Genomic DNA, 56,721 nt, shown 5'->3' with positions numbered 1-56,721 from the left:
AGAGTATGTCGTCGCCTTTCTTTTAAGAATCCTCATCATGTATTTGATGGGGATTTTTTGGTTTTAATGGTATGCTGGAATGGGATACATTAATACTGAATAACATCTAATTTAAAATATAAAATCACTATTTATAGTGATGCGAAAGAGAAAGTGGAGTAGTAGTTTTGCATTAAAGTTACAATGTGTCAAATTATAAATTTGGAGAATTATAATTGATCTGTTTGCAAGTATTCTTGCGTAGCTTTAATTTGATTTCAAACTAAAATAATATTTTTTAATTTGAAATCAAATATTATTACATTACTTGCTCGAGTAATTAGTATTAGCATTGGGGAGCTTTACGACATTATTCGGGCTTAGTAATAATTAATCAACTAAACCATTTTCAACTGCATATTTTACGAGACCTGCCGTATTTTTGGCATTTATTTTAGATAATAAGTTACGGCGGTGTGTGTTTACGGTATTTAAACTGATAAAAGTCTTTTCGGCAATTTCTGCTGTATTGTATTCATGTGCAATGAGTATTAAAATTTCTTTTTCTCTTGAGCTTAAATCAGCTAAATTGGAAACTTGTTTTTCAATTTTTAAACTGTTCATTAAATGTTTTTCTTCTAATTCTTCTGCAAAATAGTTTTTACCAGATGCAATAGAATTAATCGCCTCAAGAAGTTCTTCCTTCTCAGCATTCTTTAATAAATAGCCATTTACGCCAATGCGTATTAATCTCGAAACAATCATAACATTGCTATGCGTACTTACAATTAGAATTTTGATGTTTGGATATTCTTTCCTTAAAATTTTGCTCAATTCAATTCCATCCATTTCAGGCATACTAATGTCTAAAATTATAAAATCGGTAGTGCCTTTTTTAATGATTTCTAATGCTTCAATTCCATTTATTGCTTTGTCAACTATAGTTATATTCGGTTCCTGTTCCAATAAAGAAATAATTCCTTGTAAGAACATAGTATGATCATCGGCAATAAGCAGGTTTATTTTATTCATAAACAAATATATTAGTTGCTTTTTAATTCGTTAAGTTGATTTTTTAAGTCAACGCCTTTTATTTTTTTAATTTTGATTGAGAGATTGGAATTTCAATATTTACAATTGTACCACGTTTTAATTTTGAGTCAATTACTAATGTGCCGTTTAGTTTTTTAATGCGATTTTCTAAATTAATGAATCCAATTCCTTTTGATTGATTTTCAGGCTCAAAACCAACGCCATTGTCTTCAAATAAGAGGTTTAATATATTTTCAATATAGTTTAATTGAATTTCAACTTCAGTGGCTTTTGCATGTTTAATCGTATTCGTTAATAGTTCCTGAATGATTTTAAAGGTCTCAATCTGTATATTTTCAATCAATTCGTTGATGGAATTTTTTGGAAAAGGAATGAAAGAAATTTTAATATTGCTTGCACTTCCAATATTTATTAAGTAGGATTCTAAAACTTCTAAAAATTTATTCTGCCTGAATTTTTTAGGAAGTAAAGTATGGGATAAATTTCGAACCTGCTGATATGTTTCATCCAGCTGTAGACTAATTTTTTGGATATTAGAGAAGTCACCTGAATTTAAATGATTTACCTGTAGTTTTATAGCCGCTAAATTACCACCAATACTATCATGAAGTTCTTGCGATATGCGCTGTCTTTCTTTATCTTGACCACTTATTGAGGCTTTAACCAATTCTAATTCTTGTTCTTTTAAAATCCCATTTATTTTCTGATTACTTATTTCCATCTGTTTACTATTCAATAAACGCTGAAAAGTAAAACGTTTGTAATACTGAAAAAGAAGACCAATTATTGGAAGTAGCAATATTAGAAAAGCAACAATAATAAAGAGTTTAATTTTCTTTTGCTGATAGATTTCGAGTGCTTTTAATTGCTGATCATTCTTTAAAAGTGAAATTTCATTTCTTTTTTTGTGTACAGAATTTTGGAAAGCTAAAATTGTATTTTCATTATTTTTCGTCAAGATTTCCTCTTGCAACATCATATTTTTAATCGCTTCTTCTTGATTAGCCATTGTTAATTTTTTGGCTTCATTTTCAAATTTTAAAACTTCGATTTCTTTTTGTTTTTGTGCGATTTTGTATTTGATTTCTAATTCATTAATCTCTTTAATTCTTTCGAGTTTATTGATAGAATCTTTAAAAGCGACAGATTTTTCAAAGAATGAATAAGCACTTTTGAAATCGTCTTGTTCAAGAGCAATTTTCTTTAATTCGTCATAAATAAAAGCCTGATTTTGGAGTAATCCAAATTGCATTGATTTTTGAAGAGCTTCTGAAAGTATCGATTTGGCATCACTATATTTTTTCTGAGAAACATAGCAATTACCAATATTGTTTCTCGTAATAATTGACAATTGATTCAGTTCATTTTTATCAGCAATAACTAGCGCTTCCTGAAACATATTTAAGGCTTCCTGATTTTTGTTTTGTAAGCGATAATTTTCTCCTAAACCAATTAAAATGACTGCTTTTCCTTGTTCATTATTGTTTTTTTCGCAGAGATTTTTTCCTTTTTTATAGAAAATATTGGCGTTGTCATAATCCTTTATTCTCGAATAAATATCACCAAGATTGATATAACTTCCTACGATTATTTCGCTGTCCTCTTTGTATTCCAAACACTGCTTAAACAATTTAATAGCATTAGGATAATCTCCTAATTCCACGTAATTCTGGGCTAAACCATGCGTGTGTACGTAGAAAAGATTTTTCTCATTATATTTTTGGGAAACTTCTATGCCTTTAAGATGCCATTTTTTACTTTCATTATACAATCCTTTTTTATTATAATTGATAGCAAGTAGGTTGTATCCTAAAGAAAAAAGACGGTTTTTTAAAGAATCATTGACAACCGTATTGTACTTCAAAGCTTGGTTTGTATAATAAATTGAAGAATCGATAATGGCTCTTTTACTAAAATAGTATGCAAGAAGTAAATTTGTACGAGCTATAGCTCTATTGTCTGGTTTAGATTTTAGAATCTGATGTGCTTTTTTATAGGCCTTTTTTTCTTCTCCATTATTATATAAATTGTAAAGAGTAAGTGTGGTTTTATCTTCTTTAATAAGAACAGCCTTTTGGGACACTAAAGATTTCTTTTTATTTTCAATCTGAGCTTGTAGACCAAAGCATAAAAAGATTAAGAGGAATACATGAAGTCTTCGTGACCAGATTCTCATACGTTTTTGGTTTATAATCTTAATTGAATAAGAATATTTTTTAAGTTTTGGAAATTTGAGGATTAAGTTAAAACAAGTTTAAAATTAACAATTAAAAATACTACAAAACAATGAAATGGCCGATTTGTAAAATAAAAATTTTAGACGGAGTTGTGATATTTTTTAATAAATATCGGATGTAAATGTTTTGTAAATCAATATTTTAAAACACTAAAAGTTTCTTAAATAAATTTGAAGGCATTTTTTCTTGCAGTAAATTAGTAGAACCATACTTTAAAACTACAAATTATGAAAGTGAGAATATTTTTAGCACTGACATTGTTATTGTTAGCAATATCGGTCAGTGCGCAGAAAAAGATAGAAGTTGCAGAATTGCCAAAACCTGCACAAGATTTTTTGAAAAAACATTTTAGTTATACCACTGTTGAAACGGCAAAGAAAGATGCTGAACATGGAGAAAAAGGTTATGAAGTTAAATTGAAAGATGGAACAGAAGTAGAATTCTGGAAAGACGGATCGTATCGTGAAGTTGATGGTGGAGATAATCCAATTCCAACTGATTTTATTCCAGATAATATTAAGGCTTATGTAGCGAAAAATCATCCTAATGAAAAAATAACGCACATTGATTATGGACATAAGGATCTCGATGTAGATTTGACAAACAATATCGATTTGGAATTTACCAAAGAGGGTAAGATTCTAAAAGACAAAAAAGATGATTAATAATCTTAATTTTTGACTGATTTTTTGAAAATATAAACGTGAAAGAAAATAGTTTATATTTACATCTTCTATTATTTGTTTTATGGAAGAAAATAAACATGTAACGATTTATGATATTGCCGAAAGACTTAATTTGGCAACATCGACCATTTCACGAGCTTTAAAGGATCATCACACGATTAGTGATAAAACGATAAAGAAAGTAAAAAAGACCGCTGAAGAAATGGGATTTGTTCCTAATACTTTAGCCGCAGGTTTGCGTGGTAATAAAACTAAAACCATTGGAGTTTTGATTCCCACCGTTACACAACCCTTTTTGTCATCATTAATCAGCGGAATCGAAATTACGGCTCAAAAATCGGATTATACCGTAATCATTATGCAGTCGCACGACTCGTATGAAGAAGAAGTCAATATGGCGAAATCTTTGTACAGTAACCGTGTAAGTGGTGTAATCTGCTCGTTGGCAATGGAAACGCGCGATACGTCACATTTTCATCAATTCTCAAACAATAATATTCCGTTAGTTTTTGTCGACAGGGTTCCGAAAGATTATAATACTTTCAGAGTCGTAATCGATAATTATTCAGCTGGATATAAGGCGACTAAACACCTTATTGAACAAGGCTGTATTCGTATTGCCCACATTACAGCAGGATCAGAATTAGGAAATTTATATAATGAACGAAAAAGAGGCTACATCGAAGCCTTAAAAGATCATAATGTTGATATAGACGAAAATCTTATTGTCAATTTAAATTCAGTTACTTACGAAGATGGTGTAAAAGCCAGTAACGCTTTATTTGATTTAAAACCAATGCCAGACGGATTGTTTGCTCCTGGAGATATTATTGCTGTAAGTGCCGTGCAAACAGCTAAAAAACGTGGCATAAAAGTTCCTGAAGAATTTAAAGTAATTGGTTTTAATAATGATCCAATTTCGCAAATAATAGACCCTAATTTGTCTACTATAACGCATCCCGCAGAAAAAATGGGAAAAGCGGCTGCAGAAATTATTATCAAAAACTTGAAATCATCTAAAAATGATGATGCTAAAGAAATTACCTTTTTAAATACGGAAGTACTCGCAAGAGAATCCACTCAAAAATAAAATCAAGAACATTCTCTAAATAATAAAGGCTTATCGATTCGTTTGATAAGCCATGATTTTTTATGAAAACAATTACACTTCCAGACGAGATGAATTTAGAAAAATCACAACAAGTTCATGTTGTTGGTTATAGCAGTTCTAAAGACGTTTCGAAACAGCAGATTATTTTAAATCAAAATATCATCAGTTTTTTGATTGAAGGAACAAAAGAAGTCATTTTCGATAATGAAGCATTGTCTATAACGCCTTCGAAATTTATTGTAATGAGATCTGGAAATTGTTTAATGACAGAAAAAAGAATTTCAGAAACGTCACTTTATAAAAGTGTTCTTTTGTTTTTTTCTAATGAAATGCTTCACAATTTTATTAGAAAAATGGAATCTGAAAGATCAGAATCAATTGAACCAAAATCAGTTTATGCGTTTGATTATGATAATTTCCTAAAACGTTTTGTAGATAGTTTAGGCGATATTTCTAACCTTTCAAAAGCAGTTCAGTCAAAATTATTAGAAGTAAAGTTTGAAGAAATTATGCTTTACTTGACAGATAAATACGGAACAGATTTTCTTTATTCTTTGACTACAAACAGCGATGATGCCGCACAAAAATTCATTCGAACTATCGAAAACAGTCATTTAAGTAAACTGACTTTAAAAGAATTAGCATTTTTATGTAATATGAGTGTTTCGACTTTTAAAAGAGAATTCGAAAAATACTATTCAGAATCGCCTATAAAATGGTTTCAAAATAAAAGATTGGAACATGCACATTATTTGCTGAGTCAAGAAAAAAGCCCTTCTGAAGTTTATTTTGAAGCCGGTTACGAAAACCTTTCAAGCTTCAGTCAGGCTTATAAAATCAAATATGGCGTAACGCCCAAACATCATAAAACGATTTGAGCTTTTAGCAACAGTTTTTGAACCTTTGCCTAAAATTATTCAGCCGTTCCAAATTTAACTTTGCTTAAAATTTTAAAACAGATAAAATGAAAAAGCTAAGTTTAATTTTGGTGATGTCAGCCATTTTCTCGACATCTATTTTTGCACAAAAAACATTTACATTAAGCAGTAAAGATTTAGGAGGAGAAACTACTAAAATTCAGGAATTCAACGGATTTGGATGCTCAGGCGAAAACCAGTCTCCACAGTTATCTTGGAAAAATGCTCCAGAAGGAACCAAAAGTTTTGCAGTAACGATGTACGATCCTGATGCGCCTACAGGAAGCGGATTTTGGCATTGGGTTGTAGTGGATATTCCAGCAAATGTAAATGAATTGGTAACCAATGCTGGAACTAAAAATCTTGTTCCAAAAGGAGCAATTCAAAGTGTTACTGATTATGGAATTAAGGGTTTTGGAGGACCTTGTCCGCCGGTTGGTCACGGATATCATCAATATATCATCACCGTTTATGCATTAAAAACTGATAAATTGGGAACAGATGAAAACACAAATCCAGCTGTAGTTGGATTTAATCTTTGGAACCAGACTTTAGCAAAAGCCAGTATTGTAGCGTATTATAAGCGATAATAATTAGAGGATTTAACTTTAAATAACCCCGTTAAAGCAGGATAGTTTTTATAATTATCCTGCTTTTATTTGTTATAGAAATTATTTTTTTGAAAAAAGTAGAGTTAAAATTTTTTTCTTAAATAACAATCTTATATTTTTACGCAACCGATTGCAATTGTTGTTTTATTTAGGATAATGTATTTTTTGAATTAAAATTTTGAAAAATGTGCTCAATCAGAAATGAAATATTGATTCTTTCAAAATAGAGATTGTAAAGAATAAATAAAAACCTAATGACTTCATTAAAATTTGTTTTCCTGTTTCTCTTGATTTCCTTTTCGGCTTCGGCACAAAAGGATTATAAATTGTGGCTTCAGTATAATGTTGTGAGTAATTCTTCAATCGCTTCAGAATATAAAAACAACCTTAAAGAAATTGTTGTTTTAGGGAATTCAGAAACCATTAAAATTGCTCAAAAAGAACTTCAAACAGCTTTTCAAGATATGCTGGGAGCTATTCCAGAAATCAAATCAGATATAAAAGGAGAAAATAATCTAATCGTTGGTTCGCAATCAAGTTTAAATGCTGAAATCAAAAAGGAGTTGAAATCTGATTTTGATAAAATAAATACTGAAGGTTTTATCATCAAAACGGTTTTCACTAAAAACAAAAAGCAAATCGTCATTACAGGAAAAAATGATGTTGCCGTCTTATATGGAGTTTTTAGTTTTTTGAGAATATTACAAACTAACAAAGCAATTAAAAATTTAGACATTCTAGATTCTCCAAAAACAAGAATCAGAATACTAAATCATTGGGATAATTTAGACCGAACAGTTGAAAGAGGTTATGCCGGATTTTCACTTTGGAATTGGCAGAAATTGCCAGATTTTATTGATCAGCGTTATATTGATTACGCTAGAGCGAATGCTTCAATTGGAATAAACGGAACAGTTTTGACCAACGTAAATGCAAATGCTTTAATTCTGACTCCTCAATATTTAGAAAAAGTCGAAGCTTTAGCCAACGTTTTTAGACCTTACGGAATAAAAGTCTATTTAACTGCAAGATTTTCGGCTCCTATTGAAATTGGAAACTTAAAAACTGCCGATCCAAAAGATCCAGAAGTTATCAATTGGTGGAAAAATAAAGCGGTTGAAATCTACAAACGAATCCCTGATTTTGGAGGATTTTTGGTAAAAGCCAATTCAGAAGGTCAGCCTGGACCGCAAAACTACGGAAGAGATCACGTTGACGGAGCCAATATGCTGGCTGATGCCGTTACGCCTTTTGGCGGAGTAATTATGTGGAGAGCATTTGTATATTCAGAACACGATGCAAATGATCGAGCAAAACAAGCTTACTCTGAATTTCAGCCTTATGATGGAAAATTCAAAGACAATGTAATTGTTCAGGTCAAAAATGGAGCAATCGATTTTCAGCCAAGAGAACCTTTTCATCCGTTATTTGGGGCGATGCCGAAAACGCCTTTAATGATGGAATTTCAAATCACGCAGGAATATTTAGGTTTCAGTACGCATTTGATTTTTCTGCCTAAATTATTTCAAGAAGTTTTAGAGTCAGATACCTATGAAAAAGGAAAAGGTTCGACTGTTGCCAAAGTTGTAGACGGAACTTTACATCAAAACAAATTAACTGGAATTGCTGGCGTTGCTAATATCGGGAACGATTTAAACTGGACAGGACATCCTTTTGCGCAGGCGAATTGGTACGGTTTCGGAAGATTGGTTTGGAATCCGTATTTAGATTCTGAAATTATTGCTGATGAATGGCTGAGGAGCACTTTTTCGAACGATGAAAATTTTGTTAAACCTGTAAAAAAGATGATGATCGAATCGCGCGAAGCTGTTGTAAATTATATGACACCGCTAGGTCTGCATCATATTATGGACACAGGTCATCATTACGGACCAGGACCGTGGGTTTCTAATTTGTCAAGACCAGAATGGAATCCGACGTATTATCATAAAGCTGACAAAAACGGAATTGGTTTTGACCGATCAAAAACGGGAACTAATGCTACTGCACAATATATGCCTGAGGTTGAGAAACTTTTTGATAATCTAGAAACCTGTCCAGAAAAAGATCTTTTATGGTTTCATCACGTTTCATGGGATTATAAACTGAAAAATGGACAAACGCTTTGGAATGGTTTGGCGCTTAAATATCAGGAAGGTGTAGATCAAGTGAAAGAAATGCAGAATGTTTGGAAGAAAACCGAAAAATATATCGACAGTGAACGTTTTCACGAAGTTGGAATGTTACTTGAAATTCAGTACAAAGAAGCAAAATGGTGGCGTGATGCGTGTTTATTATATTTTCAGCAGTTTTCTGGAAAAGGACTTCCGAAGGGAGTAGAAAAACCAACACAGACTTTAGATTATTTTAAATCATTAAAATTCCCATTTGCACCTGGAAATGGATAAATATATTTTAAAAAATTATGAGCAAAAAAACGGCAATTGTAACGGGAGGAAATTCGGGTTTAGGATTTGCAACCGCAAAGAAATTATGTGATAATGGAATCAAAACTTACATCATTGGTAGATCAAAAGAAAAAACAGAAGATGCGTGCAAGGAAATTGGAGAAAACGCCATTCCAGTAATCTTCGATTTAAATAATTTGAGTGAAATTCCTGCGATGATTGAAAGCATTACAAAAGAAAATCCAATTGATATTTTGGTCAACAATGCTGGAATCAACATGAAAAAAGAAATTCCAGAGGTAACCGATGAAGACTTTCTTTCAATTATTCATACCAATCTTATGAGTGTTTTTGCGGTAAGTAGAGAAGTGATAAAAAATATGAAAGCCAACGGAAGAGGGAGCATCATTAACATTAGCTCTATGGCATCTCAATATGGAATTCCAAAAGTAATAGCATATTCGGCTAGTAAAGGTGCAATTGAGTCAATGACACGTGCGATGGCAACAGAATTAGCGCCAGCAGGAATACGTGTAAACTGTATAGCACCTGGATTTATTAAAACTAAAATGTCTGCAGCTGCTTTGGATAATGATCAGGAAAGAAAAAATAAAGTATTGGGAAGAACTCCAATGGGATATTTAGGTGAACCATCAGATATTGCAGATGCAGTTTATTATTTTGCTTTAAGCGAATCAAAATATACTACTGGTACAGTATTGCCGGTTGATGGTGGAAATAGTATTGGGTTTTAATTGTGAAAATGCCACAAAGTCGCTAAGTCGCAAAATTTTTCTGTTCAAAGTATTTTTAAAATAAAACTTTGCGACTTAGCGCCTTCGTGGCATAAAAAAAAGAAGTATGATAAAAATGCAACAAACCATGCGATGGTTCGGACCAACCGACAATGTCAAATTAATAGACATTAAACAAGCCGGAGCAACGGGAATTGTAACCGCTTTACATCAAATTCCAGTTGGAGAAATTTGGTCTGTTCAGGAGATTCAGGAAAGACAGCAGATGGTTAGAAATGCAGATCTGGAATGGACGGTTGTAGAAAGTCTTCCAGTTCATGAAGAAATCAAACGTGCTTCGGGAAATTATCTTCAATACATTGAAAATTATAAAATCAGTTTGCAAAATCTTGCAGATTGTGGAATTAAAATTATAACCTACAATTTCATGCCGATTCTTGATTGGGTGAGAACCAATCATAACTTTATAAACGAAGACGGAAGCAGGGCTTTGCTGTACAATCAGGATGCATTTACCTTTTTTGATGTGTTTCTTTTAAAAAGACCGAATTCGGAAAATGATTATTCGGATGCGGAGAAAGAAAAAGCGTTGCAGTTTGGAAATCAATTGTCTGAAGACGAAAAAGCATTATTGTTTAAAAATGTCTTATTAGGATTGCCTGGAAGTAAAATCAACTTTACAGCAGAACAGATTTTATCACTTTTAGATAATTATGCCGATATCGATAATGAGAAACTAAGAGAAAACCTGATTTATTTTCTATCAGAAGTAACTCCGATTGCGGAGAAAAACGGACAAAAATTAGCGATTCATCCAGACGATCCGCCGTTTTCGGTTTTAGGACTCCCAAGAATAGTTTCTACAGAGGCTGATTTGAAAGCTATATTTAATGCTGTTCCGTCGAAAGCAAACGGATTGTGTTATTGCACAGGATCATTAAGTGCCGATCCCAAAAACGATCTAGAAAAGATAATAGATGATTATGGAGACCGAATTCACTTTTTACATCTGAGAAATACTATCCGTGAAAGCGAAACTATTTTCAGGGAATCAGAACATTTAAACGGCGATGTTAAAATGGAAATAATTGTGGAGAAATTACTGTTGTTGATGAACAAAACCAAAATAAGTCTTCCAATGCGTCCCGATCACGGTTTTCTTCATCGAGTTGATGAAGAAACAGAAACTTATCCAGGTTATTCGTTAACAGGAAGATTGAAAGGTTTGGCTGAGTTAAGAGGTTTGGAAATGGGAATTGGTTATAAGTTGAATTTGTAATCAAAGTTTAGTTAAGTGTCCTAACAGGTTTCCAAAACCTGTTAGGTATAAGAATATAAAAGTACTGCTTGTCATTTCGAGGAACGAGAAATCTCCACAAGAAACTCTACAAAGTTGATCCAGCACGTGGAGCTACTAACGAAAATTTCTCTCTTCGGTCGAAATGACAAAACTGGCGATAATTGTAATGAATTTAAACCCGACAGGTTTTTAAAACTTGTTGGGTTTACGATGGGACAGGAAAAACTTAAAATAATACCTAACAGGTTTCCAAAACCTGTTAGGATATGTGCTTAAACAGTAAATGCCTTTTTACAGACAAAGAAAATCTATGATTCTATGTGTTCAAAAATTAAAACTTCATATCTAATTTTACTACTTTTCCTAATCGGATTAAGCACAAATTCGTATGCCATAAATCCAGAAAAATATGTAGTCAATCAGGCTTCTAATGAAAACTTCCCTTTGGTTTCAAAAGGAAAAATAGCTTCGATTTTTTTAGACGATAAAGATTATGGAGGAGTTTTAAAAGTAACAGGACATTTAGAAAACGATCTTTTTAAAGTTTCAGATTTACGTCCGAAAAGAATAAAAAAGATTGCTGAGGCAGAAGATTTTGTTGTCATTATTGGGACACTCGGAAAAAGTAAAATCATAAATGAATTAGCCAGACAAGGAAAAATTGATGCCAAAGCACTTCAGGGAAAATGGGAAAAATTTACCACACAAATTGCCGAAAATCCGTTTAAAGGAATCAAAAAAGCCTTGGTAATTGCAGGTTCTGATAAAAGAGGAACGATTTACGGAATCTACGATTTATCCAATCAAATTGGCGTTTCGCCTTGGTATTTCTGGGCAGATGTTCCAGTGAAAAAACAATCAGAATTGCATGTTTTACCTGGAATTCATTCTCAGGGAGAACCAAAAGTAAAATATAGAGGAATTTTTATAAATGATGAAGCTCCGGCTTTATCTGGATGGGCATTTGAAAAATTTGGCGGATTCAATTCTAAATTCTACGATAAAGTTTTTGAATTGATTTTGCGGATGAAAGGCAATTATTTATGGCCTGCAATGTGGGGTAGAATATTTTATGTTGAAGATCCACAGAATGCTGTTTTAGCTGATGAATATGGAATTGTGATGGGAACTTCGCATCACGAACCGTTAACGAGAGCGCATGCAGAATGGGGAAAAGCAAACGGGAAATGGGATTTTAATTCCAATTCGGAAGCTTTGATTCAATTTTGGAAAGACGGAATTAAACGAATGGGAGATAAAGAAACCATCGTTACAATTGGAATGCGTGGCGATGGAGACGAACCTATGACCGAAGGGACTGCAATTGATTTATTAGAAAATATTGTAAAAACACAAAGAAACATTATTGCAGAAGTTACTAAAAAACCTGCAGAAGAAACTCCGCAAATGTGGGCACTTTACAAAGAAGTTCAGGATTATTATGATAAAGGAATGATTGTTCCAGACGATGTAACACTTTTATTGTGTGATGATAATTGGGGAAATATTCGCAAACTTCCAGAGCTTGATGCAAAACAAAGAAAAGGTGGTTACGGTATTTATTATCATTATGATTATGTTGGCGGGCCAAGAAATTATAAATGGATCAATACTAATCAAATTGAAAGAGTTTGGGAACAAATGGATTTGGCATATCAATACGGAGTTAACAAAATCTGGATTGTGAATGTGGGTGATATTAAACCAATGGAATTTCCGATTGAGTTTTTCTTGGATATGGCGTGGAATCCTGAAAAGTTTAATGCAGAAAATCTACAAGATTATTATGTGAATTGGGCTAAAGAGAATTTCGGAAATCAGTTTACAGAAGAAATTGCAGAGATTTTAAAATTATATACCAAATACAATGCGCGAAGAAAACCAGAATTATTAGATACTAAAACGTACAGCATTATAAATTATAATGAAGCTGATCAAGTTGTGGTAGATTATCAGAAATTGGCAGAAAAAGCCAATTTGATAAACGAAAAATTACAGCCAGAATATAAAGATGCTTTTTATCAACTGGTTTTGTTTCCTGTTTTGGCAAGCTCGAATTTAAATGAATTGTATATAGCGACGGCTAAAAATCATTTGTATGCAGAACAGGGAAATGCGATTGCAAATCAGTATGCTGAAAAAGTAAAAGTATTATTTGAGAAAGATAGTTTACTTACGGATTATTATCATACGAAACTGTCAAATGGAAAATGGAATCATATTATGTCACAGACACATATTGGTTATGATAACTGGCAACAGCCTGACAAAAATGTAATTCCGAAAACAAAAACAATCGAAATTTCGAAGAATGCTGAATCTAGAATTTCAGCTAAGGATTCTTCGAAAGTTGAAACATCGATTAATAAAAATCTAGATAATGTTCAAGGTTTTGTAGAAAGCGACGGTTACATTTCGATAGAAAGTAAAAATTATTCTAAAGCAATAAACTCGGATGCAGTAAAATGGACTGTTATCCCAAATCTTGGCAAAACAGATTCAGGAATAACAATAAAGCCTTCGAATATTCAGTCGATTGAAATTTCGGAACAATCGCCGAGATTAGAATATAATGTTCATTTTTTCAGCAAAGGAAATGTAAAAGTAAAAGCTTATTTTTCGCCAACAATCAATTTTAAAAAGGGTGAAGGATTAAAATATGGAATTGGTTTTGACGATGAAAAACCCCAAATCATGAACCTCAACGCAGATTCTTCAGAAAAAGCTTGGGCAGAATCGGTTGCTAATAATATTAAAATCATTACCTCAACGCATGAAATTGAAAAAGTAGGAAATCATGTTTTGAAAATTTATGCGATTGATTCGGCTTTGGTGCTTCAGAAAATTGTAATTGAAACCGAAGAAGGAAAAGTTTTAGAGTCATATTTGGGACCTCCACAAAGTTTTAGGAAGGAATGATTTCATAACGTAACACGTTCTGTTTGTCATTTCGACGTAAGGAGAAATCACACTAGAAACTCCACACAGAATATCGCCAATCTTTGTCGATTTCCGAGTGTGATTCCTCGTTCCTCGGAATGACAAAACTAAACGAATAAAAAAACAATTAACTATTTAAACCAAAAGATATGAAATGTATTAAACCTTATTTAATTGCCGTCACGACTTTGCTGGCTGTCAGCTGTACTTCGCAAAAAGAAACGGCTTCATTAAAAGATGCTTACAAAGATGATTTCTACATTGGAACCGCTTTAAGCGCAGATCAAATCGAACAAAAAGACAAAAAAGTCGATTCTTTGATTAAAAAAGAATTCAATGCTATTACGGCAGAGAATATCATGAAATCGATGTACACGCATCCGCAAAAAGACAAATATGATTTTACTTTGTCCGATAAATTTGTAGCGTATGGCGAGAAAAATAAAATGTTTATTCACGGACATACTTTGATATGGCATAGTCAATTAGCGCCTTGGATGGAAAAAATTGCCGATAGTACAGAAATGAAAGCGTTTATGCAAGATCATATTACAACAATCGTTTCCAAATACAAAGGCAGAATCAATTCGTGGGACGTTGTAAACGAAGCCTTAAACGATGACGGAACTTTGAGACAATCAGTTTTTTTGAAAACTCTTGGAGATAAATATCTAGTTGATGCTTTTAAATTGGCTGCAAAAGCTGACCCAAAAGCAGAATTGTATTATAACGATTATAATATCGAAGAACCAGCAAAAAGAGCTGGAGCAATCGCTTTAATTAAAAAAATAAAAGCCGAAGGCGGAAAGGTTGATGGAGTGGGAATTCAAGGACACTGGAGATTAAATAGTCCATCATTAGAAGAAATTGAAAAAAGCATTTTGGAATATTCAGCTTTAGGAATTAAAGTCGCTTTTACAGAATTGGATATTACGGTTTTACCAAATCCATGGGATTTAAAAGGAGCTGATGTAAATCAGAAATTTGGAGGAAGTGAGAAAATGAATCCGTATCCAAAAGCATTGCCAGATTCTATCCAAAACAAGCTTGCAGAACGTTATGCTTCAATTTTTAAATTATTTTTGAAACACAAAGATAAAATTAGTAGAGTTACTTTTTGGGGTGTTCACGATGGTAAATCTTGGCTAAATGACTGGCCAATAAAAGGAAGAACCAATTATCCGCTTCCGTTTGACAAAGAATTAAAACATAAACCAGCTTACAACAGCATCTTAAAGTTGAAAGAAACTAAAGAATAAGCAGTCAAAATAATTTGATTTTGATGAATTTATAAACAATCGGTTGTGAAATGAAAAATAACTTAAATAAAGTAAACTAAATTTGCATTATATGTTTTTTTGTCTAATTTTACACAACCGATTGTTTTAATTGCAATTCGCTTTCCTGCAAGGTTTCCAAAACCTTGTAGGTATGATTTAACGAGTTGTATAAAATAATTGAAACCTACAAGGTTTTGAAAACCTTGCAGGAGAAAAACTGACTAACTTTATTTTTAGAAACCACTTTTGCTTACATAACTAATCAACAAATGACCACAAACCCACGAATGACTAACCTTTCACAAAAACTATCCATCAAGGAAAAAATTGGATACAGCTTAGGAGACTTAGCTGCCAATTTAGTTTTTCAGACTTTGATGACCTATCTGGCGTATTTCTACACCGATATTTATGGTTTATCGCCAACCGATTCTTCAATCATTATGTTGATCGTTGGTTTAATTGCGGCCTTTATTTTTAATCCAATTATTGGGGTTTTGGCAGACAGAACGAGTACCAAATGGGGAAAGTTTAGGCCTTGGATTTTAATAACCGCGATTCCGCTTGGTGTAGTAGCTTTATTAGCATTTTCAACCCCTGATTTCTCTTATAAAGGAAAAGTAATTTATGCTGTTATAACGTATAGTTTATTGTTGCTTTTTTACGCTGGAAATAATTTACCATATTCTGCTTTAAGCGGAGTAATTACAGGAGATATGAAAGAACGAAACAGTATGTCATCATACCGTTTTGTGGCAGTAATGTTTGCCCAGTTTTTCGTTCAAGTTTTTATGCTTGGCATTATCAAAAGCGCTGGAAATGGCGATAAAGCTGTCGGAATCGAAAAAGTAATGACTGCTCTGGCAATTATTGGAACGATTATGCTTTTGATTACTTTTTTGACAACAAAAGAAAGAATCATTCCAAAACCAGAACAAAAGTCAAGCGTTAAAGAAGATTTGAGTGATTTAATCAAAAACAGACCTTGGATCATCATGCTTACGCTAACGACTTTGGTTTTTGTAACCTTAGCAATGAAAGGTGGTTCGTATGTATATTATTTTGAAAATTACGTTAACAAAGATCAGTTAGCTGTTTTTATTCAGCCAATATTAGATTTTCTAACTACGATTGGATTGAATCATTTTGGTAACGATCCAGTTTCTGCGGGCTTCGGTTTATTCAATGCAGGCGGAATTATCTTTATGATTGTTGGTATTACATTGTCTAAAAACTTGGCAGACAAATACGGAAAACGAAATGTTTTCGGAGTGTTTTTATTCATTTCGACTTTATTTATTATCGCTTTCTATTTCTTCCCGCCAGCCTCAATCGGATTGATGTTTTTCTCTCAAATTTTACACGGATTTTTCTACGGAATCACAATCCCAATTCTTTGGGCAATGATTGCCGATGTTGCCGATTATTCAGAATGGTTGAATAACCGTCGTGCAACTGCAATTATTTTTTCTGCTATGATGGTCGGGCTGAAAACGGGATTAAGCGTTGGAGGCGCTTTGACAACCTTATTTTTAGGTTATTTCCACTACCTTCCAAATGCTCCTCAACAATCAGAAATAGCTATAAATGGAATCAAATTATTAGTAAGTATTTTCCCTGCAATCCCTTTTTTAATTGGAGCTGGATTGCTGTTTTTCTATAAAATCAATAAAGAAATGGAAGTGAAGATTGAAACAGAACTAAAAGAAAGAAGAACTTAATTATTTAAACAAAATATAACTATGCCTGAAGATAGCATTGAACACATTAATTTTGAACACATTAATGAACTGGCAATTTCAAAGCCTTTAGTATCACATATTTATACAGCCGATCCTTCGGCACATGTATTCAATGGTAAAATTTATATTTATCCATCGCACGACATTGATGCAGGAATTCCGTTTAACGATAATGGAGATCATTTTGGGATGGAAGATTATCACGTTTTTTCGATGGATGACATTTCATCAGAAGCAGTTGATAATGGAGTTGCATTGCATGTAGACGATGTTGCCTGGGCTGAAAAGCAAATGTGGGCGCCTGATGCAGCTCATAAAAACGGAAAGTATTATTTGTACTTCCCAGCCAAACGCGCCAATGGAATTTTCCAGATTGGAGTTGCTATTGCAGATTCACCTGTTGGGCCATTTATTCCAGAAAAAGAAGCAATAAAAGGAAGCTACAGCATTGATCCTGCGGTTTTTGAAGATGAAGACGGTAAACATTATATTTATTTTGGAGGAATCTGGGGCGGACAGCTTCAGAAATACCGCAATAATATATATGATGAAAACAACGAAGAACCTTTGGCGAAAGAAAAAGCTCTTGGACCAATCGTAGCTTTGTTAAGAGAAGATATGTTGGAATTTGCAGAAGATCCAAAAGAGATTAAAATTTTGGATGAAAATGGAAATGAGATTCTTGCAGGCGATAATAATCGTCGTTTTTTTGAAGCTTCTTGGGTTCATAAATACAACGAAAAATATTATTTCTCTTATTCAACTGGAGATACGCATTTTATTTGCTATGCAATTGGCGACAATCCGTATGGGCCGTTTACGTATCAAGGAAGAATTTTGAATCCGGTTGTGGGTTGGACATCGCATCATTCAATTTGTGAAGTAGAAGGCGAATGGTATTTGTTTTATCACGATTCAAGTTTATCAAAAGGAGTAACGCATTTGCGAAGCATGAAAGTAACCAAAATCGATTATTTGGAAGACGGTTCGATTATTACGATTGATCCTTACGGTATAAGAAGATTAATCGATTAAGATTTTTTATGTAAAAAAATTTAGCAAAAAATTACAATCGGTTGTGTGTAACGATTATTCTGTTATAAATAGTAAGATAAGATACTCGGAAGTTTCGGATTTAGCAGAAGAAGTTTTTAAAGAAAAGTCCCAGAGGGACAAAATATTTATAGAATTTTTAGAATATCCGATAGTAAAAGCCTCAGCGAGGTGATATATTATTTGTAGCAAATGTGTCACTCCGCTGGAGCTTTTAATCTGTGTGGATTTGAATTTTCTATAAATATTACGCTCTTCCAGAGCTGAATTAAAATGACAAAGATTACGCTGAAGTTCTTTTGAAACCGTTTTGCGTGAGGGATAGAAGTGGAAAGCCCACAGCCTGACGAAGGAAGAGCGAGGACTTGAAACGGATAGCCCGACCCGGAGGGACACGCCCTAATTATTAATATTTATCACATTTAAAAAAATAACAATTTTAATCTAAAAAATAATTTTTTGTAAAAGATTTTTATCTACTTTAGCATAACAGAACGGAACAGAACGGTATGTCAAAAGAAGAAGAAAAATTTGAGTTTATAATTAATCACGAAAGTGATATTCCGAAGTACCAGCAATTGGTTGACGGAATTACAAATGCTATTGCGGAGAATATTTTGCAAAAGGGAGATTTGCTTCCGTCTGTGAATGTGATCTGCAAAACGTATCAGCTTTCGAGGGACACGGTTTTTAAGGCGTATTCGATTTTAAAGGATCAAAAAGTAATTGATTCTGTGCCGAACAAAGGCTATTATGTTGCGGGTGAAACGAGAAAAGTACTTTTGGTTTTAGACACGTTTAAGGCTTATAAAGAGGTTTTGTATCATTCGGTTGTGAATAATTTGCCTGATAATGTGATTATTGATGTGCAGTTTCATCATTATAATATTGATGTTTTTAAAACGATCATTAATAATGGAATCGGGAAGTATTATAAATATGTGGTGATGAATTTTGACCACGCGGCTATTCCGCCAGCATTATCGGCAATTTCAAAAGATAAACTGCTTTTGATTGACTGGAATATTAGGGCTGATAAAGCGAATAATTTTGTTTTTCAGGATTTTGGAAAAGCGTTTTATGATGCTTTAAAAGAAGCAGTTGACTTGTTTAAAAAGTATAAAAAAATAGATTTTGTATATCCTGATTTCACGAATCATCCGTGGGAAACGGTTGAATTTTTCAAGAAATTCTGTGCTGATTTTGGTTTTCAATATGACATTATTACAGATCCGAAAAAGTTCAATATCGAAAAAGGAATTGCTTATATCAGTGTGAGCGACAGGATTTTGGGATACTTTTTAGAGCAGTGCAAAGAGAAGGATTTTGAACCAGGAAAAGACGTTGGTTTTCTTTCGTACAACGAAACGCCAATGAAGAAATTTATATACAAAGGAATTTCAGTTGTTTCGACTGATTTTAACGAATTAGGAACCAAAGCGGCGGCATTTATTACGCATGACGAAGAAACCAAGTGTTATGTGCCGACTAAATTAATAATAAGAGAATCATTGTAAGTTATGTATTATATCGGTTATGATATTGGAAGTTCTTCTGTCAAGGCAGCCTTGGTAGAAGCAGAAACAGGCAAAAAAATCATTGTTCTGAATGAGCCTCAAAATGAAATGGAAATTCTTTCTATTCATCCAGATTGGGCAGAGCAGGATCCAGAAATTTGGTGGCAGCACATTTGTACGGCGACCAAAAGAGCAATTAAAGAAGCTAATATCGATGCATCCAAAATTCAGGGAATTGGTATTTCGTACCAAATGCACGGATTGGTAATTGTGGATAAAGACGGAAATGCACTTCGAAACTCTATTATTTGGTGTGACAGCCGTGCAGTCGAAATCGGGAATAAGGCTTTCGCCGAAATTGGAGAAGAAAAATGTATGTTGCATTTATTGAATTCGCCAGGGAATTTTACTGCTTCTAAACTAAAATGGGTTAAAGAAAACGAACCTCAGCTTTACAGTAAAATTGATAAATATATGCTTCCGGGAGATTACATCGCTTTGAAATTGACAGGCGAAGTAACGACAACTAAAAATGGTTTGTCTGAAGGAATGCTTTGGGATTATAAAGAAAATAAAGTAGCCGATTGGCTTTTAGAATATTACGGAATTGATACAGCATTAACTCCAAAAATAGTAGAGAATTTTACGAATCAAGGTGTTGTTACTGAAAAAGCTTCACAAGAATCTGGTCTTCCTGCCGGAATTCCGATTGTGTATAGAGCAGGAGATCAGCCAAATAATGCTTTGTCATTAAATGTGCTCCGTCCGGGAGAAGTTGCGGCAACAGGTGGTACGTCAGGCGTTTTTTATGCCGTGACAGAAACAAATTCAGGAAAAAGTACTCGTGTAAACAACTTTGTTCATGTGAATTATGCTGAATCAAATCCGAGAGTTGGAAAATTGCTGAATATAAACGGAGCGGGAATTCAATACCGATGGATGCGAAATAATATCGGAAATGAGTCATATGAAGAAATGAATGAAAAAGCATCTCAGATAAATGTAGGTTCACAAGGATTGGTTGTCATTCCGTTTGGAAATGGCGCTGAAAGAATGTTCAATAATAAAAACATTGGATCTCATATTTTAAATCTGAATTTTAATATTCATACCAACGCGCATTTATTCAGAGCGTCTTTGGAAGCAATTGCGTTTTCTTTTGTGTATGGAATGGAATGCCTGAAAGATGATAATGCAACGATTAATGTAATTAGAGCTGGAAATGATAATTTATTCCGTTCCGAAATTTTCTCTAATACAGTTGCTACATTAATTGGACATGAAATAGAAATTTACAATACAACCGGAGCAGTAGGAGCGGCAAGAGCAGTAGGCTTGACAGATGGTGACTTTGAAAAATTTGGATCAGGAATTACAACAAATGATCACGTAATGACCTTTTTGCCTCTAAAAAATAAAGAGGAATATGAAACGGCTTATAAAAAATGGAAACAAGAATTAGAATTAATATTAACAACTAAATAAAAAGATAAAATGATAGTTTTAGGAGATAAAGAATACTACAAAGGTATTGGCCAAATTAAATTTGAAGGAAAAGAATCTGACAATCCGTTGGCATTTAAATATTACAATCCAGACCAAGTTGTAGCTGGAAAAACAATGCGTGAGCACTTTAAATTTGCTATTGCTTACTGGCATACTTTCTGCGGACAAGGTAGCGATCCATTCGGACCTGGAACTCAACAGTTTGCTTGGGATGCTTCATCAGATCCGTATCAAGCTGCAAAAGATAAAGCTGATGCTGCTTTTGAATTTATCAGCAAAATGGGATTCGATTATTTCTGTTTCCACGATTACGATTTGATTGCTGAAGGAGCAACTTTCGCAGAATCAGAAAAACGTTTAGCTTTTATTACAGATTACTTAAAACAGAAAAAAGCAGAATCTGGAATTAAATTACTTTGGGGAACTTCAAACTGTTTCTCAAACCCAAGATTCATGAACGGAGCTGCTACAAATCCTGATTTTAATGTAGTAGCAAGAGCTGGTGGACAAGTAAAATTGGCTTTGGATGCTACAATCGCTTTAGGCGGAGAAAACTATGTATTCTGGGGTGGTAGAGAAGGTTATATGTCTTTGCTAAACACAGATATGGGAAGAGAATTAGACCACATGGCGCAATTCTTAGCAATGTCTAGAGATTATGCAAGAGCACAAGGTTTTAAAGGAACTTTCTTCATCGAACCAAAACCAATGGAACCATCAAAACACCAATACGATTTTGACTCGGCTACAGCAATTGGATTCTTAAAAAATTATGGTTTAGATAAAGATTTCAAAATCAATATCGAGGTAAACCACGCAACATTGGCACAACACACTTTCCAACACGAATTGGAAGTTGCTGCAAAAGCTGGAATGTTAGGAAGTATCGATGCGAACAGAGGAGATTACCAAAACGGATGGGATACAGATCAATTCCCAAATAACATTCAAGAAACTACTGAAGCTATGTTGGTTTTCTTAAAAGCTGGCGGATTGCAAGGTGGAGGAGTTAACTTTGATGCTAAAATCAGAAGAAACTCTACAGACTTAGAAGATGTTTTCTTAGCGCATATTGGCGGAGCTGATACTTTTGCAAGAGCATTATTGACGGCTGACAAAATCATCACTTCTTCTCCTTACGAAAAATTAAGAACAGAAAGATACAGCTCTTTCGATTCTGGAAAAGGAAAAGAATTTGCTGATGGAAAATTAAACCTTAAAGATCTTTACACTATCGCTCACGAAAATGGAGAATTAAATCTTCAAAGCGGTAAACAAGAATTGTTTGAAAACATCATCAACCAATATATTTAATTGGTTTAGATTTAAAAATCAAACCTAACAGGTTTTCAAAACCTGTTAGGTTTCTACAAAAAATATTTAGTGAGGCAAAAGATCTAAAAAGATTTGAATTTTTAAATATGATAGCTGTAAAACGTTAATTGTGTTTAAAATTGCTTTTTAGATGAAAATTGAAAAATGTGTATTAAGATAATGGCCTATTTTTTGACTTCTGAATAGGAGAGAATAGATTGAAGGTTTAGTTACTATTTTCTTTCTATTAGGAAAGATTAGAAATTTAAGTCAGTTTGATAAATTAGTAGTGAGTTCTATTTTATTAAAGGTTTTTTGAAGAGCGGAATCGATCGAAATGCACATTTTTTTCTCGCTAGGATTTACCAGGAACTTTGTCAAAGTTTTAAACTTTGACAAAGTTTTTTTTACGCAAAATATTATTTAACCAAAAACCACAAAAACATGAAATTTTTTATTGATACTGCCAATCTTCAAGATATTGAAGAAGCGCAGGCTTTAGGCGTTTTAGACGGCGTAACCACCAATCCGTCATTAATGGCAAAAGAAGGCATTACAGGAAAACAAAATATTCTAAACCATTATCTAGCAATTTGTAATATCGTTGATGGCGATGTTTCTGCTGAGGTAATCTCAACTGAATTTGAAAGAATGGTAAAAGAAGGAGAAGAATTGGCCGCTCTGCATCCGCAGATTGTGGTAAAATTACCTATGATTGGCGACGGTATAAAGGCTTGTAAATATTTTTCTTCTAAAGGAATTCGTACCAATGTAACTTTAGTATTTTCTGCTGGTCAGGCTTTGCTTGCCGCTAAAGCAGGAGCAACTTATGTTTCTCCGTTTTTAGGACGTTTAGATGATGTTTCTACTGATGGAATGCATTTGATTTCAGAAATTAGAGAAATCTACGATAATTACAATTATCAGACACAAATACTTTCCGCTTCTGTGCGACATACCATGCATATTATCAATTGTGCCAAAATAGGATCAGATGTAATGACTGGACCACTTTCTGCAATAAAAGGTCTTCTAAAGCATCCATTAACAGATATCGGATTAAAGCAATTTGTAGAAGATGCCAAAAAGATGAATTTATAGTCTTTTTATTTCCGTTTTTATAGTTCTAAAACTCCTTTCCAGTTATTTGGAAGGGAGTTTTTTTATGAAATAAAAGCAACCGATTGTCCTTTTTTTACCTTTTGTAAGAAATATATGGTTTAGAGTTTAAAGTATTGGTTTGCAGTTTGTAATTGCCTAAATCTCTCGTGTAATAAGGCATTAGCGAAGATTTGATATAAAATATTTTTTGGACGCTTACTACAACGTTTGAGTGGTTTTGGAAAAAATATTAATTTTTAACATTTTATATTTTTTTTAAGATTTCGAGTCAAACGATTTATTATCTCTAACGTTTTCGTGGAATGAAATGCTGTTATTGATAATTAATCAAAAAATTACGATTATAAATATGGATAATTCTTTTTTAAAGTGATATTTTTTATAAAAAATTAACGCAACCGATTGTGTGTTGTTGTTTTTTACATATATTTGTTTTGACTATAAGAGATTGTTCGTGTAAAATTTATGATTGAAGCGAATTATAACTCATTAAAAAAGAAAACTAACTAAACCATACTATTAACTCATTAAACCAATTATTTATGACTAACTTTTTAATTACTAAAAGCAGATCTAAATACTTTAAGAATTTGGGGTTCTTGATCCTGATGCTCGTATTTTCTGCTGCAGTAAATGCGCAAATTACTGTTTCGGGTACTGTATCTGACAGCAGCGGACCTATACCAGGTGTAAATATTATCGTAAAGGGAACCAAAACAAGTACTGTTTCTAATTTTGATGGAACATATACGCTTAATGCTATTCCTGCAAATAGTATTTTGGTTTTCAGTTTTATCGGATACAAATCTTATGAGGTTTCGGTAAATAATAAAACGAAAATCGATGCTTTATTAGAAGAAAATCTTAATGACTTGAAAGAAGTTGTTGTTGTAGGATATGGAACAGTAAAAAGAGCTGATTTAACAGGAGCTGTTTCTACAGTAACTAGTGCAGCAGTCACGCAATCTGTTGCAACAACTATTGATCAGGTTTTACAAGGTCGTGCAGCGGGGGTTCAGATCCAGCAAAATAGTGGTACGCCTGGAGGTAGTTCTTCAGTACGTATTCGTGGTATCAGTTCGATTACGGGTTCAAACGAACCAATTTATGTAATCGATGGTGTTATTATTGATGGAAATTCAGGTTCTTTAAATACTAATCCGCTTGCGGGAATTAACCCGAATGATATTGCTTCGATAGATATTTTGAAAGATGCATCAGCAACAGCAATTTATGGTTCGAGAGCTGCAAATGGAGTAATTATGGTTACTACCAAAACAGGTAGAAAAGGAGATTTGACTTTAAATTTTGATAGTTATGTAGGATGGCAGCAAATGCCAAAAGAATTGCAAGTGCTTAATTTAAGAGAATACGGGACGTTAAAAAATACTCGTGCAGATTTAGGAATTGTTCAGCGAGATAATACTTTCATCAGACCTGAACTTTTAGGAGAAGGAACAAACTGGCAAGACGAATTGTTTCAAACAGCTTTAATTCAAAACTATAATTTATCAGCTTCTGGTGGTTCTGATAATACTACTTATGCTTTAGGAATGTCATATTTTGATCAGGAAGGAACTGTGATTGGTTCTTCTTTTGATCGTTTGACTCTTCGCGGAGTTATCGATTCTCAGGTAAAGAAATGGATCAAAGTGGGAGTGAATATGAATGTTTTTAAAACAAATCAGGTTACAACAGTTAATGATGATTCTGTAATTTTAACGGCATTAAAACAAACTCCAAACGTAGCGGCACGTAATGCTGATGGAACTTTTGACGGTCCAGATACAACAGAATTCGTTCAGACAAATCCATTGGGAATTGCTTTACTAAAAGACAATCATTCAACAAACTATGGAATTAGAGGAAATGCTTATGCTGAAATTAGTTTTACAAAAGATTTAAAACTTAAAACGCAATATTCTATAGATTACGGTTTTGGAAACAATTATACTTTTAATCCATCTTATACTTTTGGCGCACTGACAAATGAAGTTAGAGAAGGATCAAGAACAAAATCTACGAGCGAAAATTGGATTTGGAATAATGTATTGAGTTATAATAAAACGTTCAACAAACACAGCGTTACTGCAATGTTAGCTCAAGAAGTTCAAGAGCAAAACTGGGAAAGCCTTTATGGATACCGTTCAGGTTATTTAACAAATGGAGCAACGGACTTAAATGCTGGAGATCCTACGACAGCAAGAAATTCAAATTCAAGTTCTACAAGATCTCTAAGCTCTTATTTCGCAAGAGGAACTTATTCTTTCGATGATAAATACTTTGTAACAGGAACAATCAGAAGAGATGGATCGTCGCAATTTGCTGAAGAAAACAAATGGGATTGGTTCCCATCTGCAGCTGTAGCATGGAAAATTTCAAACGAAAGCTTTTTAAAAGATAACAATACCATTAGTAATTTAAAATTACGTACAGGATGGGGAGTTGTGGGTAACTCAACAGTACCAAATAACGCGTACACTTCTGTATACGGAACCTCTGCAACAAACTGGGGAAGCGGGCAAATTGCTACAAATACGGCAAATCCAGATTTGAAATGGGAAAAAACAAATTCAACGAATATTGGTTTAGACCTTGGACTTTTTGATAATAGAGTAGAACTTACGGCTGATGTTTATTATAAAAAAACAGATGATTTATTATTAAGATTATCACTTCCAGCATACGTAGGAACAACTGGTCAAGGATCAACAACACCTCCATATGCTAATATTGGATCTCTTGAAAATAAAGGTTTTGAAGTTGTATTGAACACTCTTAACATGCAGAGAAAAGATTTTACTTGGAGATCTAATTTAAATTTTACTGTAAACAGAGTTAAAGTATTAAAATTGAATACAGAATCTGGAGTTTATGACCAGACTTTACAGCAAGGTTCTGATGTAACTGTGGTAACACGTTCAGCAGTTGGTCAGCCAATTGGGCAATTTTACGGTTACAAAGTAATTGGACGTTTTGAAAAAGCTACTGATTTTTATTATAAAGATGCAAGTGGAACGGTAAAAGCGACAGCATTGCCAGAAGGAATGCAGATTGGAGAAAATGGCGTTTGGATTGGAGATTATATGTTTGAAGATGTAAACAAAGATGGTGTAATTAACGAAAAAGATGCAGGTTACATCGGAAATCCAAATCCAGATTTTACATTCGGATTCAATAATAGCTTTTCGTTCTTAGGATTTGATGTGAGTATTTTATTTACAGGTTCTTACGGAAATGATGTTTTAAATTATCAAAGACGCTGGTTAGAAAATCCTCGTGAGAATACTAACTTATTAAAAACAGCATTAGGATATGCAGAATTGGAATTAATCGATCCAAACGGGCCAAACGATTATCGTAACGTGCAGATTGTTGGCGGAGATCCTTATATGCCAAGAATTGCAGCTTCTTCGGCGGCTTCAGCATCAAACTACCGTTTGAGCAACAGATTTGTTGAAGACGGATCTTATGTAAGACTTAAAAACATTTCTATTGGATACAATCTTCCTAAAGATTTATATTCTAAATACGGAATTTCAAATATCAAAGTCTATTCAAATATGCAGAATGTCTTAACCTTTACAAAATACAAAGGATATGATCCAGAAGTAGGTGCGATTAATCAAAACCTGCTTTTAAACGGTATTGATAATGGACGTTATCCTTCACCGATTACAACTACACTTGGAATAAATGTTAATTTCTAAAAACTGCACAATGAAAACAAAGAAAATATTTTACACGGCTCTAATTATTGCATTGCCATTTGTTTGGACGAGCTGCAGCGACATTTTAGACGTTGAACCAAATGATGTAATTACAAAAGAGAATTTTTATCAGTCTGAATCTGATTTTCAGGCGGCAACAGGACCTTTATACAACAAAGTTTGGTTCGATTTTAATGATAAATTTTATTACGGATTAGGAGACGGACGCGCTGCAAATATGTATGCACCTTTCTCAGACTACGTTTATCCTTTTACAGATTTAACAGAAACGGGATTAACAGGGCCTTTGGTTTCGGCTTGGGGATCATTGTATAATGTGGTACAGCAATCAAATAACGTTATTATCGGAATATCTGGAAGTTCATTGAGTGATGCTGTTAAGAACAGGTATATTGCCGAAGCTCGTTTTATGAGAGGAACTGCTTATTGGTATTTAGCTTCTTTATGGGGAGATGTAATTATTTCGACAGATCCGAGAGAATTAGTTAAAAACCCAATTGTAAATAAAAATCCGCTAAAAGATGTTTTTGAATTCTCTATGCGTGATTTAGAATTTGCTGCAAAATATCTTCCAGAAACTGCTGGCCAAGCGGGACGTTTAACAAGATATAGCGCATTCGGAATGTTATCTCGTGTTTACTTATCATTTTCAGGTATAAGCGATAATCCAAACAGCGGAACACGTAGCCAAGAATATCTTGATTTAGCTAAAAAAGCGGCAGAAAAAGTAATGAGTTCTGGGCCATATAGCTTAATGGCAAATTATGAAGATTTATTCATGATTGACAATAACAACAATACAGAATCTCTGTTTGCTCTTCAATGGGTTCCAAACGGCGATTATGGAGTAATCAATACGCAGCAAGCTTATTTTGCATTAGGTTCTGATATTACAGGAGACGATGCAGCTTGGGGTTACTGGACAAGAGCTTCTTACAATGTTTTACAAGAATATGAATCAAAAGATCTTCGCCGTAGAGCAACTTGGATGGGAGATAATGACTTTTATCCAGAAATTAATAAAGCAAACGGTGGTTATACAGTAGATCACAGTGCTGATTTCCTTACAGTTAAAAAAGGAGTTGTAGGTTCTACAAAAGACAATTCTAAAATTTCTCGTATGAACTCTGCTTTGAATACTTATATGTTACGTCTAGCCGAAGTGTACTTAAATTATGCAGAAGCGGCTTTAGGAAACAACGCTTCAACTTCAGATGCAACAGCACTTATGGTTGTAAACAGACTTCGTACACGCGCAGGTTTAGACCCAAAAACAACTTTGACTTATGCTGATCTTATTCACGAAAGAAGAGTAGAATTATGCATGGAAGGACAATACTGGTATGATTTAGTTCGAAGAGCTTATTACAAACAGCAAGAAGTAATTAACTATGTAACAGGACAAAATAGAGGAATAATTACTCCAATCTTGTACGATTCTGCAACCAATACAGTTACGGTTGACGATACAAAAAGTACAAGCCCAAGAGCAATTGGTGTAATCGACGAAACAATTTTCACACTTCCTTATCCAGAATCTGAATTAGTTCAGAATCCTTTATTGAGAGAAAGTCCCGTTCCGTATCAGTTTACAGAAGAGAAAATTAAAGACTTATTCTAGTTCCAGAAATAAAAAACTAAAAAATATAAATATGAAATATATTTTAAATAAAAAGTATTGGGCGCCAATTGCAATTCTAAGCATGATGGTTTTCGGTATGCTGTTTACATCTTGCGACAATGAAGATTCAGAAGGTGGAGCAATTACGATAACGAAAGTATTTTTAGAAGATATAAATTCTTCTGTACCAGATAGAGAAGTTAGTTTTGCTCGTTTAGGGCAAACGCTGCGTATTGAAGGTTCTGGATTTTCAGGATTGAAAAAAGTATACATTAACGGATATTCAACTTATTTTAATGTTGTTTTTGTATCCGATAATTCGATGCTAGTAACTGTCTCAGCAGATACGCCTATTTTAGAAGCCGATCCATCAGTTAGAAATACAATTCGTTTTGCAAATAATTCACACGATTTTACATTCTCTTTTGAAATTCGTGCAGGACAGCCAGCTATTTCGGCTATTTCTAATACAATGCCAAATCCAGGCGAAACCATTACCGTAACAGGAACTGGATTGACAGAAGTAAGCAAAGTAGTTTTCCCAGGAAATGTAGAAGTAACATCAGGAATTACCTCAGATGAAGATGGTGAATCATTTACAGTTGTGGTTCCAAGCGGAATTTCAGATTTGGGAGGTTCAATATTTGCAGAAACTTCAAACGGAGGTGTTTACTCGCCAGCTTATTTCAATTTCAAAAAAGGATTATTATTGAATTTTGACGGACAAGGACAGCATGGATATTGGGGAACTTCAACCAGTATGATTCAGCCAGCAGATTTAGAATCAGCTGCAATTGGAACAGGAAATACTTCTCAAGGAAAATACGCACCTAATCGTCCAGCGAGAGTTGCTTCTTTTGATGCGGCTAAAAATCGTTGTTCGGAAGTTTGGACAGCAGGAAACGGAGTAGACAATTGGAGAGCACAATTAACGCCTTATATTCCGGCTACTACACCATTAGATAAAGTAGCATTCCAATTTGATATTTATGTTCCAGACACATGGAAAGATTCAGGTTTCTTAAAAATATGTATGATCAATAATTTCAACGGAGGAGAATGGGCTGGAGCTTGCTACAATTATGTTCCGTGGATTATAGATGGAAAATCTGTAGGAGTTAGCACAACAGGATGGACTACAGTTACAATTCCGTTAAACAAATTCTATGCATGGTCTAAAGAAGCATTCACTTTCGAAACTGTTTTAGCTTATCGCGAAGCGGCAACCTATCAAAACTTTGGTATTTACTTCGAAAATTCAGATGTAAAACTATCAAATGTAACAGGATCTGCAAGCGAAGTAGAATTTGCTTCAAAAGCAACTACGGTAAAAGTGTATACAGATAATTGGAGAATCGTGCCATTAGACACGCCAGTTTATAATGATTTCCCTAACTAAAAAATGACCAAAATGAAATATATAAAGATATTACCTGTAATTGCTTCATCATTGTTGTTATTCGCGTCTTGCGATGACAACTTGATGGAGTGGGGAAAAGACCCAGAACATGGAGAAATAACAGGAGCAGAACTTCCTCTGGAATTGGTTGAAAAAATCAGCCGATACGAACCATTAAAAAACTATTCTGATTTTAAGTTAGGAAACGGAATCGGAATTAGTTTATACATGAGCGATGCAACATATAGAAATATTGTCAATGAAAATTTTGATGAGGTTACGCCAGGTTACGAAATGAAACATGGTGCAATGGTAAACTCCAAAGGAGAAATCAATTTTGCAGATGTAGATGCTTTTATTGCCGCAACTAAAAGTGCTGGTTTATCGGTTTTCGGACATACTTTAATTTGGCATTCCAACCAAAATGCTAGTTATCTAAATGGTATTATTGCCCCAACAGTAATTCCAGGCTCAAGCGGAACAAATATTTTAGACTTAACCTCTATTAAAAATGGAACCTTTATTGGATGGGCTAGAAATAATCCAGGAAAAGGAATCACAACAGTTGCCAATTCAGGATTAACAAGCACTTCTAGCGCAATTCAATTACAGTCTAGTGCAAGTTCTTCAGCTGCATACAATCTTCAATTGACATCGCCAAATGTGCCAATTGTTGACGGACATAATTATGAGATTTCATTTTACATCAAATCAGATGTTGCGGGTAAAGGGCGTATTTCTTTCAACGGATCACTTACAAATCAATATCCGTACAAAGATTGGTTTAGTACTGGAGGAAGCTGGACAGAAGCTTTTGCAACAACTTCTTCTTGGCAACAAGTTAAAATAAAATTAGCTCCAGGCGATTTCAAAGCCGGAAGTACAAGTTTTCAATTTAATTTAGATTTAGGATATCTTCCAAATGTAACTTATCTAATTGATGCTAATACACTTGCAGTTGTCGATCTTGATGCTGCGACAGCGGTAACCAATTTGATAAGCAATGGTAATTTTAACTCAGGAATTACAGGATGGTCAAAATACAACGGAGCTTCAGATGCTTTAAGTCTTGCATCGGCAACAGACGCTTACGAAGGAAATGGAGCAATGAAAGTGATAAATGCAACAGATAATTCTGGAGGAGAATGGAAAACGCAGATTCATGGCGATTTTACATCAACTTTAACAGCAGGAAAAAGCTATACGATTTCATTCATGATTCGTTCAGAAGGTACAGGATCTGTTCGTTGTTCAACAACTGGCGGATCAGCGCAATATCAAGGAAATCAGGCAACTTCTGCAACTTGGAAATTAATTGAATGGAAAATAACTTCGGCTGGAACAGAAACAGGTTTCAACTTTGATTTAGGATTATTGGCAGGAACTTATTATATCGACAATGTTTTAATAACTGACGGTTCAACATCTGGCGGAGGCGCTACAGCTCCAGTTACAATTGAGAAAACCGATGCCGAGAAAACGAAAATTATTGAAGATGCCATGACCGATTGGATTTCAAAAATGATGACGCATTACAAAACAAGTGTTTTTGCATGGGATGTTGTAAACGAACCTATGAAAGAAGATGGAACGTTAAGAAATGGAACAGAAGGTGATACAGCATCAGATTATTTCTCATGGGTAAAATACTTAGGAAAAGATTACGCTGTAACAGCATTTAAACTGGCTCGCCAATACGGAAATTCTACAGATAAACTTTTCATCAACGATTATAACTTAGAATCTAGATTAGATAAATGTGAAGGATTAATCGACTATGTAAAATATATCGAAAGCAAAGGCGGAACAGTTGACGGAATTGGAACGCAAATGCACATTAGTTTAACAACAGACAAAGATCAAATTGTTCAGATGTTTCAAAAACTGGCAGCTTCAGGAAAATTGATTAAAATCTCGGAGTTGGACGTAAGATTAGGAACAAACGCTCCAACCGTTGCACAACAAGCTTCACAAGCTGAAATGTATCAGTATGTAATCGATATGTACAAAAAATACATTCCTGCGGCTCAGCAATATGGCATAACAATTTGGGGAGTTTCAGACAATTCAAAAGAACACGAATATTGGTTACCGGACGAATCGCCAAACCTTTGGGATGCAAATTATGTTCGTAAACATGCTTATAAAGGTACAGCAGATGGTCTTGCAGGTAAAGATGTAAGTAAAGACTTTTCTGGAGAGTTGGTTAAGTAGTAAGTTTTATTGTAATTTAATCCATAATATGAGCCTGTAAAAGGGTTTGTATTATGGATTATTTATTTTTTAATTTTTAAAAACAATTAGAATGTATAAGCCTTTTAAAAATATTGTTTTTACTCTTTTTGTTATTGCGACACAATTCGGGTTTTCTCAAGCAAAAATACCTCATTTACAGCAAAAAGGAAATAAAACGCAACTCATTGTTAACGAAAAACCTTTTATTATACGAGGAGGAGAATTAGGCAATTCTTCGGCAACCAGTATGGAAAGCATGGAAACCATCTGGCCGAAATTGACCGACATGAACCTCAACACAGTTTTAACGCCTATTTATTGGGAATTAATAGAACCGCAAGAAGGCAAATTTGATTTTTCTTTAGTTGATGATTTGATTATCCGTGCACGAAAAGAAAATCTAAAACTCGTTTTTCTATGGTTTGGATCATGGAAAAATAGTATGTCCAGCCATGCTCCAGAATGGATAAAATTAAATCAAAAGAAATATCCAAGAGTAAAAGATGATCAAAATAAAAGTCATGAAATTTTAACGCCTTTCGGCGAAAATAACCTTCAAGCCGATTTGAATGCGTTTAAAAAACTAATGACACACATAAAAGATTTCGATCAGAAAGACCAAACCGTTATCATGATTCAGGTTGAAAATGAAATCGGAATGTTGCCAACGGCTCGTGATTATCATCCTTTAGCGAATGCGACATTTCAAAAACCAGTTCCAGATGAATTGATCAAATATTTAGAAAAAAACAAACAAAATCTAGTTCCAGAATTTTTAGAGGTTTGGAAGAAAAACGGATTCAAAACCAAAGGAAACTGGGAAGAAATTTTCGGAAAAGGACTTCACACTGATGAAATTTTTATGGCTTGGTATTTTTCTAAATTTACTAATACTGTTGCAAAAGCAGGAAAAGACGTTTATCCAATTCCGATGTTTGTAAACGCAGCTTTAAACGCGCCAGAAAAAAAGCCTGGACAATATCCAAGTGCAGGTCCGTTACCTCATATTATGGATGTTTGGAAAGCAGCAGGAAATGCAATTGACTTTTTAGCGCCAGATTTCTATAATCCGTCATTCAAACAATGGAACGATTTATTTACGCGTCAAGGCGATCCATTATTTATTCCAGAACATCGTTTTGATGAAACAGCGCCGTTCAAAGGTTTATATGCAATTGGACATTATGAAGCAATTGGTTTTTCGCCATTTTCCATAGAATCCGTTGCAGATGCTAAGAAAGAACCTTTAGGCAAAATCTATGATTTAGTAAAGCAATTAACGCCTGTTATTGAAGCCAATAAAGGGCAAGGAAAAATCGATGGCGTTTTATTAGACAAAGAAAATAATACGCAAATCATCAAAATGGGCAATTACGAATTCACTTTCAAACACGACTATACCTTAAATTGGTCAGATGGAGCAAAAGCTGAGGTTTGGCCAATGTCGAGCGCTATTATTATTGAAATTGGAAAAGACGAATTTTATATTTCAGGTTCAGGAATTGTAGTAACTTTTAAGTCTTTAAAAGAGAATTTAAATGCAGGAATTCTAAAAACAGATCAAGGAAAATTTGAAAATGAAATTTGGAGAACCATAAGGCACTTTAACGGAGATCAAACGCATCAAGGCAGACATTTAAGAATCTCAGTTGGCGATTACGAAATCCAAAAAATAAAATTATATACTTACGAATAAGATTTTCCATCCTAACAGGTTTCCAAAGCCTGTTAGGTTTCAATTGAAAACCTGTATTTTTAATTTTAGAATGAAAAGTAATACCTAACAGGTTTTAGAAATCTGTTAGGATAATATGATTTTCTTACTGTAAAAAAACATATAAGAATGAAAAAAATAATACTAGCATTTCTAATAACTTTTAGCATCAATGCTCAAATAAAACTTCCAAGACTAATTAGCGATGGAATGGTTTTACAGCGCGATACCAAAATCAATATTTGGGGTTGGGCATCTCCGAAGGAAAAAATTGAACTTGATTTTAAAGGAAAGAAATACAACACGACAACCGCAGAAGACGGAAAATGGTCGATTCAGCTTCTATCGCAAAAAACAGGCGGACCGTATGAAATGACTTTAAAAGCATCAAATACAATTGTTTTAAAAAATATACTTTTTGGAGATGTTTGGTTATGTTCAGGTCAGTCAAATATGGAACTTTCTATGGATCGACTGAAAGACAAATATCAAGACATTATTGCGAAATCGGAAAATTCGAACATCAGACAATTTTTAGTTCCAGATGAATATTATTTCGAAAAAGAACGAAACGACTTTTCTTCAGGGTCATGGATTTCAGCAAATCCAATTAATGTTTTACAATTTACAGGCGTTGGATATTTCTTTGCCACAGAAATTTACGAAAAGTATAAAATCCCAATCGGATTAATCAACAGCGCTTTGGGCGGTTCTCCAGCAGAATCTTGGATTAGCAAAGAAAGCATTAAAAAATTCCCTGAATATTATCAGGAATTTCTAAAATTCAAAGACGGAAAACTTGAAAAACAAATCGACGAAAACGACCGAAAAGTAAATTCAGAATGGTACAAATTATTAAACAATACGGATCTCGGACTAAAAAATAAATGGTTAAATCCAACTGATATTTCTGATTGGAGAGAAATGCAAATTCCGGGTTATTGGGCAGATGGAGAACTTGGGAAAATTAATGGTTCGGTTTGGTTTAAAAAAGATTTTGTTTTAGAAAAAGTAAAAGAAAATCAGGCAAAATTAATTTTAGGAAGAATCGTCGATGCCGATTCGGTTTTTGTAAATGGACATTTTGTTGGAACAACTTCATATCAATATCCGCCGAGAATTTATTCTTTCAATGCTAATGTTTTAAAAGAAGGAAGAAATGAAATCACCGTTCGCGTAATCAATAATTCTGGAAAAGGAGGTTTTGTAGTTGATAAACCGTATGAATTAATTGTTGGAGACAAAACCATCGATTTAAAAGGAAATTGGAGATATAAATTAGGATCAAATATGCAGCCGCTTCCAGGACAGACTTTCGTAAGATGGAAACCAGTTGGATTGTATAACGCTATGATTGCTCCTTTGAAAAATTATTCAATAAAAGGTGTTTTATGGTATCAAGGTGAAGCCAATACCAAAAAGCCAGCTGAATATACGGCTTTAATGGAAACCTTAATTGCAAATTGGAGAACACAATGGAAACAGGAAAAACTGCCATTTTTATTGGTGCAATTACCCAATTTTATGGAATCAAAACCAGAACCATCCGAAAGCAATTGGGCAGTTTTGAGACAACAGCAAGCCAATGTTTTAAAAGTTTCAAATACGGGAATGGCAGTTGCGATTGATTTGGGCGAATGGAATGATATTCATCCATTAAACAAATATGATGTTGGACTACGATTGGCGCTTCAGGCAAGAAAATTGGTTTATGGCGAGAAAAATTTAATTGCCTCAGGGCCAATATTCGAATCGATGGAGCAAAAAAACGAACAGCTTATTTTAAGTTTTTCTTCTGTCGGAACTGGTTTAATGAATAAAGGAGGTAATACTTTATATAGTTTCGCAATCGCGGGACCAGACGGAAAATTTGTTTGGGCAAAAGCAAATATTGAAGGCGATAAAGTTATTGTTTGGAACAATGAAATTAAAAATCCAGTAAAAATGCGTTATGCTTGGGCAGATAATCCAGATAATGCTAATTTATACAATAAAGAGAATTTACCAGCTTCACCTTTTGAAGCAGAGTTGAAATAACTTTTATGAAATGAGAACTTTGACAAATTTTAAAACTTTGACAAAGCTGTATTTTAAGTTATTCCATCCAGTTTTGTCATTTCGAGGAACGAGAAATCGCACTAGAAGGTCGACAAAGATTTGAGCTTTTCTTTGCGGAACTACGAGTGCGATTTCTCGTTCCTCGAAATGACAAATTTTACGATAAATAGTTTACTTCAAATTCTCCATCAAAATTTTCAAAAAAGCCTTTACCGCTTTTTTCTCATACACTTCTTTCAGAGAAATAAGCATTGCAGTTCGCGTCATATTTTCTCCTTTTATTGGAATAGCGTACAAATCTTTTTCGTCCTCAATTGTAGTTTTTGTTAAAATTGTATGCCATTTTCCTGTTTTAATAAGTTCCAGTAAAGTTGGAATATCGTTTATTTCGATCGTAACTTTTGGGTGTAAATTACTTTTCTCAAAAGCTCTACTGATAAACTGAGTTGTGCTAAAACCGCCTGCAGGCATGGCAAGTGGCAACATACTTATTTCTTCCAGAGAAATTGTTTTTTTATTTTTTAAAGAAGTTTCAGAAGAGGTAACCAAAGCCATTGGCGAAGTAAACAATTCCAAATATTTGAAATGAGCTTCAGAAGCAATTTCTTCGAAAGTCAGAATCACATCGAGTTGAAAATGATTCAGTTTTTGTATTAATTCCTGCGAAGTTCCAAAAATGATTTCGAACTGAATTTTTGGATATTCAGAGCTAAATAAAATCAAAGCTTTTGTAACAACATGGCGTAAAGCGTATGTAACACCAATGGCAATTTTTCCTGTTTCGAGTTTATTTAAATCTTTTAATAATTGCAGTCCGTCAGAAGCTTTGTTGACCGATTGCTGTGCATAAACCGAAAATAATTCTCCAGCTTCTGTCAATGTAATTCGCTTTCCAATTCGGTTAAAAAGGGGAACCTGAAGTTCATCTTCCAATTGTTTAATTTGTTGTGATAAAGTGCTTTGACTGATATAAAGCGCAGCAGCAGCTTCAGTAAAATTCAGTAATTCTTTTGCTTTTAGAAAATATTTAAGCTGACGAAGTTCCATTTATAAATCGGTTTTATCGATTGATTATATCGAAAAATAAGGTTTTACAAATATAGAAATTCTTAAGAACTTTGTTTCGTTCTAAAAATTACAGAAGAATAAAATGAAAATAATTGCTTTACAAGAAGGAAATTACATTGCTAATTCTAAAAAAGAATTTCAGCTTTTGACAGAAGAAACAACTGAATCGGGTTTAAAAATGGCAATTCAGCCTTTTCTTGTTATTACAGAAAATGATATTATTTTATTAGATTTCGGGTTAGGATTTGTAAACAATGGAGTTCCATTTATTTATGAAATGCTAAGAAAAAATAATATCGAACCTCAACAGATTACGAAAGTTTTGGTTTCGCATTTACATAAAGATCATATTGAAGGAATTGGTTATTTCGAAAATGATCAATTCATTCAAAATTTCCCGAATGCAAAGATTTACATTCAAAAAAGAGAAATAGATTTTGCTTTACAGCAATTGCAAAATCCATCTTACGTTCCAGAAATATTAAATCAGCTTGAAAAATTACCTAATGTTGAATTGCTAAATGAAGACAACGGACAAATTACAGATGAAATTTTCTTTGAAGTTTCGGCCGGGCATACAAAGTTTCATCAAGTATTTTGGATTAAGGCTGATAACGAAATTGTATTTTATGGAGCTGATGATCTTCCGCAAAAAATATATTTGAAAATGCACGTTGCCTACAAAACAGATTTCGATGGAAAGCGAGCAATGGAATCAAGAAAAAAATGGGAGCAAGAAGCAAAAGAACAAAATTGGAAAGTGCTTTTGTACCATGATATGAAGACGCCAGTTTTGGAGTTTTGAGATTATAATAGAAGAATATGAAAGATAGAGAATTACCAGCTTTAATAATTTATGGATCATTGGCGCCAGGCGAATCCAATCATTCGGTTATGGATCCGATTAAGGGCGAATGGAAAAAAGCGATTATAAAAGGAAAACTTCAAGAAGGAGGGTGGGGTTCTTCTTTAGGATATAATGGTTTTATTCCGATGAATTCCAAAGAAGCTGAAATTATAAAAGCATACGTTTTATTTTCAGAAGATTTATCTGCAAATTGGGATTATCTAGACGAATTTGAAGGCGATGGCTATACTCGAATTCAAACCGAATATGAGCTGGAAAGCGGAGAAAAAGGAATTGGATTTATTTATGCTTTGAAAAGTATGTAAAATAGATAACTACTTATTGAATTTTTTTAAGTCGTCTTCAATAAGCCTAATTTTATCAGTATTATTTGCGCTTGAAATTAAAGAAGTAAAGTGATCACCTCTTTCAGGATCATTTATTCTAATTTCTGTTAATATATAATCGTCAAATTTTTTTTTGTTAAACATTGAAGAAAACAATTTACTTCTGTACTCCTGTGGTAAAAGCTTTTCTTTTCTATTAGTTCTCATTTTAATTGCTGACGTATCGCAGTAATAATAAAGAACAACATTGTGCTGATCTAAATAATTATTTATTATGCCAACAAAAATATTTAAAGTCTTAATGGAATTATATTCAATTTCACTATTCATTAATGTAATTGAAACATCAATTATTGGAATTCCGTAATCTATTCCGTTTGCAGAAAATTTGACAAAACTTACAAGATATTGATAACCTTCTTCAGTAGTAAAAGGAATCTCCTTATCTAACTCCAAGATTTAAAGTATTATTTAGACTTAGGGAAATAAATGTCTTTTTTAGCAATTAATTTTGCTTTGTTTTCTTCTTTTGAAGTACGAAGATTTCTAAAAAACTCTAATGTTTCTTTAGATGGTTTTGTAATATGTAATGACTGTGTTTTCATAATAGTGCAAAGATAATCATTATTTTGAAAACGACAAATTTTGATTATAGTGGTAAGTGTTTGCTTATTAGTGTTTTAGTTGTTTTAAAAGAAAGATTTTTATTACAATATCAACTAATTAGGCTTAGTCTGTATTTTTTTCTTTGAAAACATAAGAAACAAAACACTCTTCACTTTTTCTTCTAACGAAGAGCGCAAAATCGAAAATGCCTTTGTAATCTGAGCTTCAACAGTTTTGATAGAAACATCTAAATGTTCTGCGATTTCGATATTTGTTAAACCTTCTTTTTTGCTCAAAATAAAAACCTCTTTGCATTTTGGTGGTAAATTCTGAATCTCTTTATTTACGGCATTCAAAACCCTTTGGAAAGATTCAGAATCTTCTTCTTGAACAATTCCGTTTAAAGCATCGTGATATGATTTTTCGAGAGAAAACAAAGATTGATTTTTTCTATATAAATCGATAAACTCATTGTAAACCAATTTGTAAAGAAAACTTTTTAGAGAATGATCTGTTTTTAATCTTGTACGTTGTTCCCAAACTTTTATAAAGACATTCTGAACGATATCTTCGGCGCTGTAAACATTTTTCACCAAACTGTTGGCATACACGCAAAGTTTATGATGATACGTGTCGATAAGATAGGTGTAAGCGCTTTCATCTCCATTTTTTAGAGACTCAATTAGTGTAGTATTATCGCTGTAATCATCCATCTTCATAAAAACAAATATATAAATTAATAGTTTTTTAGGTCAAAAAGTGAACTGAATTTCATAAAAAGACCTGCTTTTTTGCCTTTCTATTTGAAAATTATTACAAATAAAAAAGGAATAAAATGCAAATATAAATCTTTTACTTTATAATTTCTACCAAATTAGTCGAGTTTTATTGAGAGAAAAGACTTGTGAAAAAGAAAAAAATCAGTAAAATGAAAAAAACTTTATCAAATTGTTAGGGTTTTGTTTTTTGGTTTCGTAATAATATCAAAAAACGACTAAAATGACAGTAAAAAAGTCAGAGAGACTAATTGTTAAATTTATCACAAATCAGGCTTCTCATGAAGAAATTGAGCAGCTTACCGAGTGGTTAAAAGAAGAAGAGAATCAAATTGTATTTAAGGATTTTGTAAAAACGAATTATGCAATTGATACTGCTTTGAACTCTTTTGATTCTTCTGAAGTTAGAAAACAGCTTTCAGAAAGAATTGAAAAGGAAAATAATGTTTTTACTAAAAGAAGATTTTCATCTTATTATAAATATGCGGCGATTTTGGTTGTGGCTCTTGGCGGATTTTATTTCTATAAAAATTCAAGTTCTGAACATGCTAGAAAAAATGTTATTGTACCAAGAGTAGATGAAATTGTTTTGCAATATGGTAATGGTTCTTCAGAAAACATTGATACTTCTGAAGAAAAAGAGGTAACAGATAAAGATGGAAATATTATTGGAAAACAAGAGAAAAATAGACTGGTTTATGATAAAGCTTTCGCTGAAGGAGAATTGGTTTACAATACTTTGAAAGTTCCTTACGGGAAGAAATTCGAAGTGCAACTATCAGACGGAACATTAGTGCATCTTAATTCAGGAACATCATTGCGATATCCAGTTCAGTTTGGCAAAAACAAAAACAGACAAGTGTATCTGAGTGGTGAAGCTTATTTTGAAGTGAGTAAAGACAAAGCGCATCCGTTTACGGTTAATTCACAGCAAGTTAATGTTGAGGTTTTAGGAACTAAGTTTAATGTAGATTCTTATGCTAATAATGCAAGCACAGATGTGGTATTGGTTGAAGGAAAAGTTTCGCTTTATAAAGATCAGAAAACAAATGATAATCAGGTGTTTTTGACACCAGGATTTAAAGCTTCCAATTTAAAAGGACAGACCACTTTTAAAACAGAACAAGTAAATACAGATTATTATACAGCTTGGGTAAAGGGAAGTTTGGTATTTAAAAATGCTTCTTTCGATGATATTATTAAAAAACTGGAACGCCAGTATAATGTGACTTTCATTAACCGAAATAAAACATTAGGAAGAGAAATTTTTAATGCCCGTTTTGATAATGAACCAATTGAAGTGGTTTTGAAATATTTCAGTGACAGTTATGAAATTGATTACATTATTAACCAAGACAAAATAACGATAAAGTAAATTATCAATTAACAATTTATAATTAACAATTAAAAAGACGCCTATGTAACAAAAATCCAAAAATGAATAGGATCGTTATAAAAAAACCGGAAAATGCGCCAACATTTCCCGGTAGAGTGTATGCGGTCAGTTAATTAACCAACCAACATTAAAAAAAACATTTTAAAAGTATGAAAAAACTCTTGAACAAAATCAGGTTTGATAAGCCTTTTTTGAAATTTGATTTGAAAATGAAATTGACCACATTATTTCTGCTAACTGCCTTAAGTATAATGCACGCCGGAACCAGTTATTCTCAAAAAACCAAGATTTCTTTTAATGTCAATAATATGACTGTTGCAAAAGTTATCGAAAGGATTGAATATACAACAGATTATAGATTTGTTTACAATGTAAGATCTGTCGACTTAACTAGAGTAATCGACGTAAATGCGAGTGACACTTCGATAGAAGTTGTGTTAGGCAAAATTTTTAATAATACCAGTACCGATTTTAAAGTGTCTGGTAACCATATTATTTTGATGCCAAAAAAGACTTCTTCTGAAGTTAAAAAACCAGTGGCAGATTTTATTGTAAAAGGAAGAGTCACAGATGAAAAAGGAATGCCTTTAGTAGGCGCAGCAGTTGCTGATAATGGTTCTGGAAGAGGTGTAAATACCGATTTTAATGGAGAATATCAGATTATTGCGGTAAGCAGCGAAACTACTTTGGCATATTCTTATTTAGGATATGTTAGACAAGAAATTAAAGTTGAAGGCAGAAGTGTTATCAACGTTGTTTTAAAAGAAGACGTCCTAGAATTGGAAGGACTTGTTTTGAAAACAGGTTACCAAGATATTTCCGAAGAAAAAGCAACAGGATCTTTCTCAAGTTTGAAAGCAGTAGATTTTAAAGAACAACGATTAAGCGGTTTAGATAAAATTTTAGAAGGACGTATTGTTGGATATCAAGATGGAAGAATTCGTGGTACAACTTCTATGAATACTAATGCTACAGCTCCTTTATATGTTATTGATGGTTTTCCTGTTGAAAATACTAGATTAACTCCTTATGCAACTATAGAAGAAAATCTTCCTAGTTTAAACTTAGAAGATATTGAAACAATTACGGTTTTAAAAGATGCTGCGGCTTCATCTATTTATGGTGCTCGCGCGGCAAATGGAGTTGTGGTAATTACAACTAAAAAAGCAAAAGCTGGAAAAACAAATATTTCGTTTTCAAGCAATTTAACCGTTACTCCTTATAGAAATTATACTGGAAACCTTACTGATTCTAATGATATTATTGGTTTAGAAAGAGGATGGGCAGATGGAAATCCGAATTTGAAAACTGCTAATGCAAGCACATATGCACAATCATTATTGAATAATGCGGTATATACAAGTTTAGGAATGCAGACTATTTTAAACGGTTATGCTGGAAATATTTCTCAAGCAGAAATGAACAGCCGTTTAGATCAGCTTGGTGGGCAAGGTTATAAATATTTTGATGATATTGCTAAATATGCAAAACGCGACCAATATTTTATGCAGCATAACCTTAGTTTAGGAAAAGCTACAGAAAATAATACTTTTAATGCTTCTTTGACTTATAAAAATAATCAGTTTGAAGATATTTATACTGAAAATGAATCGGTTGGGATTAATTTGAAAAATACAACTCAAATTAACAGCTGGCTGTCTTTAGATTTAGGAACTTATACGAATTTTGGAAAAGGAGATACACAAAGTTATTTTGCCTCACAACCTGATTTTACTTCAGGTCCAGGATATAAATATCAGCCATACAATCAATTGGTGAATAATGACGGAACTAATTTTGTTTCTACAGCTGCTTCTCGTTACAACAACTTTACGCTAAATTCTATGCAGACTTATGGTCTTTACAACATGGATATTACGCCAATGGATGAGTTTGGTAGAAATTTAGTTGAAAACAAAAGTTTCTTAAATAGGACTTTTGCTAAATTCAATGTAAAATTCAGTAAAGCATTTACATACAATGCAATGTTCCAATACGAATTTGCTTCAGATCGCGCTAGTCAATTATATGACAAAAATTCATATTATGTAAGAAGTAAAGTAAACGGAATGGTAACAATTGCCAATAACAAAGCCGTTTATAATTTGCCTTATGGAGACATTGTTAAAGAAACGAATCAGTTTTCTAATGCATATAATTTCCGTCAGCAGTTAAACTTCAATCAGACTTTTGCTGAAAAGCATGATTTTTCTGCTATTGCTGGTATGGAAATCCGTCATTCAAAACAAGAATATAACGATAACACGCGCTACGGTTACGATTCACAAACTTTAGGTTTTGCTCCAATAAATCAAGCTGATTTATTAAAAGTATACGGAACTGTTTTTGGCGGTTATATGTCGCAAAGCGAATTTTCATTAGAAAAAGAATTACAAAACCGTTACGTTTCAGTGTATGGAACAGGAGGTTATACTTACGATAGAAGATATACGCTTTCAGGAAGTATTCGTTGGGATCGTTCTAATCTTTGGGGAACAGACAGTAAATATCAAAATAAACCAACTTGGTCAACTGGAGCAGGATGGAATATTGATAAAGAATCATTTTTTGATGTTGATTGGGTAGACGGACTTAAACTTCGTGCTTCTTATGGTATCGGAGGAAATGTTGCTAAAGATTCTGCGCCATATTTAACAGCATATTACAATTCTAACTCAAATGTTGGAGGAAATCAAGGAACAGTAAGTAAGCGACCAAACCCTGAATTATCTTGGGAAAAAACAACTACAACAGATATTGGTTTAGACTTTTCATTCTTCAAAAGTAGATTAAGCGGAACTTTTGATGTGTATAGAAAAAAAGGACAAGATTTATTAGCGAGCAGTCAAGGAATTCCAACAGAAGGATGGGGTTATTCTACTTACACGCTTAACAACGGAGCAATGACCAATAAAGGTGTCGAAGTAACTTTGAGAGGAACTATTGTAAAAACACCTTCATTCTCTTGGGATGCAGCAGTTTTATATGCTTACAACAAAAACGTGGTGGATTACGTAAACGTAACAGCTCCAGTTTATTACCTTCAGTTAGATTACCCACAGGCTTTTCCAAGAGTTGGAACAAGTTTTAACTCTATTTATGGTTACAAATGGGCTGGATTAAGCAGCACAGGAATTCCTCAAGTTTATGATGCTTCAGGAACTGCAGTAAAATACAATCCGGGACAAATTGATGCTATCAAAGATTATGGCTCAACAGTTCCTACGCAAAGCGGATCTTTCCATACTTCGGCTAATTATAAAAACTTCTCACTTTCGGCACTTTTCATTTACGAGTTAGGACATAAAATAAGAAATACTTTCTTGCCAATGCTGAATAATACTTATAATAGTGCAGCAGGAGGTTACATAACCAATATTTCTGTAGTAAACAATCATATTGCAGATCGTTGGATGCAGCCTGGAGATGAAGCTTTCACAAATGTTCCAAGAGCAGTTTACGAGTATGATCCAGAATTTAGTTCAGATTCTCGTACTATTTATTCGTATGCAGATATTAATATTCTAGATGCATCAAATGTGAGATTAAGCAACATTTCGCTGTCTTACCAAATGCCAAAAGACATTATTAAGAGAGTAAAATTAGATGGCGTACGTTTCAATTTAAATGCAGAAAACGTATACACTTTTGCAAAAAGCAGAGATGCTAAATATTTGCTAGGCGGTTTCCAATCTCCAAGCTTTGTTATGGGCGTAAATGTTAATTTCTAATTTATAAAGACTAGACGATGAAAAATATATATATAAAGATAGCGTGCTTCTTAGCTTTAGGATTGACTTTTGCCTCTTGCGAAGATTATTTGAGTGATATCCCTAAAGGATCAAAAACACCAACAACATTAGCTGATTATGAAGCTTTTCTACGCGACGAGTATACTAACCACAGAGTTGATATTACTGGCGCTTCACAATTATTAAATGACCAATATGTAACGGTTGCATCTTTAGCAAATAATAGATTGTATAATGCACTATATATGTGGGATGAAAGTGCTGACCGAATTGCCTTGAAAGTATCAGATGAAACAATGTATTATTCAAGCTATGCGGGAATTTCGACTTTTAATTTAATTATCGAAAATGCATTAAATACCACGCAAGCAACTGATGACGAAAAAAGAGTAGTGTGGGCAGAAGCAAAAATATTGCGTGCCATGAATTACTATAATCTGGTTAATTTTTATGCAGATACTTATGTAGCGTCTACAGCTTCAACAAAATTATCAGTTCCGTTAATTACTAGTGCCAATATTAATGCGCCAAGTAAGCAAGTAACGATTCAAGAAATGTATGATTTTATCTTGAATGATGTTAAAGAAGCTTTACCGTATTTGCTAAAAGTTTCGCAAACTGCTTTGCATCCAAATTTAGGTGCAGGTTATGCATTTTATTCAAGAGTTTATCTTCAAATGAATAACTATACAGAAGCTTTAAAATATGCAGATTTAGCATTGGCTGAAAACAATCAATTGTATGATTGGATTGGATATTACAATGCAAATAAAACGATTATAGATCTTCCAAATTCGTATACGACGACAACATCTCCAATGGGATATAATTATGTAGAAAACTACACGTATCGTCATGGTACTTATTCTAGTTTAACAACAGAAAATAGTATTCCTGTTGAGCGTGCACAACGTTTTGAAGCTGGAGATGCGCGTTTTATTTCACGTTGGAAACTTTATACTGTTGGTGCCGAAACGTATTACAGAAGAACTTTGTCTGGTGCTTTTAATTTTGGAGGAATCACAACGGTTGAGGTTTATTTGATTAAAGCAGAATGTCTGGCACGTGCAGGACAAATCAGTGAAGCATTAAATGTTTTGAATACAGTTCGTAAAACTCGTATTCTTCCTGCTTCTTATCAAGATATTTCGACTGCAGATAAAACAACAGCTTTGAAAGCTATTTTCAGAACAAAAAACAATGAACTTACTAACACGCTGATTCCTTTTGCAGACGCACGCCGTTTAAATGCAGAAGGCGTTTACACAGTTAGTTTTACAAAAGTAGCAAACGGAACTACTTACACGTTATCTTCAGATTCTCATTTATGGACAATGCCATTTCCACAAGGTGCTACAGCAAACCCAGGAAACGGAACAATAACACAAAATGTAGACAAATAATAATGGAAAAGCTTCCTGATTAGATTTTCCCGAAAGGGAAGCTTTTTTCTAAAATATCAATCAAAAATGAAAGCAATTAAATCTAAAATATTAGGCTTGTGCATTTGCTTGTTTATGGTTTCATTAAACATTCAGGCGCAAAAGAAAAAAACAGCGCCAGCGACGGTTTCTTCTTATACAATTGAAGGAAACATCACTGGTTTAGCAGATGGAACAGCTGTAAAACTAGTTCCAGGCGCTACGCATTCTTCTGAACTGCCAGTTGCTGAAACAACATTAAAAGACGGGAAATTTACTTTCGAAGGAAAACTAAAAGAACCTCGTTTTTTCTATGTTGTCTTTGGTAAAAGCAAAGGAAATATTTCTGTAATGGTCGAAAATTCAAAAATAAAAATTACAGCGACTGGCAAAGTTTCAGATAAAGAAGGCGAATGGATTTCTTTTAAAGATGTAGTAATTACTGGTTCTAAATCTCACGATTATTATGTTCAAGAAACGGCATTTAAAGAAGAATTGAATAAAGATTACGAAGCATATCACGTTGGAATTAACGAACTAAGTAATTTAGCTGGAAAAGCAAAAAAAGAAAACAACAAAAAACTATTGGATTCTGTTTATAGCACGGCTCAATGGAAAAAATTTGAAGCAGAAGAAAAAGCGTTTTTCACGAAAGTAGAATTGTTGTCAAAAAATTTGATTGAAAAACATAAAACCAATTGGTGGGGACCATTTTTTATGATGACTTCATACAGTTATTTTACTCCAGAGCAAAAGCCAATTTATGAGCAGTTTTCAGAAGCTGCGAAGAAAAGTTACTACGGTCAAATTCTAGATAAAGATTTGAATCCGAAATCTTTAGTGGGAACAAGTATTGCCAACTTTGGGTTAAAAGATAAAGATGGAAAAACTTTCAATGCGAAAGACATCGTTGCAGGGAAAAAATATATTTTGGTTGATTTTTGGGCATCTTGGTGCGGTCCATGCCGAAAAGAAATTCCGAACTTAAAAACAGCTTACGCTGAATATTCGAATAAAGGATTTGAGATTTTAAGTGTTTCAATCGATAAAGACGAAAAAGCTTGGCAGAAAGCATTAGTACAAGAAAATATGCAATGGCACAATCTTCTAGACGATGATAAAGTGAGCAAAGCATTTAATGTAAAAGCAATTCCAGCAACTTATTTAGTAGACGGTAAAGGTGTAATTATCGGAGAAAACTTAAGAGGTGCAGAATTGGAAGCAAAACTGAAGGAACTTTTGAAATCTTAGTTTTTTTAGTCGCAGTTTTCAGTCTCAGTCTCAGTTGATAACTGAAAATTGCGATTGAAAACTCAAAAAAAATCGCAATCTAACAAACAAAAAATATAACATGAAAAGTACAATTTTAAAATCAGGTTTACTGGCCTTAGCCCTTGCGACGGCAGTAACTTCTTGTGCAAAAAAAGAAGGATATACAATCAACGGAACAATTGCTGGATTAGATAAAGGAACAGTATATTTGGAATATGCAGATGAAAAAGGCGATAAAAAAATCATCGATTCTGCTGAAGTAAAAGAAGGTGCTTTTACTTTTAATGGAAAAACGGGAGAGCCTTTATTTCATACTTTAAAAATAAAAGGACAAGAATACGGAGCATATTTTCTTTTAGATAATGAAGATATTACTATTGAAGCAAAAAAAGATTCAGTTTTTAAAGCTAAAGTAACTGGAGCTACTCAAAACGGATTCTACAAATCATACTACGATAACGAATTTAAAAAAATACAAGCAGTTGCGGGACCAATTTATAAATTATCTGATTCGCTGACACAAAGCGGAAAAGTAAAATTGACTCCAGAACAACAAACCTTGATGGATAAAAAATGGAAAGATCTTGGCGCTTTCGCGGATGATCTAACAGATAAATTCATCAGAAAAAATAAAGACAATCTAGGAGGAGCTTTAGTAATCGAAGATCGAATTGTGTCTTACGGAACTCCTGAAAAAGTAAAAGAATATTACGGAATTTTATCTCCAGAAATTCAAAAATCATTCTACGGAAAAAAATTAAAAGCTTCTATTGATCTTAACGAAAAAACAGCAATTGGCGTTGCAGCTCCTGAATTTTCGCAAACTGATGTAAACGGAAAAGTAGTGAAATTATCAGATTACAAAGGGAAATATGTTTTAGTAGATTTCTGGGCAAGCTGGTGCGGACCATGTCGAAAAGAAAATCCAAATGTTGTTGTGGCTTACAAAACCTATCACGACAAAGGATTTGATGTTTTGGGAGTTTCTTTAGACGATAAAAAGAATCTTTGGGAAAAAGCAATCGAAAAAGACGGCCTAACTTGGACTCATGTTTCGGATTTAAAAGGATGGCAAAATGAAGCAGCTGTTTTATATGGTGTAAAAATGGTTCCAACAAATTACTTAATTGGACCTGATGGGAAAATAGTAGCTAAAAATCTTAGAGAAGCTGAATTGCAATCTAAATTAAAGGAAATTTTCAGCAAATCGTAAATTTTTAGTTTTCAGTCGCAGTTTTCAGTCTCAGTCTCAGTCTCAGTCTCTGAAAACTGCGACTGCGACTGAAAACTCAAGAAAAAATCTCTCAAAAAAATGAAAAAATACATCTTTCTGGGCTATTGCTCATTAGCTTTTTGCGCCTTTATGTCAGCGCAGAATAAATCCGTAAATTTTAAGAAAATTAAAGAATTAGGCGGAATCGAAGAATATTTATATCAGCCAAACGGAATGAATGTTTTGCTTTTGCAAGACAATGCTTCGCCAGTTGCAACTGTACAAATTGTATATCGTGTAGGTTCTAAACATGAGGTTTTAGGAAACACAGGATCAACGCACCTTTTAGAACATTTAATGTTTAAAGGAACTCCAACTTTCAACAAGAAAAATGGAAACACAATTACTGATGTTTTACAAAATACAGGAGCACAATTAAATGCTACAACCTGGTACGATCGTACGAATTATTTTGAAACACTTCCGAGTGATAAAATCGAATTGGCACTTCAAATTGAAGCCGACAGAATGCGTAATTCTTTATTGACAAAAGAAGATAAAGAAGCAGAAATGACGGTTGTTCGTAATGAATTTGAACGTGGCGAAAATAATCCGAATGCTTTATTAGATAAAGAAATCTGGGCTTCTGCATATATTGCGCATCCATATCATCATTCGACAATTGGATGGAAATCGGATATTGAAAACGCTCCAATTGAAGTTTTAAAGAATTTCTATAATACATATTATTGGCCAGATAATGCGACTTTAACCATAATTGGAGATTTCAAAAAAGAGAATGTTTTTGAATTAATCGAGAAATATTTCGGGAAAATTACAAAAGCGCCAAAAGTAATGCCTCAGCCTTATACAGAAGAGCCTCAGCAATATGGCGCGCGTAAAATTGTGGTGAAAAAACCTGGAGAATTGGGCGTTGTAAATAAAGCCTATAAAATTCCTGGAGCTTTACACGAAGATCTTCCAGCTTTAAGTATTCTAGCTCAGATTATCGGTTCTGGACCTTCAGCAATTTTAAACAAAACTTTCGTTGACACTCGTTTAGGAATTTATTCTTACGCAAGTGCTACAAACTTTAAAGAAGTTGGACTTTTCACAATTGGAGTTGGTTTTCCAACTACTTCAAAACACGAAGATATTGATGCTAAAATCAGCGAAGTTGTAGCTAAAATTCAGAAAGAAGGTGTAACTCAAGATGAGGTAAATCGTGTTGTGGCAAAAATCAGTGCGCAGACAATCTTAGCTCGCGATGGTTCTGGAGTAATTGCATCGGCATTAAATGAAGCGATTGCTGCTGGCGACTGGACAGATTATATTACAGGAGTTGACCGATTGAAAAAAGTAACTCCTGCCGATGTTTTGCGAGTTGCGAATAAATATTTGGTTGAAGACCAAAGTACGACAGGATATTTTATTCCGAAACAAGCGGGTTCTCAAAATAAAGATCAAGCTCAAGCAAATAATTTTATCGAAGAAAATGGTCCGTTTTATTACAGACATCCAGAAAATGAACATATTCATGAAGAAAGTACAGCAGATTCATTTTCACTAAAAAATACTACAGAAGAATTTATTTCTGAAGAAACTTTGATAGAAAAATCAGCTTCTGCTTTCAAGAGAGAAAAAGTATATGGAATTGATGTGGTTTCAGTAAAAACTTCAGCTAAAGATTTTGTTACGATCGCAGCAAGTCTTTCGTTAGGAAATTATGCAAGCGAAACTAAAAATGATGTTATTCCAGCTTTAACGGCAGCAATGTTGTCAAAAGGAACAACGTTGAATGATAAGTTTAAATTTTCAGAAAAACTTCAAAAATTAGGAGTTACTTTAAACGTAAATGCTTCGACTTTCAAAATCAATATAGGATTTAAATGTTTGAAAAAAGACTTAGATCAAGTAATTACTTTATTGGCTGAAGAATTGAGAAATCCATTGTTTGATGCTAAAGAATTCGAAAATTTAAAACAGCAATTTATTGGAAATACACAGCAAGATTTAAATGATCCAGGCGAAAGAGGAGACATTGCTTTATCTCAGGCAATTTATCCAAAAGGAAATCCAAATTACAGTTTAAGTGTTGAAGATAATATTGCGAATATTAAAAACGCAACTTTGGATGAAGTGAAAGCTTTTCATAAAAAATATTTTGGAACGGCTTCAATGCGTTTGGTAATTGTGGGAGATACAGAAGGAGCAAACTTAAACGCATCATTAAAAAAATCATTCAAAAATTGGAATGGTGGAGTTACTGAAAAACTAAAATTTGAAGAAGCTTCAAAATCAGCAGCAAAAACAGAAGTAGTTACAATTCCAGAAAAACCAAGTGCCGAATTGTATATTGGACAATTTACAGGTTTAAAAAGAGCCGATGCAGATTATATTCCTTTTTACATTGGAAATTATACTTTAGGCGCTGGATTTGCTGGTCGTTTAATGCAAACTGTTCGCGATAACGACGGTTTAACATATAGCATTTCTTCTGGTTTAGGAGGAAATATTGAAACTGGAGGTTATTGGTTTGTAAACGCATCTTTCAATCCGAATTTATTTCAAAAAGGCCTTGACGCTACAATGGTTCAGGTAAATAAATGGGTAAAAGACGGAATTACAGCTGAGGAATTAGAAAATAAGAAAACCAATTTAATTGGAAGTTTTAAAGTTGGAATGTCAACCACAAACGGAATGGCAAGAACGATTTTGAGTTTTATCGAAAGAGGTTTAGAGCCAAATTACATCGAACAATATCCAAACGATATTCAAAAAGCAACTTTACAACAAGTAAACGATGCAATCAAGAAATACGTTCAATTGGATAAAATGATTGTCATCAAATCGGGTTCTCTTGATAAAGATGGGAATCCTTTGAAGTAGTTTTTAGTCTCAGTTTTCAGTCTCAGTCTCAGTTAGGAAAAACAACTTTGTCAAAGTTTAAAACTTTGACAAAGTTATACACTGCGACTGCGACTGCGACTGCGACTGCGACTGCGACTGCGACTGCGACTGCGACTGCGACTGCGACTGCGACTGAAAACTAAAACCAACAATTTTTAATAGTCGTCTTTCATTATTTCATTTTAGAATCTGAATTAGTAAGCCATTTTCTGTGAAAGACCAAAAGAGCTGTTTTGCCGACAGCTCTTTTTTTAAACCTTAAACCAAAACAATGAAAAACATCGCAATAACATTACTGTTGTTTTTTTCTGCAAGTACGTTTGGACAAATGTACAATCCGGTGAAATGGAGCACATATGTAGAAAAAGTTTCAGATAAAGAGTATATTTTAAAAGCACAGGCCGTGATTCAATCGGGCTGGCATTTATACGGACAATATATTGAAGAAGGCGGACCTTCAAGAACTGCTTTTACTTTCAAAAATCCGAAGAAAAATTTCGAATTAATTAGAAAAACAACCGAAGAAAAAGGACATGAAGTGGTTGATAAAATCTTCGATATGAAAATTAAATATTTTGAAGATAAAGCACTTTTTACACAAAAAATTAAATTTACTTCAGATGACATTTCGAATATTGCGGGAGAAGTTGAATTTATGGTTTGTGATGACAGCAATTGCTTACCGCCAACTTCAGAAGAATTAACATTTAAAATTCCGACCGAAAAGAAATTGGCTTCTGCCGAAGAAACTCCGATCGTTAAAAAAGATTCGGTAATTTCAGAAGAAAAAACGGTTTCACAGACAGAAGAAAAAACTTCGAAAGAAATTGTGAGTTCGCCAAAGAAAACAGAATCTAGAGGATTGCTAACAATTTTTATTTTGGCTTTTTTATCAGGATTTGCAGCATTGCTAACGCCTTGTGTTTTCCCAATGATTCCGATGACGGTGAGTTATTTTACGAAACAAAGTAAAACAAAAGCGGCGGGAATTAGAAATGCAATGATTTACGGAATTTCAATCGTAATTATTTACGTTTTATTAGGTTCAATTGTGACGGCTGTTTTTGGTGCGGATTCTTTAAATGCACTTTCAACAAACGTTTGGTTCAATTTGATTTTCTTTATTTTATTGGTTGTTTTTGCTTGTTCATTTTTGGGCGCTTTTGAAATTGTATTGCCAAGTTCATTAGCCAATAAAGTAGATTCGCAGGCAGATAGAGGAGGATTAATTGGGATTTTCTTTATGGCTTTGGCTTTAGCCATTGTATCATTCTCGTGCACAGGCCCAATTGTAGGAACTTTATTGGTCGAAGCGGCTTCAAAAGGCGGAATTGCGCCAATTGTTGGAATGTTAGGATTTTCGATTGCAATTGCATTACCGTTTTCATTATTTGCGGCTTTTCCAGGCTGGTTAAATGCATTACCAAAATCTGGCGGATGGTTGAATACGGTAAAAGTGGTTTTAGGATTTTTAGAATTGGCTTTGGCTTTTAAATTTTTATCAAATGCCGATTTAGTTTTACAATTACATTGGTTAGAAAGAGAAGTTTTCCTTGCTATTTGGATTGCGGTTTTCGGAATGCTGGCTTTTTATTTATTTGGAAAAATCACTTTGCCGCATGATTCTCCTTTAAATCATATTTCAGTAGGAAGATTAGGTTTTGGATTGATCGTTTTAAGTTTCACGATTTATTTGATTCCAGGACTTTGGGGCGCTCCATTAAAATTAATCAGCGGATTTCCACCTCCGATGCAATATAGTGAATCGCCAAACGGACTTGGAATTTCAGGTAATTCCGAGTTAAAAATAACAGGTTCGTTGCCAGAAGGAGCAGAACACGGACCGCAAAATATTATCACATTTCATGATTATGATAAAGGAATGGAATATGCAAAAAAAGTAGGGAAACCAGTTTTGTTAGATTTTACGGGATATGCCTGCGTAAACTGCAGAAAAATGGAAGAACTAGTTTGGTCAGATCCTAAAGTTTTGGGAGTTTTAAACAATGATGTTGTTTTGATTTCGCTTTATGTTGACGATAAAAAAGAACTTCCAGAAAGCGAACAATTTACTTCTGAAACTACAGGAAAAAGAATCAAAACCATTGGCAACAAATGGAGCGATTTACAGATTAAAACCTACAAAGCAAATGCACAGCCGTTTTATGTAATTGTGGATCATAAAAGCGCTAATTTAACAGAACCATCGGCTTATAATCCGAATGTTGAGGAGTATTATGGTTGGTTGCAGAGTGGGGTTGGGAAGTTTAAGAGGTAAATGTTTTTAGAATAGTAACTGAAATGTGGGTTATATTCATTAGAAAGCTGTTTATATAATTTAACCGCAATTTTTGAATTGCGGTTTTTTATTGAAGTTTTAATTAAAAAAATAATTTTGATGTTAATAAAAAAAGTCTCAATAAGAATATTGAGACTTTTAAATTTAAAAAAATGTAAGTGTTTAATAAGTATTATTTTTATGGAATTGATGTTTGGATTTTCGTGTTATTAGATATTTGTCCAAAATCAGAGATGTATTGGTTTAGCCATTCATAATTATACGTAGATAATTGTAGCTCCTCTCGTTCCTGATGCATAAACCAAATCGCCATCTGGAGCTCCTGAATTAATTGTTTGCAATGCAATTGGGACTGTAATTGTCGCGCCAGTTTTTATATTAGTAAATACGTTATTGCTTGCACTATTGCCTCCTAGATTGGTAACTAATGGCAATGTTATAAAGAGAATCGAAGTACATCCTAAGAAAGCTTCTGTTCCAACAGTAATTACAGAACTTAAATCACTATTATCAAAGACCAAACCTGAAGATCGAAATTGAAAACTGCTTAATGATGTAACATTTTTAACTCTAATATTTTTAAAGTTTGTGCAATATTGAAATCCTCCCCAAGCAATTGATAATACTCGACCGTCAAAATCAAAAAAGTGAGTAATAGTGCTATCTGATGTAAAACTCCTCAAATTATAATTTACTAAAATTTCAAAACAAAGATTAGCTCCTTCATTATGGTAATTTACAATTGCACCACTTCCAACTCCAAAAAACTGTGCAAACAATCCTTTATTACTATAAGTATTACTATAACCGCCTATTTCAGTATTATAACTATTGTTATCAGTGAAACCAATATAATTTATTACTACTGCTCTTAAAGAAGCAGTTGTTAATGCTGAATGAGGCAATCCAGAATTGGAAGTTTTAAATGATAATGGAACTTCTATGGTTACATTATTAGAAAAATTCACATGACCACTAAAAGCGTTTGAGCCAATACTTATTAAATTTGGCAGTGATATTTTAGAATTTGATGTAGGTACAAGTAAATTAAAGGCTTCGATATTGGCTGAGGTAATAGAACTAAAATCACAATCCTGACCTATCAAAGCAGTGCCTCTAAAACAAAAACTGTTTAGTATTGTAGCATTTTTTATTTTAACTGATGTTAAATTTGTAGCATATTGAAACCCTCCCAAAATAACAGAATTAACTAATCCATCCAAATCATGAAAATATGTAATTGAAGTATCATTAGCGAAACCACCAGCGGCATAATTCCCTGTAATTTGGCATTGAATATCTAAACCAACAATTTTATATCCTTTAATTCTAGAAACATTTATACCAAGCTTTGAAGCAAGTAACGATGGCGTATTAATAGTACCAGCGACACCACCTATAAAAGTATTAGACTTGACCTTTTGACGTCCAAATATTGTTTTTCGTAGTCCCATAATTATATTCCTAAGATCATTATTGAATGCTGACCATCATTTTGCATAAATGTGAAGATCTGTTTTTCAGTTACGGTGGCAGGCGTTCCAAATTCAAATGTTTTAGGAGATGTAATTGACCAGTTCAATGTTGTTCCTGTTTTTGTAATTCCTTCAAAACACATCCCTGAATTAACAAATGAACTAGGAATTGTCAATGTACCTGTTCCATTAAATTTTACGGTTTTTCCGTGCCATGAATCTAGAACTGTCGCAGGTAATGTTACATTAATCTGATTTGAAATATCTTGTTTGTTAGACAGATCAATATTTCCATTTCCGATAATTGATTCTCCATTTATTGTTTTAAAAGTTTTCTCTGGAATATCATTAAAAGTTAATTCACCATTTTCATTGGTAATTAAAATTTTATTTTGCTGATTTGTTTCTAAATCAGCCACTTTGATTCTATTGTGATTTGTGCTCATTTTAAGAGTATTTTTTATTAAATTTTTCTATTCTCTTTCATTTATTAATAGATTAAAAGAGTTGTAGATTCAGGCATTAAATAAAATAACATTGTATTAAACATAATCATTGAAAAACAAATATTTTCAATAATTATGTTTGAAAATAGGTACTCAATAATTAGTACTACATATTGTAAGTTCGTTATGTAATTTTGTATTTAATGAGAATTAGGTGTTAAATCTACTATTGTAACTCCTGTACCTGAAGCGGTCGCAGGATTTACTAAATTGGTTGCATTTGTTTTAAAGAAGCCAATTTTATTTAAAGTCATAAATCCTGAGGATGAATTTTGAAATGTAAACAGGTTTGTCGGTGTATCTTGAATTATATATGAGTCAATTATAGTCATAAGTGTATTTCCTTGCGACCATGAAAGCCATCCATTAGCAAATAATCCTGAAAGATATAGTGTTGAGTTTCTTATATTAATGATAGGCTGTGGAGTAGTGAAACTATTGATTCTACCAATAAAATTGTCAATAGATATTGAGTTTGGAATAGAAGATGGTAAATTGATAGCATAGTTCAAGTTTGTCATTCTTCCAGTTATCTGATTCCTTA

At 33.4% G+C, this 56,721-nt stretch carries 39 protein-coding genes (1 of these 39 only partly in view); 30 read left to right on the top strand and 9 right to left on the bottom strand.

Translation table 11 applies throughout. The features are described 5' to 3' along the window. Positions 1-369: 369 nt before the first annotated feature. Positions 370-1,011: a response regulator transcription factor gene (locus DM444_RS14715; protein ID WP_111287932.1), complete on the bottom strand. Its 642-nt coding sequence runs from the start codon at positions 1,009-1,011 to the stop codon at positions 370-372. 58 nt (positions 1,012-1,069) lie between these two features. Further along, positions 1,070-3,208 (bottom strand): tetratricopeptide repeat-containing sensor histidine kinase, encoded by a 2,139-nt coding sequence (locus DM444_RS14710; RefSeq protein ID WP_239455688.1) that lies wholly within the window; start codon positions 3,206-3,208, stop codon positions 1,070-1,072. A gap of 288 nt (positions 3,209-3,496) precedes the next feature. Here DM444_RS14710 and DM444_RS14705 point away from each other — a divergent pair, with 288 nt between their 5' ends. The 21 genes from DM444_RS14705 to DM444_RS14605 all read left to right on the top strand — a co-directional run bounded on the left by DM444_RS14705 (position 3,497) and on the right by DM444_RS14605 (position 36,268). Beyond that, a complete protein-coding gene (locus tag DM444_RS14705; RefSeq protein WP_111287930.1) occupies positions 3,497-3,934 on the top strand; it encodes a PepSY-like domain-containing protein in 438 nt (145 codons plus the stop codon). A gap of 82 nt (positions 3,935-4,016) precedes the next feature. Next, positions 4,017-5,045, top strand: coding sequence for a LacI family DNA-binding transcriptional regulator (locus tag DM444_RS14700; RefSeq protein WP_111287928.1), 1,029 nt, complete (start codon positions 4,017-4,019; stop codon positions 5,043-5,045). 62 nt (positions 5,046-5,107) lie between these two features. Continuing rightward, positions 5,108-5,944 (top strand): helix-turn-helix domain-containing protein, encoded by an 837-nt coding sequence (locus tag DM444_RS14695; RefSeq protein ID WP_111287926.1) that lies wholly within the window; start codon positions 5,108-5,110, stop codon positions 5,942-5,944. Positions 5,945-6,030: 86 nt separating this feature from the next. Beyond that, positions 6,031-6,573 carry a YbhB/YbcL family Raf kinase inhibitor-like protein gene (locus tag DM444_RS14690; RefSeq protein ID WP_111287924.1) on the top strand — a complete coding sequence of 181 codons (543 nt, stop codon included), beginning with the start codon at positions 6,031-6,033 and terminating at the stop codon, positions 6,571-6,573. 275 nt (positions 6,574-6,848) lie between these two features. Further along, a complete protein-coding gene (locus DM444_RS14685; RefSeq protein ID WP_111287922.1) occupies positions 6,849-9,002 on the top strand; it encodes an alpha-glucuronidase family glycosyl hydrolase in 2,154 nt (717 codons plus the stop codon). Positions 9,003-9,019: 17 nt separating this feature from the next. Beyond that, positions 9,020-9,757, top strand: coding sequence for an SDR family NAD(P)-dependent oxidoreductase (locus DM444_RS14680; RefSeq protein ID WP_111287920.1), 738 nt, complete (start codon positions 9,020-9,022; stop codon positions 9,755-9,757). 115 nt (positions 9,758-9,872) lie between these two features. Continuing rightward, positions 9,873-11,036 carry a mannonate dehydratase gene (uxuA, locus tag DM444_RS14675; RefSeq protein WP_111287971.1) on the top strand — a complete coding sequence of 388 codons (1,164 nt, stop codon included), beginning with the start codon at positions 9,873-9,875 and terminating at the stop codon, positions 11,034-11,036. 339 nt (positions 11,037-11,375) lie between these two features. Next, entirely contained in the window at positions 11,376-13,976 is a 2,601-nt protein-coding gene (locus DM444_RS14670; protein ID WP_111287918.1) for a glycosyl hydrolase 115 family protein, read from the top strand. A 170-nt stretch (positions 13,977-14,146) separates the two neighbouring features. Continuing rightward, positions 14,147-15,256: an endo-1,4-beta-xylanase gene (locus DM444_RS14665; RefSeq protein WP_111287916.1), complete on the top strand. Its 1,110-nt coding sequence runs from the start codon at positions 14,147-14,149 to the stop codon at positions 15,254-15,256. A gap of 308 nt (positions 15,257-15,564) precedes the next feature. After that, positions 15,565-16,998 (top strand): MFS transporter, encoded by a 1,434-nt coding sequence (locus tag DM444_RS14660; RefSeq protein WP_111287969.1) that lies wholly within the window; start codon positions 15,565-15,567, stop codon positions 16,996-16,998. A 21-nt stretch (positions 16,999-17,019) separates the two neighbouring features. Further along, the gene (locus tag DM444_RS14655) at positions 17,020-18,054 is read left to right on the top strand and encodes a glycoside hydrolase family 43 protein (RefSeq protein ID WP_111287914.1); all 1,035 of its coding nucleotides are present in this window, start codon (positions 17,020-17,022) and stop codon (positions 18,052-18,054) included. Positions 18,055-18,581: 527 nt separating this feature from the next. Continuing rightward, positions 18,582-19,589 carry a GntR family transcriptional regulator gene (locus DM444_RS14650; RefSeq protein ID WP_111287912.1) on the top strand — a complete coding sequence of 336 codons (1,008 nt, stop codon included), beginning with the start codon at positions 18,582-18,584 and terminating at the stop codon, positions 19,587-19,589. Between the two features lie 3 nt (positions 19,590-19,592). Continuing rightward, entirely contained in the window at positions 19,593-21,074 is a 1,482-nt protein-coding gene (locus tag DM444_RS14645; RefSeq protein ID WP_111287910.1) for a xylulokinase, read from the top strand. A 9-nt stretch (positions 21,075-21,083) separates the two neighbouring features. After that, positions 21,084-22,409, top strand: coding sequence for a xylose isomerase (xylA, locus tag DM444_RS14640; RefSeq protein ID WP_111287908.1), 1,326 nt, complete (start codon positions 21,084-21,086; stop codon positions 22,407-22,409). A gap of 444 nt (positions 22,410-22,853) precedes the next feature. Continuing rightward, complete coding sequence (gene fsa / locus DM444_RS14635) at positions 22,854-23,510, top strand: fructose-6-phosphate aldolase (protein ID WP_111287906.1); 657 nt, start codon at positions 22,854-22,856, stop codon at positions 23,508-23,510. A 563-nt stretch (positions 23,511-24,073) separates the two neighbouring features. Beyond that, positions 24,074-27,241 (top strand): SusC/RagA family TonB-linked outer membrane protein, encoded by a 3,168-nt coding sequence (locus DM444_RS14630; RefSeq protein WP_111287904.1) that lies wholly within the window; start codon positions 24,074-24,076, stop codon positions 27,239-27,241. Positions 27,242-27,251: 10 nt separating this feature from the next. Beyond that, positions 27,252-28,883: a RagB/SusD family nutrient uptake outer membrane protein gene (locus DM444_RS14625; protein WP_111287967.1), complete on the top strand. Its 1,632-nt coding sequence runs from the start codon at positions 27,252-27,254 to the stop codon at positions 28,881-28,883. 31 nt (positions 28,884-28,914) lie between these two features. After that, positions 28,915-30,282, top strand: a complete 1,368-nt coding sequence (locus DM444_RS14620) for a glycan-binding surface protein (protein ID WP_111287902.1) — start codon at positions 28,915-28,917, stop codon at positions 30,280-30,282. Between the two features lie 12 nt (positions 30,283-30,294). Beyond that, positions 30,295-32,496 (top strand): endo-1,4-beta-xylanase, encoded by a 2,202-nt coding sequence (locus DM444_RS14615; protein WP_111287964.1) that lies wholly within the window; start codon positions 30,295-30,297, stop codon positions 32,494-32,496. 91 nt (positions 32,497-32,587) lie between these two features. Then, complete coding sequence (locus DM444_RS14610; protein ID WP_111287900.1) at positions 32,588-34,213, top strand: GH35 family beta-galactosidase; 1,626 nt, start codon at positions 32,588-32,590, stop codon at positions 34,211-34,213. Between the two features lie 147 nt (positions 34,214-34,360). Next, on the top strand, positions 34,361-36,268 hold the full coding sequence (locus tag DM444_RS14605) for a sialate O-acetylesterase (RefSeq protein WP_111287898.1): 1,908 nt from the start codon (positions 34,361-34,363) through the stop codon (positions 36,266-36,268). A 192-nt stretch (positions 36,269-36,460) separates the two neighbouring features. On the opposite strand, the gene DM444_RS14600 is transcribed toward DM444_RS14605, so the two are convergent. Then, entirely contained in the window at positions 36,461-37,336 is an 876-nt protein-coding gene (locus DM444_RS14600) for a LysR substrate-binding domain-containing protein (protein ID WP_111287896.1), read from the bottom strand. Positions 37,337-37,439: 103 nt separating this feature from the next. Here DM444_RS14600 and DM444_RS14595 point away from each other — a divergent pair, with 103 nt between their 5' ends. Continuing rightward, positions 37,440-38,162, top strand: a complete 723-nt coding sequence (locus DM444_RS14595) for an MBL fold metallo-hydrolase (RefSeq protein ID WP_111287894.1) — start codon at positions 37,440-37,442, stop codon at positions 38,160-38,162. A 17-nt stretch (positions 38,163-38,179) separates the two neighbouring features. Further along, complete coding sequence (locus DM444_RS14590; protein WP_111287892.1) at positions 38,180-38,530, top strand: gamma-glutamylcyclotransferase family protein; 351 nt, start codon at positions 38,180-38,182, stop codon at positions 38,528-38,530. Positions 38,531-38,539: 9 nt separating this feature from the next. On the opposite strand, the gene DM444_RS14585 is transcribed toward DM444_RS14590, so the two are convergent. The 3 genes from DM444_RS14585 to DM444_RS14580 form a co-directional block, all read right to left on the bottom strand. Next, positions 38,540-39,007 (bottom strand): hypothetical protein, encoded by a 468-nt coding sequence (locus DM444_RS14585; protein WP_111287890.1) that lies wholly within the window; start codon positions 39,005-39,007, stop codon positions 38,540-38,542. Positions 39,008-39,018: 11 nt separating this feature from the next. Next, positions 39,019-39,156 carry a hypothetical protein gene (locus DM444_RS23660; RefSeq protein WP_162614979.1) on the bottom strand — a complete coding sequence of 46 codons (138 nt, stop codon included), beginning with the start codon at positions 39,154-39,156 and terminating at the stop codon, positions 39,019-39,021. 114 nt (positions 39,157-39,270) lie between these two features. Beyond that, a complete protein-coding gene (locus DM444_RS14580) occupies positions 39,271-39,876 on the bottom strand; it encodes an RNA polymerase sigma factor (protein ID WP_111287888.1) in 606 nt (201 codons plus the stop codon). A 280-nt stretch (positions 39,877-40,156) separates the two neighbouring features. Here DM444_RS14580 and DM444_RS14575 point away from each other — a divergent pair, with 280 nt between their 5' ends. The 7 genes from DM444_RS14575 to DM444_RS14545 all read left to right on the top strand — a co-directional run bounded on the left by DM444_RS14575 (position 40,157) and on the right by DM444_RS14545 (position 54,175). Beyond that, complete coding sequence (locus DM444_RS14575) at positions 40,157-41,308, top strand: FecR family protein (RefSeq protein ID WP_111287886.1); 1,152 nt, start codon at positions 40,157-40,159, stop codon at positions 41,306-41,308. A 170-nt stretch (positions 41,309-41,478) separates the two neighbouring features. Then, on the top strand, positions 41,479-45,060 hold the full coding sequence (locus DM444_RS14570) for a SusC/RagA family TonB-linked outer membrane protein (RefSeq protein WP_111287884.1): 3,582 nt from the start codon (positions 41,479-41,481) through the stop codon (positions 45,058-45,060). Between the two features lie 17 nt (positions 45,061-45,077). Further along, positions 45,078-46,484, top strand: coding sequence for a RagB/SusD family nutrient uptake outer membrane protein (locus DM444_RS14565; RefSeq protein WP_111287882.1), 1,407 nt, complete (start codon positions 45,078-45,080; stop codon positions 46,482-46,484). A gap of 66 nt (positions 46,485-46,550) precedes the next feature. Further along, complete coding sequence (locus DM444_RS14560; protein WP_111287880.1) at positions 46,551-47,753, top strand: TlpA disulfide reductase family protein; 1,203 nt, start codon at positions 46,551-46,553, stop codon at positions 47,751-47,753. Between the two features lie 100 nt (positions 47,754-47,853). Next, positions 47,854-48,987: a TlpA disulfide reductase family protein gene (locus DM444_RS14555; protein ID WP_111287878.1), complete on the top strand. Its 1,134-nt coding sequence runs from the start codon at positions 47,854-47,856 to the stop codon at positions 48,985-48,987. A gap of 99 nt (positions 48,988-49,086) precedes the next feature. After that, positions 49,087-51,876 carry a M16 family metallopeptidase gene (locus tag DM444_RS14550; protein WP_111287876.1) on the top strand — a complete coding sequence of 930 codons (2,790 nt, stop codon included), beginning with the start codon at positions 49,087-49,089 and terminating at the stop codon, positions 51,874-51,876. Positions 51,877-52,168: 292 nt separating this feature from the next. Next, on the top strand, positions 52,169-54,175 hold the full coding sequence (locus tag DM444_RS14545) for a protein-disulfide reductase DsbD family protein (RefSeq protein ID WP_111287874.1): 2,007 nt from the start codon (positions 52,169-52,171) through the stop codon (positions 54,173-54,175). 278 nt (positions 54,176-54,453) lie between these two features. Here the strand turns inward: DM444_RS14545 and DM444_RS14540 are convergent, their stop codons facing one another. The 3 genes from DM444_RS14540 to DM444_RS14530 all read right to left on the bottom strand — a co-directional run. Then, on the bottom strand, positions 54,454-55,650 hold the full coding sequence (locus DM444_RS14540; protein ID WP_111287872.1) for a leucine-rich repeat protein: 1,197 nt from the start codon (positions 55,648-55,650) through the stop codon (positions 54,454-54,456). Positions 55,651-55,652: 2 nt separating this feature from the next. Continuing rightward, complete coding sequence (locus DM444_RS14535; RefSeq protein WP_111287870.1) at positions 55,653-56,117, bottom strand: cupredoxin domain-containing protein; 465 nt, start codon at positions 56,115-56,117, stop codon at positions 55,653-55,655. Positions 56,118-56,317: 200 nt separating this feature from the next. Further along, positions 56,318-56,721: the final stretch of a hypothetical protein gene (locus tag DM444_RS14530; protein WP_111287868.1), read on the bottom strand. The gene runs 1,456 nt beyond the window's last position; only the last 404 of its 1,860 coding nucleotides appear in the window; the start codon falls outside the window, past its right edge — the gene reads right to left on this strand; it ends in the stop codon at positions 56,318-56,320.

This window comes from Flavobacterium ginsenosidimutans, assembly GCF_003254625.1.
Lineage (GTDB): Bacteria > Bacteroidota > Bacteroidia > Flavobacteriales > Flavobacteriaceae > Flavobacterium > Flavobacterium ginsenosidimutans.
Note: the sequence above shows the minus strand (reverse complement) of the source record. Positions and strands in the feature narration are given on the sequence as shown.

Bases quoted from the DNA above. Each gene is read 5' to 3' on its own strand.
- DM444_RS14565 (WP_111287882.1), top strand. From the start codon at position 45,078: ATGAAAAATATATATATAAAGATAGCGTGCTTCTTAGCTTTAGGATTG.
- DM444_RS14650 (WP_111287912.1), top strand. From the start codon at position 18,582: ATGTCAAAAGAAGAAGAAAAATTTGAGTTTATAATTAATCACGAAAGT.
- DM444_RS14670 (WP_111287918.1), top strand. From the start codon at position 11,376: ATGTGTTCAAAAATTAAAACTTCATATCTAATTTTACTACTTTTCCTA.
- DM444_RS14700 (WP_111287928.1), top strand. From the start codon at position 4,017: ATGGAAGAAAATAAACATGTAACGATTTATGATATTGCCGAAAGACTT.
- DM444_RS14570 (WP_111287884.1), top strand. From the start codon at position 41,479: ATGAAAAAACTCTTGAACAAAATCAGGTTTGATAAGCCTTTTTTGAAA.
- DM444_RS14555 (WP_111287878.1), top strand. From the start codon at position 47,854: ATGAAAAGTACAATTTTAAAATCAGGTTTACTGGCCTTAGCCCTTGCG.
- DM444_RS14665 (WP_111287916.1), top strand. From the start codon at position 14,147: ATGAAATGTATTAAACCTTATTTAATTGCCGTCACGACTTTGCTGGCT.
- xylA (WP_111287908.1), top strand. From the start codon at position 21,084: ATGATAGTTTTAGGAGATAAAGAATACTACAAAGGTATTGGCCAAATT.
- DM444_RS14600 (WP_111287896.1), bottom strand. From the start codon at position 37,336: ATGGAACTTCGTCAGCTTAAATATTTTCTAAAAGCAAAAGAATTACTG.
- DM444_RS14695 (WP_111287926.1), top strand. From the start codon at position 5,108: ATGAAAACAATTACACTTCCAGACGAGATGAATTTAGAAAAATCACAA.
- DM444_RS14710 (WP_239455688.1), bottom strand. From the start codon at position 3,208: ATGAGAATCTGGTCACGAAGACTTCATGTATTCCTCTTAATCTTTTTA.
- DM444_RS14620 (WP_111287902.1), top strand. From the start codon at position 28,915: ATGAAATATATTTTAAATAAAAAGTATTGGGCGCCAATTGCAATTCTA.
- DM444_RS14615 (WP_111287964.1), top strand. From the start codon at position 30,295: ATGAAATATATAAAGATATTACCTGTAATTGCTTCATCATTGTTGTTA.
- DM444_RS14625 (WP_111287967.1), top strand. From the start codon at position 27,252: ATGAAAACAAAGAAAATATTTTACACGGCTCTAATTATTGCATTGCCA.
- DM444_RS14715 (WP_111287932.1), bottom strand. From the start codon at position 1,011: ATGAATAAAATAAACCTGCTTATTGCCGATGATCATACTATGTTCTTA.
- fsa (WP_111287906.1), top strand. From the start codon at position 22,854: ATGAAATTTTTTATTGATACTGCCAATCTTCAAGATATTGAAGAAGCG.
- DM444_RS14575 (WP_111287886.1), top strand. From the start codon at position 40,157: ATGACAGTAAAAAAGTCAGAGAGACTAATTGTTAAATTTATCACAAAT.
- DM444_RS14680 (WP_111287920.1), top strand. From the start codon at position 9,020: ATGAGCAAAAAAACGGCAATTGTAACGGGAGGAAATTCGGGTTTAGGA.
- DM444_RS14685 (WP_111287922.1), top strand. From the start codon at position 6,849: ATGACTTCATTAAAATTTGTTTTCCTGTTTCTCTTGATTTCCTTTTCG.
- DM444_RS14655 (WP_111287914.1), top strand. From the start codon at position 17,020: ATGCCTGAAGATAGCATTGAACACATTAATTTTGAACACATTAATGAA.
- DM444_RS14705 (WP_111287930.1), top strand. From the start codon at position 3,497: ATGAAAGTGAGAATATTTTTAGCACTGACATTGTTATTGTTAGCAATA.
- DM444_RS14550 (WP_111287876.1), top strand. From the start codon at position 49,087: ATGAAAAAATACATCTTTCTGGGCTATTGCTCATTAGCTTTTTGCGCC.
- DM444_RS14560 (WP_111287880.1), top strand. From the start codon at position 46,551: ATGAAAGCAATTAAATCTAAAATATTAGGCTTGTGCATTTGCTTGTTT.
- DM444_RS14590 (WP_111287892.1), top strand. From the start codon at position 38,180: ATGAAAGATAGAGAATTACCAGCTTTAATAATTTATGGATCATTGGCG.
- DM444_RS14540 (WP_111287872.1), bottom strand. From the start codon at position 55,650: ATGGGACTACGAAAAACAATATTTGGACGTCAAAAGGTCAAGTCTAAT.
- DM444_RS23660 (WP_162614979.1), bottom strand. From the start codon at position 39,156: ATGAAAACACAGTCATTACATATTACAAAACCATCTAAAGAAACATTA.
- DM444_RS14630 (WP_111287904.1), top strand. From the start codon at position 24,074: ATGACTAACTTTTTAATTACTAAAAGCAGATCTAAATACTTTAAGAAT.
- DM444_RS14580 (WP_111287888.1), bottom strand. From the start codon at position 39,876: ATGAAGATGGATGATTACAGCGATAATACTACACTAATTGAGTCTCTA.
- DM444_RS14535 (WP_111287870.1), bottom strand. From the start codon at position 56,117: ATGAGCACAAATCACAATAGAATCAAAGTGGCTGATTTAGAAACAAAT.
- DM444_RS14660 (WP_111287969.1), top strand. From the start codon at position 15,565: ATGACTAACCTTTCACAAAAACTATCCATCAAGGAAAAAATTGGATAC.
- DM444_RS14595 (WP_111287894.1), top strand. From the start codon at position 37,440: ATGAAAATAATTGCTTTACAAGAAGGAAATTACATTGCTAATTCTAAA.
- DM444_RS14610 (WP_111287900.1), top strand. From the start codon at position 32,588: ATGTATAAGCCTTTTAAAAATATTGTTTTTACTCTTTTTGTTATTGCG.
- DM444_RS14645 (WP_111287910.1), top strand. From the start codon at position 19,593: ATGTATTATATCGGTTATGATATTGGAAGTTCTTCTGTCAAGGCAGCC.
- DM444_RS14605 (WP_111287898.1), top strand. From the start codon at position 34,361: ATGAAAAAAATAATACTAGCATTTCTAATAACTTTTAGCATCAATGCT.
- DM444_RS14545 (WP_111287874.1), top strand. From the start codon at position 52,169: ATGAAAAACATCGCAATAACATTACTGTTGTTTTTTTCTGCAAGTACG.
- DM444_RS14690 (WP_111287924.1), top strand. From the start codon at position 6,031: ATGAAAAAGCTAAGTTTAATTTTGGTGATGTCAGCCATTTTCTCGACA.
- uxuA (WP_111287971.1), top strand. From the start codon at position 9,873: ATGCAACAAACCATGCGATGGTTCGGACCAACCGACAATGTCAAATTA.